This is a genomic window from Streptomyces roseus, from assembly GCF_001044425.1.
Lineage (GTDB): Bacteria > Actinomycetota > Actinomycetes > Streptomycetales > Streptomycetaceae > Streptomyces > Streptomyces roseus.
Genome location: NZ_LFML01000043.1, coordinates 56,823 through 107,288 on the forward strand (window position 1 = coordinate 56,823; position 50,466 = coordinate 107,288).

Annotated in this window: 54 protein-coding genes (1 of these 54 cut by a window edge); 33 read left to right on the top strand and 21 right to left on the bottom strand. The window is 73.5% G+C overall.

Annotated features, from left to right (window positions below):
- From ACS04_RS11225 to ACS04_RS11260, 9 genes are all read right to left on the bottom strand, one after another.
- On the bottom strand, positions 1 to 73 hold the 5' portion of the coding sequence (locus tag ACS04_RS11225; RefSeq protein ID WP_053080740.1) for a M23 family metallopeptidase. It extends 779 nt beyond the left edge of the window; the window shows 73 of its 852 coding nt (coding positions 1–73); it begins with the start codon at positions 71 to 73; its stop codon lies beyond the left edge, outside the window.
- A complete protein-coding gene (locus tag ACS04_RS11230) occupies positions 70 to 1,533 on the bottom strand; it encodes a phytoene desaturase family protein (RefSeq protein WP_048476412.1) in 1,464 nt (487 codons plus the stop codon). Before ACS04_RS11230 ends, ACS04_RS11225 begins: the two co-directional genes overlap by 4 nt.
- Positions 1,530 to 3,350 (bottom strand): ABC transporter ATP-binding protein, encoded by a 1,821-nt coding sequence (locus ACS04_RS11235; protein WP_048476413.1) that lies wholly within the window; start codon positions 3,348 to 3,350, stop codon positions 1,530 to 1,532. Before ACS04_RS11235 ends, ACS04_RS11230 begins: the two co-directional genes overlap by 4 nt.
- Positions 3,347 to 3,523 carry a hypothetical protein gene (locus tag ACS04_RS38130; protein WP_158977237.1) on the bottom strand — a complete coding sequence of 59 codons (177 nt, stop codon included), beginning with the start codon at positions 3,521 to 3,523 and terminating at the stop codon, positions 3,347 to 3,349. Before ACS04_RS38130 ends, ACS04_RS11235 begins: the two co-directional genes overlap by 4 nt.
- A 1-nt stretch (position 3,524) precedes the next feature.
- Entirely contained in the window at positions 3,525 to 4,310 is a 786-nt protein-coding gene (locus ACS04_RS11240; protein WP_048476414.1) for a class I SAM-dependent methyltransferase, read from the bottom strand.
- A gap of 66 nt (positions 4,311 to 4,376) precedes the next feature.
- On the bottom strand, positions 4,377 to 4,964 hold the full coding sequence (locus ACS04_RS11245; RefSeq protein WP_048476415.1) for a hypothetical protein: 588 nt from the start codon (positions 4,962 to 4,964) through the stop codon (positions 4,377 to 4,379).
- Entirely contained in the window at positions 4,961 to 6,982 is a 2,022-nt protein-coding gene (locus ACS04_RS11250) for an alpha/beta fold hydrolase (protein WP_245236358.1), read from the bottom strand. The genes ACS04_RS11245 and ACS04_RS11250 overlap by 4 nt, the downstream gene beginning before the upstream one ends.
- 148 nt (positions 6,983 to 7,130) lie before the next feature.
- Entirely contained in the window at positions 7,131 to 7,331 is a 201-nt protein-coding gene (locus ACS04_RS11255) for a hypothetical protein (RefSeq protein WP_048476416.1), read from the bottom strand.
- 54 nt (positions 7,332 to 7,385) lie between these two features.
- Entirely contained in the window at positions 7,386 to 7,580 is a 195-nt protein-coding gene (locus ACS04_RS11260; protein WP_048476417.1) for a hypothetical protein, read from the bottom strand.
- 204 nt (positions 7,581 to 7,784) lie between these two features.
- On the opposite strand from ACS04_RS11260, the gene ACS04_RS11265 reads away from it, so the two are divergent.
- The 6 genes from ACS04_RS11265 (at position 7,785) to ACS04_RS11290 (ending at position 13,545) form a co-directional block, all read left to right on the top strand.
- On the top strand, positions 7,785 to 8,306 hold the full coding sequence (locus tag ACS04_RS11265; protein ID WP_245236359.1) for a helix-turn-helix domain-containing protein: 522 nt from the start codon (positions 7,785 to 7,787) through the stop codon (positions 8,304 to 8,306).
- A 102-nt stretch (positions 8,307 to 8,408) separates the two neighbouring features.
- Positions 8,409 to 9,056: a hypothetical protein gene (locus ACS04_RS38135; protein ID WP_048476418.1), complete on the top strand. Its 648-nt coding sequence runs from the start codon at positions 8,409 to 8,411 to the stop codon at positions 9,054 to 9,056.
- Between the two features lie 12 nt (positions 9,057 to 9,068).
- Complete coding sequence (locus ACS04_RS11275; RefSeq protein ID WP_048476419.1) at positions 9,069 to 10,274, top strand: MAB_1171c family putative transporter; 1,206 nt, start codon at positions 9,069 to 9,071, stop codon at positions 10,272 to 10,274.
- Between the two features lie 200 nt (positions 10,275 to 10,474).
- On the top strand, positions 10,475 to 11,584 hold the full coding sequence (locus ACS04_RS11280; protein ID WP_048476420.1) for an acyl-CoA dehydrogenase family protein: 1,110 nt from the start codon (positions 10,475 to 10,477) through the stop codon (positions 11,582 to 11,584).
- The gene (locus ACS04_RS11285) at positions 11,581 to 12,567 is read left to right on the top strand and encodes an aldo/keto reductase (protein ID WP_048476421.1); all 987 of its coding nucleotides are present in this window, start codon (positions 11,581 to 11,583) and stop codon (positions 12,565 to 12,567) included. The genes ACS04_RS11280 and ACS04_RS11285 overlap by 4 nt, the downstream gene beginning before the upstream one ends.
- A gap of 168 nt (positions 12,568 to 12,735) precedes the next feature.
- Positions 12,736 to 13,545, top strand: coding sequence for an AfsR/SARP family transcriptional regulator (locus tag ACS04_RS11290; RefSeq protein ID WP_048476422.1), 810 nt, complete (start codon positions 12,736 to 12,738; stop codon positions 13,543 to 13,545).
- Between the two features lie 113 nt (positions 13,546 to 13,658).
- Here the strand turns inward: ACS04_RS11290 and ACS04_RS11295 are convergent, their stop codons facing one another.
- From ACS04_RS11295 to ACS04_RS11305, 3 genes are all read right to left on the bottom strand, one after another.
- Entirely contained in the window at positions 13,659 to 14,159 is a 501-nt protein-coding gene (locus tag ACS04_RS11295; protein ID WP_048476423.1) for a flavin reductase family protein, read from the bottom strand.
- Between the two features lie 127 nt (positions 14,160 to 14,286).
- Positions 14,287 to 14,907: a hypothetical protein gene (locus ACS04_RS11300; protein WP_048476424.1), complete on the bottom strand. Its 621-nt coding sequence runs from the start codon at positions 14,905 to 14,907 to the stop codon at positions 14,287 to 14,289.
- A gap of 155 nt (positions 14,908 to 15,062) precedes the next feature.
- Positions 15,063 to 16,319 (bottom strand): MFS transporter, encoded by a 1,257-nt coding sequence (locus ACS04_RS11305; protein ID WP_063839254.1) that lies wholly within the window; start codon positions 16,317 to 16,319, stop codon positions 15,063 to 15,065.
- Positions 16,320 to 16,574: 255 nt separating this feature from the next.
- On the opposite strand from ACS04_RS11305, the gene ACS04_RS11310 reads away from it, so the two are divergent.
- Positions 16,575 to 17,801: an acyltransferase family protein gene (locus tag ACS04_RS11310; protein ID WP_245236360.1), complete on the top strand. Its 1,227-nt coding sequence runs from the start codon at positions 16,575 to 16,577 to the stop codon at positions 17,799 to 17,801.
- A gap of 77 nt (positions 17,802 to 17,878) precedes the next feature.
- Here the strand turns inward: ACS04_RS11310 and ACS04_RS11315 are convergent, their stop codons facing one another.
- From ACS04_RS11315 to ACS04_RS11330, 4 genes are all read right to left on the bottom strand, one after another.
- Positions 17,879 to 18,505 carry an NADPH-dependent F420 reductase gene (locus ACS04_RS11315; RefSeq protein ID WP_048476427.1) on the bottom strand — a complete coding sequence of 209 codons (627 nt, stop codon included), beginning with the start codon at positions 18,503 to 18,505 and terminating at the stop codon, positions 17,879 to 17,881.
- A 99-nt stretch (positions 18,506 to 18,604) separates the two neighbouring features.
- Positions 18,605 to 19,561, bottom strand: coding sequence for a beta-ketoacyl-ACP synthase III (locus ACS04_RS11320; protein ID WP_048476462.1), 957 nt, complete (start codon positions 19,559 to 19,561; stop codon positions 18,605 to 18,607).
- 314 nt (positions 19,562 to 19,875) lie between these two features.
- A complete protein-coding gene (locus ACS04_RS11325) occupies positions 19,876 to 20,703 on the bottom strand; it encodes a helix-turn-helix transcriptional regulator (RefSeq protein ID WP_048476428.1) in 828 nt (275 codons plus the stop codon).
- 47 nt (positions 20,704 to 20,750) lie between these two features.
- Positions 20,751 to 21,554 (bottom strand): thioesterase II family protein, encoded by an 804-nt coding sequence (locus ACS04_RS11330; protein WP_078864643.1) that lies wholly within the window; start codon positions 21,552 to 21,554, stop codon positions 20,751 to 20,753.
- Between the two features lie 136 nt (positions 21,555 to 21,690).
- Between ACS04_RS11330 and ACS04_RS11335 the strand changes: the two genes are divergently transcribed.
- The 22 genes from ACS04_RS11335 to ACS04_RS11440 all read left to right on the top strand — a co-directional run bounded on the left by ACS04_RS11335 (position 21,691) and on the right by ACS04_RS11440 (position 42,279).
- Entirely contained in the window at positions 21,691 to 22,551 is an 861-nt protein-coding gene (locus ACS04_RS11335) for a helix-turn-helix transcriptional regulator (protein WP_048476429.1), read from the top strand.
- A gap of 171 nt (positions 22,552 to 22,722) precedes the next feature.
- The gene (locus ACS04_RS11340) at positions 22,723 to 22,965 is read left to right on the top strand and encodes an acyl carrier protein (protein WP_048476430.1); all 243 of its coding nucleotides are present in this window, start codon (positions 22,723 to 22,725) and stop codon (positions 22,963 to 22,965) included.
- Positions 22,966 to 23,078: 113 nt separating this feature from the next.
- Positions 23,079 to 23,699, top strand: coding sequence for a hypothetical protein (locus tag ACS04_RS11345; protein WP_053080742.1), 621 nt, complete (start codon positions 23,079 to 23,081; stop codon positions 23,697 to 23,699).
- Positions 23,692 to 24,531 carry a hypothetical protein gene (locus ACS04_RS11350; RefSeq protein ID WP_048476431.1) on the top strand — a complete coding sequence of 280 codons (840 nt, stop codon included), beginning with the start codon at positions 23,692 to 23,694 and terminating at the stop codon, positions 24,529 to 24,531. The genes ACS04_RS11345 and ACS04_RS11350 overlap by 8 nt, the downstream gene beginning before the upstream one ends.
- A 12-nt stretch (positions 24,532 to 24,543) precedes the next feature.
- Entirely contained in the window at positions 24,544 to 24,762 is a 219-nt protein-coding gene (locus tag ACS04_RS11355; RefSeq protein ID WP_048476432.1) for a tautomerase family protein, read from the top strand.
- A 40-nt stretch (positions 24,763 to 24,802) separates the two neighbouring features.
- Positions 24,803 to 25,675, top strand: a complete 873-nt coding sequence (locus tag ACS04_RS11360; protein ID WP_078864645.1) for an AfsA-related hotdog domain-containing protein — start codon at positions 24,803 to 24,805, stop codon at positions 25,673 to 25,675.
- Positions 25,672 to 26,424, top strand: a complete 753-nt coding sequence (locus ACS04_RS11365) for an HAD family hydrolase (RefSeq protein ID WP_209441677.1) — start codon at positions 25,672 to 25,674, stop codon at positions 26,422 to 26,424. Before ACS04_RS11360 ends, ACS04_RS11365 begins: the two co-directional genes overlap by 4 nt.
- Positions 26,421 to 27,050, top strand: a complete 630-nt coding sequence (locus tag ACS04_RS11370; protein ID WP_048476433.1) for a hypothetical protein — start codon at positions 26,421 to 26,423, stop codon at positions 27,048 to 27,050. The genes ACS04_RS11365 and ACS04_RS11370 overlap by 4 nt, the downstream gene beginning before the upstream one ends.
- Positions 27,047 to 28,741: a GH3 family acyl-acid amido synthetase gene (locus tag ACS04_RS11375; protein WP_048476434.1), complete on the top strand. Its 1,695-nt coding sequence runs from the start codon at positions 27,047 to 27,049 to the stop codon at positions 28,739 to 28,741. Before ACS04_RS11370 ends, ACS04_RS11375 begins: the two co-directional genes overlap by 4 nt.
- 76 nt (positions 28,742 to 28,817) lie before the next feature.
- Complete coding sequence (locus tag ACS04_RS11380) at positions 28,818 to 29,672, top strand: class I SAM-dependent methyltransferase (RefSeq protein WP_048476435.1); 855 nt, start codon at positions 28,818 to 28,820, stop codon at positions 29,670 to 29,672.
- A gap of 2 nt (positions 29,673 to 29,674) precedes the next feature.
- Positions 29,675 to 31,183 (top strand): NAD(P)/FAD-dependent oxidoreductase, encoded by a 1,509-nt coding sequence (locus ACS04_RS38870; RefSeq protein ID WP_048476436.1) that lies wholly within the window; start codon positions 29,675 to 29,677, stop codon positions 31,181 to 31,183.
- Positions 31,180 to 32,322: a hypothetical protein gene (locus tag ACS04_RS11390; protein WP_048476437.1), complete on the top strand. Its 1,143-nt coding sequence runs from the start codon at positions 31,180 to 31,182 to the stop codon at positions 32,320 to 32,322. Before ACS04_RS38870 ends, ACS04_RS11390 begins: the two co-directional genes overlap by 4 nt.
- Positions 32,319 to 33,062, top strand: a complete 744-nt coding sequence (locus ACS04_RS11395) for a DUF6182 family protein (RefSeq protein ID WP_048476438.1) — start codon at positions 32,319 to 32,321, stop codon at positions 33,060 to 33,062. The genes ACS04_RS11390 and ACS04_RS11395 overlap by 4 nt, the downstream gene beginning before the upstream one ends.
- A gap of 1 nt (position 33,063) precedes the next feature.
- Positions 33,064 to 33,723: a LysR family transcriptional regulator substrate-binding protein gene (locus tag ACS04_RS11400; RefSeq protein WP_048476439.1), complete on the top strand. Its 660-nt coding sequence runs from the start codon at positions 33,064 to 33,066 to the stop codon at positions 33,721 to 33,723.
- Positions 33,720 to 34,520 carry an alpha/beta fold hydrolase gene (locus tag ACS04_RS11405; protein WP_048476440.1) on the top strand — a complete coding sequence of 267 codons (801 nt, stop codon included), beginning with the start codon at positions 33,720 to 33,722 and terminating at the stop codon, positions 34,518 to 34,520. The genes ACS04_RS11400 and ACS04_RS11405 overlap by 4 nt, the downstream gene beginning before the upstream one ends.
- The gene (locus ACS04_RS11410) at positions 34,514 to 35,386 is read left to right on the top strand and encodes a methyltransferase domain-containing protein (protein WP_048476441.1); all 873 of its coding nucleotides are present in this window, start codon (positions 34,514 to 34,516) and stop codon (positions 35,384 to 35,386) included. The genes ACS04_RS11405 and ACS04_RS11410 overlap by 7 nt, the downstream gene beginning before the upstream one ends.
- Positions 35,383 to 36,294, top strand: a complete 912-nt coding sequence (locus ACS04_RS11415; protein ID WP_245236361.1) for a carboxymuconolactone decarboxylase family protein — start codon at positions 35,383 to 35,385, stop codon at positions 36,292 to 36,294. The genes ACS04_RS11410 and ACS04_RS11415 overlap by 4 nt, the downstream gene beginning before the upstream one ends.
- A 75-nt stretch (positions 36,295 to 36,369) precedes the next feature.
- Positions 36,370 to 37,572: a cytochrome P450 family protein gene (locus ACS04_RS11420; RefSeq protein WP_048476442.1), complete on the top strand. Its 1,203-nt coding sequence runs from the start codon at positions 36,370 to 36,372 to the stop codon at positions 37,570 to 37,572.
- Between the two features lie 151 nt (positions 37,573 to 37,723).
- Positions 37,724 to 37,921, top strand: a complete 198-nt coding sequence (locus ACS04_RS11425) for a hypothetical protein (RefSeq protein ID WP_048476443.1) — start codon at positions 37,724 to 37,726, stop codon at positions 37,919 to 37,921.
- Positions 37,918 to 40,242 (top strand): TOMM precursor leader peptide-binding protein, encoded by a 2,325-nt coding sequence (locus tag ACS04_RS11430; protein WP_078864647.1) that lies wholly within the window; start codon positions 37,918 to 37,920, stop codon positions 40,240 to 40,242. Before ACS04_RS11425 ends, ACS04_RS11430 begins: the two co-directional genes overlap by 4 nt.
- 177 nt (positions 40,243 to 40,419) lie before the next feature.
- Positions 40,420 to 41,571, top strand: a complete 1,152-nt coding sequence (locus tag ACS04_RS11435; RefSeq protein ID WP_063839255.1) for a sensor histidine kinase — start codon at positions 40,420 to 40,422, stop codon at positions 41,569 to 41,571.
- A gap of 99 nt (positions 41,572 to 41,670) precedes the next feature.
- Positions 41,671 to 42,279 (top strand): response regulator transcription factor, encoded by a 609-nt coding sequence (locus ACS04_RS11440; RefSeq protein ID WP_078864650.1) that lies wholly within the window; start codon positions 41,671 to 41,673, stop codon positions 42,277 to 42,279.
- Between the two features lie 9 nt (positions 42,280 to 42,288).
- Here ACS04_RS11440 and ACS04_RS11445 read toward each other — a convergent pair whose 3' ends face one another.
- Positions 42,289 to 43,587, bottom strand: coding sequence for a phosphoribosyltransferase family protein (locus tag ACS04_RS11445; protein WP_048476444.1), 1,299 nt, complete (start codon positions 43,585 to 43,587; stop codon positions 42,289 to 42,291).
- 249 nt (positions 43,588 to 43,836) lie between these two features.
- Between ACS04_RS11445 and ACS04_RS11450 the strand changes: the two genes are divergently transcribed.
- Positions 43,837 to 44,817 carry an XdhC family protein gene (locus ACS04_RS11450; protein ID WP_048476445.1) on the top strand — a complete coding sequence of 327 codons (981 nt, stop codon included), beginning with the start codon at positions 43,837 to 43,839 and terminating at the stop codon, positions 44,815 to 44,817.
- Positions 44,818 to 44,850: 33 nt separating this feature from the next.
- Here ACS04_RS11450 and ACS04_RS11455 read toward each other — a convergent pair whose 3' ends face one another.
- On the bottom strand, positions 44,851 to 45,177 hold the full coding sequence (locus ACS04_RS11455) for a hypothetical protein (RefSeq protein ID WP_048476446.1): 327 nt from the start codon (positions 45,175 to 45,177) through the stop codon (positions 44,851 to 44,853).
- A 131-nt stretch (positions 45,178 to 45,308) separates the two neighbouring features.
- Here ACS04_RS11455 and ACS04_RS11460 point away from each other — a divergent pair, with 131 nt between their 5' ends.
- The gene (locus tag ACS04_RS11460) at positions 45,309 to 45,710 is read left to right on the top strand and encodes a DUF6479 family protein (protein ID WP_048476447.1); all 402 of its coding nucleotides are present in this window, start codon (positions 45,309 to 45,311) and stop codon (positions 45,708 to 45,710) included.
- Between the two features lie 85 nt (positions 45,711 to 45,795).
- Here the strand turns inward: ACS04_RS11460 and ACS04_RS11465 are convergent, their stop codons facing one another.
- Together ACS04_RS11465 and ligD are read right to left on the bottom strand one after the other, a co-directional pair.
- Positions 45,796 to 46,692, bottom strand: coding sequence for an ATP-dependent DNA ligase (locus tag ACS04_RS11465; RefSeq protein WP_048476471.1), 897 nt, complete (start codon positions 46,690 to 46,692; stop codon positions 45,796 to 45,798).
- Entirely contained in the window at positions 46,692 to 47,597 is a 906-nt protein-coding gene (gene ligD, locus ACS04_RS11470; RefSeq protein WP_048476448.1) for a non-homologous end-joining DNA ligase, read from the bottom strand. The genes ACS04_RS11465 and ligD overlap by 1 nt, the downstream gene beginning before the upstream one ends.
- A 31-nt stretch (positions 47,598 to 47,628) precedes the next feature.
- Between ligD and ku the strand changes: the two genes are divergently transcribed.
- Complete coding sequence (gene ku / locus ACS04_RS11475; RefSeq protein ID WP_048476449.1) at positions 47,629 to 48,717, top strand: non-homologous end joining protein Ku; 1,089 nt, start codon at positions 47,629 to 47,631, stop codon at positions 48,715 to 48,717.
- A gap of 23 nt (positions 48,718 to 48,740) precedes the next feature.
- Here ku and ACS04_RS11480 read toward each other — a convergent pair whose 3' ends face one another.
- Positions 48,741 to 49,316, bottom strand: a complete 576-nt coding sequence (locus ACS04_RS11480) for a PaaI family thioesterase (RefSeq protein WP_078864652.1) — start codon at positions 49,314 to 49,316, stop codon at positions 48,741 to 48,743.
- 107 nt (positions 49,317 to 49,423) lie between these two features.
- On the opposite strand from ACS04_RS11480, the gene ACS04_RS11485 reads away from it, so the two are divergent.
- Positions 49,424 to 50,383: a GlxA family transcriptional regulator gene (locus tag ACS04_RS11485; protein WP_048476450.1), complete on the top strand. Its 960-nt coding sequence runs from the start codon at positions 49,424 to 49,426 to the stop codon at positions 50,381 to 50,383.
- The last annotated feature ends 83 nt before the right edge of the window (positions 50,384 to 50,466 follow it).

A 50,466-nucleotide genomic window follows, 5' to 3' on the forward strand; every position in this document is an offset into this window, starting at 1 on the left:
GGCCGTGGCGCTTCCAGAGGGTCGTCCACAGGGTCGTCCGCAGCGGCGTCCGGGCAGTCGGCCGAAGGGTCATGGGGTGGGCCTCGGGGGGGAGAGGGGCGGGGTCGTGCGCAGGCCGTGGTGGCGGCGGAGGGCTGACCGGGCGGCGAGGTGGCCGCACATGCCGTGCACCGAGGGGCCGGGCGGGGTGGCCGCCGAGCAGAGGTAGACCCCGGGGAGCGGGGTGCGGTAGGGGTCGGCCTGGAGGGTGGGGCGGGCCAGGGACTGTTTGAGGGTGAGGGCTCCGGCGGCGATGTCGCCGCCCACGTAGTTCGGGTTGTACGCCTGCCAGTCCGCGGCGGCCCGGCCGCGGGACGCCAGGACGGTGTCGGTGAAGCCCGGGGCGTACTCCTCGATGCGGCGGCGGATCAGGTCGACCGGGTCGCGGGTGTCGCCGTTGGGTACGTGGGCGTACGCCCAGACCGGGCGGCGGTCGCCGCGGGCACGTCCCGGGTCGGTGACCGCGGGGTCCACGACGAGGGTGAAGGGGGCGGCGCCGGGCCGGCCGGCGGCCACCTCCCGTTCCTGGCGGATGACGGCCTCGGCGCTGCCGCCCAGGTGTACGGTGCCGGCCCGGCCGGTCAGGGGGTCCGCCCAGGGGATGGGGCCGGACACCAGGAAGTCGGCCTTCGCGGCGCCCGGTCCGTACCGGTAGCGGGTGAGGGCGCGCCGGTAGCGGGCGGGGAGCCGGTCGCCGGCCAGGCTGAGGAACTCGGTGGGGCCCACGTCCAGGAGGACCAGCGGGATGCCGGTGAGTTCGGCGAGGTCCCGGACGCGGTGGCCGGTGACGAACTCGCCGCCGTGCGCGGTGATGTCCTGCGCGAGGGCTTGGGCGATGCGGTCGCTGCCGCCTTCGGGGAGGGGCCAGCCGGTGCTGTGCGCGGTGTGGCCGAGCAGCATGGCGACGGCGGCGGAGGCGAGTGAGGGCAGCGGTCCGACGGCGTGCGCGGCCACGCCGGCGAGGAGGGCGCGGGCCTCCGGGGTGGTGAAGGGGCTGCGCGGGAGGGCGTGGGTGAGGACGCGGGTGGCCAGGCGGACCGCCGCCACGGGGTCGCGGGGCGGATGGCGGAGATCGGAGAGGAGGAGTTCGACGACCGCGGCGGAGCGTTCCACCAGGGGGCCCATCAGCCCGGCCCAGCGGGGGCCGTCCGGGCCGAGTTGTTCGGCGGTCCGGGTGAGGCTCCGCCAGGCCGCGACGGAGCGGCCGCCGGTCAGCGGGTGGGCGTACGGGATCTCGGGCTGGAGCAGCCGGACGCCTCTGGAGGGGAGGTCGAAGGCGGTGAAGAAGGGGGAGGCGGCGGCCATCGGGTGGACGGCCGAGCAGGTGTCGTGGCGGATGTCGCTGTCGAACAGGGACCGGGTCCGCAGGCCGCCGCCGATGGTGTCGGCCTGTTCGTACAGGACCACGCGCAGGCCGGCGCGGGCCAGGGTGACGGCGGCCGCCAGGCCGTTGGGGCCGGTGCCGACGACGGCCGCGTCGGGGTGGCGGCTCATCGGGCCGCCCCTTCGGCCGCGGGGGCCAGTTGGCGGGTGGCGAGGCGGCGGTAGGTGGGATCCCGGTCCATCAGGTCGGTGTGGGAGCCGCGCGCGCGGAGGCGGCCGTCCTCGACCACCAGGATGCGGTCCGCGTCGATGGTGGCGGAGAGCCGGTGCGCGATGGTGAGGACGTGGCAGCGGGTGCCGACCTCGGCGATGGTCTGCCGGAGGGCGGCTTCGGCGTCGGCGTCCAAGTGGGCGGTGGCCTCGTCGAGGAGGAGCAGGTCGGGGCGGGTGAGCAGGGCGCGGGCGATCGCCAGCCGCTGGCGCTGGCCGCCGGACAGTCCGGTGCCGCCTTCGCCTAGGGGGGTGTCCAGGCCCTGCGGGAGGGCTTCGACGACCTGGTCGAGGTGGGCCGCGCGGATCGCATCGGCCATCTCGGCCTCGGTGGCATCGGGGCGGGCGTAGGTGAGGTTCTCCCGTACGGTGCCGCGCATCAGCGGGGACTCCTGCTCCACCAGGCCGATCCTGGCGCGGAGTTCGGCCAGGGGAAGGGCCGCGGTGTCGGTGCCGCCGAGGTGGATGCTGCCCCGGTCGGGGGCGTGGAACCGTTCGATCAGCTGGAAGAGGGTGGTCTTGCCGGCTCCGGAGGGGCCGACGACCGCGGTGACGCCGGTCGGGGGGAGGCTGAAGGAGATGCCGTCGAGGGCGGGGGCGGCCGCCCTGTGGTGCCGGAACGACACCTCCCTGAATTCGATGGCTCCGGCCGCTTCCCGGCGCCGTCCCGGCACCGACCCCGACCCCGACCCCGGCTTCGATCCCTGTTCCCGCGCCGAGCCCTGGTCACGCGCCGAGCCCTGGTCCTGCTTCTGCCCCTGCTTCTGCTCCTGCTCCTGCTCCTGCTCCTGCTCTATGGCAGCCAGTTCCCGGACCCGGTCCACCGCGGCGCGGCCCTGCTGGAGTTCGCCGAGCGACATGAAGAGCATGACCAGCGGGCTGACCAGGTAGAACAGGTACATGATGAAGGCCGTGAGGTCTTCGATGGGGAGTTCCCCGGTGGCGGTGCGGGCCATGCCCCAGGCGATGACCACGGCCAGGGAGACCTGGGTGCCCACGTTCATCGAGGGCATGAGCAGGGCCGTCAGCCGGGTCACCCGGATGCCGCTGCGGCGGGCGGCGTCGGCCAGTTCGCCGATGTGTTCGGCTTCGCGGGCTTCGGCGCGGGATGCCTTCACCGTGGTCAGGGCGCCCAGGACGCGCAGCAGACCGGAGCCGAAGTCGCTGGTGTCCTCCCGGTTGGTGACGGCGGCGGCCCGGACCGCACGGGCCAGGCCGAGGGCGACGGCGGAGGCGACGCCGAGGCAGCCGGCGGTGACCAGGAGCATCTGCCAGTCGATCCAGGCCATCACGGCGACGCAGCCGATGGTGGTGAGGGCCGAGGTGATGATCTGGGAGAGCGAGGAGGACAGCGCGATCCGGGCCACCGAGGTGTCGGCGACGGTACGGGTGAACACGTCCCCGTGCTCGAGCCGGTGGAAGGCCCCCAGCCGGGAGTGCAGCAGCCGGCCGGTGAGGGTGGTCCGCATGTCGAGGACCATGTTCTCGCCGGCCCGCCCGATCAGGTAGAAGTGCCCGGCGGCCAGGGCCGCGTCGGCCACGAACAGGCTCGCGATGAGGACGATCGGCCAGACCGGCGAGCGGTCCAGGGCGACGGCCTCGATCAGGTCGCCGATGAGCAGGGGCTGGACCAGGGTGGCGGCGGTGCCGGCCACGCCCAGCAGGATGCCGGTGGCCAGGAGCGTACGGTGCCGGGCCGCGATCGCCGCGGTGTTCACTGCCGCGCCCGGCCCGCGGCGATGGCGGCGACGACCGCGACGGCGGTGCCGAAGATCAGCCCCTTGGTCCAGGACTGGCTGGTGAAGCGGCCGTCCTCGCGGAAGATCACGGCCATGACGGGTACCGCCACGGCGAGGGCGGTGACGAACCAGACGGCCCGCTGGGTGCTCATCTCAGGCGCCTTTCAGATAGGTGGTGAGGAAGAGCGGGAACCGCTCGTCGTACGGGGAGAGGTCCCAGCCGCTGTGGCGGCCCTCCGGGGCCAGTCCGGCGGCCAGAGCCTGGGCGTCCGCTTCGTCGGGGGTGATCGGCCGGGACAGTTCGGTGCCGACCCGGGTGCTTCCGTCGGATTCGTACCAGATGTGGGAGCACTGCCAGAGGTCGGATCCGGGGGGCAGGGTGGAGTGGGTCTGCAGTCCGGTACCGGGCTCGGGGTACGGGGTGAAGAGGGTGATGCGGGAGCGGCCCTCGTGGAGGGCTTCGACGGCGGGGCGGTTGCCCGTCTCGACGACCAGCCGGCCGCCGGGGGTGAGCAGGTCGGCCGCCCGGCGGAACATGGCCTGCTGGTCCTGGGGGGTCAGCAGCATCGACAGGACCCCGCACACCGCGTAGACGAGGCCGTACCGGCGGTCGTCGGTGTAGGTGCGGATGTCCCCGTGGATTCCCGTGACTTCGGCACGGTTGCCGCCGGGGCCGGGGCCGGGGACGGGGGTCCGGGCCAGCAGGTCGAGCATCTCCGGGGAGGAGTCCACCCCGGAGACCGGGCCGGTGCGGGCGGCAAGCGGGAGCGCGATCCGGCCGGTACCCACGCCGAGTTCGAGGGTGCCGGACCCGGGGTCGGGGTGGAGGGCGGCGAGGGTGTCGGCGACGGCTGCCACGCTCGCGTCCGTGGGGAATATGCGGTGGTACCAGGACGCGAACTGCGTTCCGTAGCCGATGTCCTCGACTGCGCCGGCCATGGGTGGGCACCTCTCTGTCGGTGGGTCGGACGGTGGGGTCGGACGGGGGACCAGGGGGGACGGGGGTCAGGCCGCGGTCGGGTGCCCGGTCTTCGCCGGCCGGTCCAGGGGGGTGTACGGGGAGAGGAACAGGGGTTCCGGATCCTCGCTGGTGTCGTGGCCGGAGGCGCGGACCACCGAGAACTGGAAGCCCTGGACGGTGCCTTCGGGGTGCCGTTCGCGGATGGTGTGCCGGATGAAGCCGAGCAGCACCTGGTACGCCGAGTTGGTCTGGGCGGCGCCGGCGCCGCCCTTGGCGGCGAGCTGGAGCACGGCGGTGCAGATGTCGAAGACGGCCTTCTCGGGGCGGCGTGAGGCGAACCAGAACGCCTGGTGCAGCCGGCGCGGTTCGATCATCTCGATCTCCTGCCAGTCGCCGGTCACACCGGCCTGGTCGAGGGTCCGGTACACGTAGTGGAAGTCGTGGACCGCCGGGTTCGGGGCGAAGAACTTCCAGTTGGGGACGAGCGAGTACACGTCCCTGGTGCGGGGCCGGTCGAAGGCCGGGTGCGGGTGCTGCGCGGCGACGGTGGCCACCAGCATCCCGGCGCCCAGCACCCGGGCCCAGGCGCCCTCGCCGGTGAAGGCCGACTTCAGCAGGGTGCCGGGGTTCATCGGACGGTTCCTTCCGTACGCGCCGCGTCCTGCGGCTGGTCCTGCGGCTCGCCCTGGCCGGCATCGGCCGGGACACGGGCGGCCGGAACCCGGGCGGCCGCAACCTCGGCCAGGAAGGCGGCGATCAGGTCGGCGGCGCGGTGGGCGTGGGCGGCGTTGGTGAGCAGGGAGTCGTGGTCGGATCCCTCGACCACCTCGATGCCGCCGGTCTCGCCGTGGCCGGGGTGGGCGTGGGAGAGCTCGTTGTAGAGGAGCAGTTGCTCGGGGTCCTGGTCGACGGTCTGCTGCGCCGCGATGATCAAGCCGGGGACGGGCAGCGGCGCGATGGTGCCGTCGAAGGCGCGGAAGTCCTTCTCGACGGCTTCCCATTCCCGTTTGCCGGCGGTCCACAGCCGGGCGTCGGTGTACTGGGCGAACACCCGCTGCCGGTATTCCTTGGGCAGCCGGTCAAGCCATTCGGGGCGGCTCATCAGGATTCCGCTACCCAGGCGGAGGTAGCGGGATGCCTGCGCGATGGTCTCGCTGAGGGCCTTGGAGCCCTCGCTCTGCCGTTCCGAGCGCTGGAGTTCGGCGGGGTGGGCCGGGTCCAGGTAGACCAGGCCGGCCAGCCTGTCCGACAGCCGGTCGGCGGCCCGCCGGATGATCTCGCCGCCGAGGGAGTGGCCGACCAGGACCACCTTGCGGCCGGCCGGCAGGACCCCGCGGACCAGGTCCTCCAGGTCGTCCACGGATTCGACCAGTTCGTACGGGGCGGTGGTGCGGCGGAGGCTGCCGCCGTAGCCGGCCCGTGCGTAGGAGACCACCGGGTGGTCGGTCTCGTTGACGAAGCGCTCCGTGATCCAGGCGAAGTGCTCGGAGGTGGAGGCCAGTCCGGCGGCGAAGACGAGGACCGGCTCTTCGCCGTGGCCGGTGCCGAAGGTGTCTGGGGTGCCGGGGGTGCCGGGGGTGCCGGGGGTGCCGAAGGTGGCACTGGTGCCGAACGTGTCGCCGGTGTCGCCGCCGGTCTCGTAGAGCAGTTCGTTGCCGTGCCGGGTGACGAACCTGCGGGAGGTGGGCCATCCCTCCAGGACGGTGGAGCGGCGCTGCGCGGCCAGCGCCGCGCTCGCCGCGACCCCGGCGGCCAGCAGGAGTCCGGCGGCCTTCACGGCCCGGTCGTCGCGGCCGGCGACGGCGGGGTGGGAGGCGGGGGTGGTGGTGTAGGCGACCATCGGGTGCATGGAGGGGAAGGCCGTCATGAAGCGGCCGAGGCCCATGATGAACCCGTTGGCGACGTGGAAGCTCGCGGCGGAGGCCAGCACGGGCCGGGTGAGCCGGCCGCCCGCGAGGTGGACCAGGGGGAAGAGGCATTCCAGGGCGAGCACGCCGTGCTGGACGTACTTGGAGGTCTTCGGGTGGCGCTGGGTCAGCCGGTAGATCTTCTCGGAGCCGTAGGTCCGTGTCCGCATGACGCCGGGGAGCGCGGAGGCGTCGCGCCAGCGTTCGCCGAGGAGCTTGACCCAGCCGGAGGCCGCGTACGAGAGGTTGGCCTGCAGGGCCACGTACCAGAGGAGGGCGTCCTGGGTCTGGGTGCTGCGGGAGAGCCGGGCGAGGCCGGTGGCGCCCTGGACGAGGGTGGCGACCTGGTCGGAGCCATCGGTGCCGTAGCGGTGGCGGGCGGCCAGCAGGCAGGTGGTGCCGCCGAGGAAGAGGCTGCCGGCGCCGCGCCAACGGCTGTTGCCCGGCAGCAGCATGCCGACACCGACGGCCGCGCGGGCGGCATGCAGGGCGAGGGTGACCTCGCGGTGCGCGACGGCATTGCTGATTTTCCGGATGACCGGGTTGGTGGATTCCGGGGACTTCTTCATGATGTCCCAGTCGTTGAGCCCGCCGGGCTCCAGGTGTTTCCGCTGGTTCAGGTATTCCAGGGAGGAGGAGAGCGTGGTGAGGGCGGACAGCCGCTCCGAAATCCCCAGGGCCCGGTCCCGGGAAACCGGAACGGGCGAGAAAACCGCCGAGGCCAGTTTCCTTATGTACCGCAAAACGCGCCTACCTCTCGGCTCGGCAAATGACGTCGATTGGCGTTCGGTTAGCATGGGCGGGCTGTCCGGCCGCGATTCCAGCGCGGCCGGACAGCCCTTGCTCCCACGTGTGGAGCGATGGCGGATGCTCCGCCGGGTCCGGCGGGGGTCAGCCCTTGGCGGCGGCCCGGCCTGCCTCGTAGGCGCCGACCGCCGCGGCACCGGCCGCCAGCCCGCCGGCGGCGTACGGCGTGGTGACGAGGACGGCCGGGGTGAAGGCCACCGGCATCATTCTGGTGGTCCGCTCGCCCGTGTCCTGCGACAGCGTCGCGCCCGCGATGACGCGGACGCTTTCGGTGATGCTGTTCATCTGTACCCCTCCCTGTTTTCTGATGTCATCCGGCGCGACGGCCGGAATCCGCAATCAGTTGACGACGCGGCCGGTTACGTACGCACCGACCGGAATGGTGAAAGCGACGATTCCGGCCGTGATCTTCACGGAGGCCGGAACGGCGACGACGGCCGGGGTGGCCATGACGGGCGTGCCGCCGACGGAAAGCTCGCTCTCCGCGATGGGGCCCATGTCCTGCTGGTTCATGAAGGCCGCGATCTTGGCCATGACATTCCTTTCGGTGGGGGTGGGTGGGAACAACCCACTTCGGTATCGACTGCTGTTCGGTCATTGCCTGCATCATCGAAACACCAGTCGATGGCGCGACTCTAGGCACGAGCCGATCAAGCCGTCAACTGACATTGATTGCGAGATTGTGAATCCTACACACCAGTGTGGTGATAGGGTGCGCGCCGGAGATGGAGGTACGTCATGGCGGATCAGGCGGATCAGGCGGATCAGGCGGATCAGGCGGACAGGTCGGGCCAGGCGCACGAGTCGGGCCAGGCGGACCCGATGGGGCCCTCGCCGGCCCCGAAGTCACTGGCCGAGAAGTTGGAGCACCTCTTCGCCCACACGGCCCCCGCCGGCCGCGGCCCGTACAGCGTCGAGGAAGTGGCGCGGGCCATCACGGCGGAGCGGATCCCGATCTCGGGCAGCTACATCTGGCTGCTGCGCAAGGGGCAGCGCGACAACCCGACTCTGCGCCACCTCGAAGGGCTGGCCCAGTTCTTCGGGGTGCCGCCCGCCTACTTCTTCGACGACCGGGTCACCGACGCCGTCGACGCGGAACTGCGCCTGCTCGCCGCGCTGCGCGACGCGAAGGTGCAGCATGTGGCGCTGCGGACGGCCGGGCTGTCCGAGAAGAGCCTGAAGTCGATCACCGAGATGATCGAGCGGGTCCGCGAGCTGGAAGGCCTCGGCGACGCCGACAACGGGCCAATGGTGTCCTGAAATCACCTATACCTCGACCGAGTCGCCATGCTGCGATGGAACGTATGGCAAGCAACGGGGCTGATCCATCCATCACGGACAACGGACAGGTGACCACTGCCGATGTTCCCTAAGCCGCACGTCAAGCCCGGATTCCGAGCCGCCGCACCGGAGTCGGACCGAAGAGCACGGCGCCTCAGTCGCCGCTTCGTCAAGGGGCTCGACCTCCCACCGGCCGCCGATGTCCGGGAACTGATCCCGGCCATCCAGAGGATTTCCGGCCATCCCACCCGTCTGGCGCCCGCACCCGCCGGCAGCTTCCAGGGCATCTGCGGCATGTGGATCCGTACGGCGGCCGGCATCGACTACATCTTCGTGCACGAGAACACCAGCCGGGTGCACCAGGACCACATCATCGCCCACGAGATCGGGCACATCATCCGGGGCCACGGCCTCACCCGCGGCCTCGCCACGGACCCGGGCGCGGGTACGGGCGGGGGCTCGGGTACGGGCTCTGGTACGGGTACGGGTACGGGCGCCGGCGCCGCGCGGCAACAGCAGTCGACGGCCGACCAGCTGGACCGGCTCGTCCCGCACCTGGACCCGGCGAAGGTCCGGGTGATGCTCGGCCGCACCGACTACGCGCACGAGGAGGAGCGGGAGGCCGAGTTGATCGGCACCCACCTCCAGCACCTCCTGCACCGGCCGGCGCGCGGGCGGACCACCCGCCAGGACCGGGCCGCCCGGACGCTGCTCCGCGGGTGGCGGTGACCGGCCCGCACCATGCAGCAGCTACTCCATCCCCTCTGCCTGACACTGGCCGTGGCAGGGTTCTCCCTCCTGCTGCGGCCGGCCCGCAGGCACCGCCGTGACACCGCACTGACCGCGCTCGCCGGGGTGTACGGCTTCTGCGCGCTGTCCTTCCTGGTGTCCCTGGAACCCACCTGGATCCATCTCGGCGAGGTGACGAACAGTCATTCCATCGCCCTCCTCGCCTCGTTCGCCTGCGTGATCGCCCAGATCTCCCTCCAGCCGGTCGTGCTCGCCTGCTGGATCCTGCCGCCGGACGCGGCCCGCCGGGCGGCCCGGACCTCCCTGCTCGCGGGCGCGGCCGTGATCGCGGGCCTGGTACTGCTCTTCGCACTCCTCCCGACGACCGGGCCGACCACCCCCCAGACGTTCACGGCCCGCCACCTCGGCGTCGGCGTCTACCAGGCATATCTGGGGCTGTACATCTCGGCGTACGGTGCCGGCCAGGCACTCCTCGTCGTCGGCTGCCTGCGGGCCGCCCGCCGCACCGGCGAGGTGTGGGTGGCGCGCGGCCTGCGGATCGTCGGGGCCGGCGCCCTGCTCACGCTCGGCTACTGCGCGATCCGGCTGACCGCGCTGCTGGCCGCCGTGCGCGGCGACGCCCGGATCCCGGCGGCCGTGGAACATCTCGCCTGGGCCTGCGCCGACGGCGGCACCCTGATGGTCCTCACCGGATTCCTGGTCCCCGCGCTGGGCGTGCATCTGGTTCCGGGCGTACGGGGCTGGCTGCGCGCACAGCAGCAGTACCGGACGCTGGGGCCGCTGTGGGAGGTGATGCACCGCTCCATGCCGGCGATCGTCCTCCAGCCGGGCCGCCGCCCCACCCGCGTCAACCTGCCGGTCTGGGACGTCAACTGGCAGCTGTACCGGCGCTGCGTGGAGATCCGGGACGGCCAGTGGGCGCTGGCCGTCCATCTGGAACCCGCCGTCCGCGAGGCTTCCGGCACCCGGCACCGCGGCCATGGCCTGCGCGACGGCGAACTGGCCGCCGCGATCACCGCCGACCAACTGCACGCCGCCCTCGCCGCACGCCACGGCGGACGGCGGCCGGCCGTCCCCGCCGCATACGCCGACTCCGTCCGGCACCCGGACCTGCGGACCCCGGAGGACGACGTCCGGGAACTGCTGCGGATCGCCGCCCACTTCACCGCCGCGGCGCAGCCGTCCCGCCGTCACTGAACGACCCGGCACCGGCCGGGTGGTGGACACCGCCGTGGGCGGTGGGGAGCCGTCGTGGCGTGGGTACGGCCGGGGCGTGCACGTGCTCCGGGCGCCGTCACAGCCGTCGGCAGCCGTCGGGCTCCAGGGGCGTGCGAGTGGGGGTTGAGGGGGGTGTGGGATGGTCCGGGCCGCTTGTCGGTGGCTTTCGGGGAGGCAGGATGGTTACGGGGACCGGGCTCGTGGAGCGGGCCGGGGGGTTGCGTGAGGTGGCGCGGCGGCGCGCCGCCGATGCCGAGGAGCGGCGGAGGCTGACTCCCGATGTGGTGGCCGGGGTGCTGGAGAGCGGTTTCGCCCGGCATTTCGTGCCCGTCGGGTTCGGCGGGGCAGGGGGGACTTTCCGCGAGTTCGCCGACGCCGTGGCCGTCGTCGCCGAGGGGTGTGCCGCTGCCGCCTGGTGCGCTTCCGTGGCGTCCAGTCTGGCCCGGGTGGCCGCCTTTCTGCCCGCTCAGGGGCAGGCGGAGGTGTGGGCGGAGGGGGCCGACGCGTTCGTCGTCGGGTCGCTCTCGCCCGCGGGGAAGGCCGCGGCGGCGCCCGGCGGGTGGCGGGTGTCCGGGAGTTGGGCCTGCGTCAGCGGCGTCGACTTCTCCGACTGGGTCGTCGTCTGTGCCGTGCTTCCCGGGCAGGCCGGTGCGCGGCTGTTCGCCCTGCCCCGCGGGGCCTACGCCGTCAAGGACACCTGGAGCGCGTCCGGGATGCGGGGTACCGGGAGCAACACGGTCGTCGTCGACGACGTGTTCGTGCCCGAGTCGCGGAGCGTGGACCGGCAGCGGCTGTTCGACGGGCCGGCCGTGCCGATCCAGGCCGTGAACGGGCTGTCGTGCGCGCCCGCCGCCCTCGGCGCCGCCCGCGGCGCGCTCCGGTTGTGGACCGGCGACACCGCACGGCGGCTCGCCCGGGGCGCCGGGAAGGCGGGGGGTCCCGGGCCCTCCCTCGGTACGTACGAGGCGGCCCTGGCCCGCGGCTCCGGCGAGATCGACGCCGCCGCGCTGCTGCTGGAGCGGGCCGCGGACGTCGCCGACCGGGGCGCGCGGATCACCGAGGCGGAGATCGCCCGCAACGTCCGCGACTACGCGCTGTCCACCGAACTCCTCGTCACCGCCGTGAACCGGATGTTCGCCACCGCCGGGACCTCGGGGCAGAGCCTGGAGAGCCCGTTGCAGCGCGCCTGGCGGGACGTGAACTCCATCGCCACCCACATCGCCTTGACCTTCGACCCGGCCGCCGTCCTCTTCGCGGCCCGTCCCTTCGCCTTGGAGGCAGCAGCATGACCGGTGTTCCGACCAGATCCCTGGGTGGACTGGCCGTTTCCGCGCAGGGCCTCGGCTGCATGGGCATGAGCCACGGCTACGGCGCCACCGACGACGCCGAGTCGGTCGCGACCCTGCACCGCGCCCTCGACCTCGGGGTGACCCTGCTCGACACCGCCGACTTCTACGGCAGCGGGCACAACGAGGAGCTCATCGGGCGCGCCGTCGCCGGGCGCCGCGACGGGGTCGTGCTGGCCACGAAGTTCGGCTTCGCGAACCGGCTCGGCGAGCCCACCCTCGTACGGGGCGACGCCGCCTACGTACGCCAGGCCTGCGAGGCCTCGCTGCGCCGGCTCGGGGTCGACCACATCGACCTCTACTACCAGCACCGGGTGGACCCGCGGGTCCCGATCGAGGAGACCGTCGGCGCCATGGCCGAGCTGGTGCGGGCCGGGAAGGTGCGCCACCTCGGCCTGTCCGAGGCCGGTGCGCAGACCATCCGGCGGGCGCACGCGGTGCACCCGATCGCCGCGCTGCAGAGCGAGTGGTCGCTGTGGTCCCGGGACCTGGAGGCGGAGATCGTCCCGGTCTGCCGCGAGCTCGGCGTCGGCGTGGTCCCGTACGCCCCGCTCGGGCGCGGGTTCCTGACCGGCCGGTACGGCTCGGTGGAGAAGCTGGCGGAGACCGACGTACGGCGCGGGCACCCGCGCTTCGCCGACGGCAACCGCGAGCGGAACCTGGCGGTCGTGGCGAAGCTGGACGAGCTCGCGGCGGCGAAGGGGGTCACCGCCGGGCAGCTGGCCCTGGCCTGGGTGCAGCACCGGGGCCAGGACGTGGTGCCGATCCCGGGCACCCGCCGGCAGCGCTACCTGGAGGAGAACCTCGCGGCCCTGGCCGTCGAGCTCTCGCCCGGGGACCTCGCCGCGATCGAGGCCGCGGCGCCGCCCGGGGAGATCGCGGGCACCCGCTACGACCCGACCGGGCTGACCTTCGTCAACGGCTGAGCCCCCGAAGCCGGTTCCGTTCCGGGCCCCCCGGGTTCCATGCCCCCGCATCCGCCCCTCCGCCCGCCCGCTGCCCGCCAGCAGGCGGGCGGAGGCGTATGAGAATTTCATGTCCGCTCGTGCCTTCGTCACTGGCCGCCCGCTCAAGGCGGCTGCGATGCTGAATCCATGGAATTCGGAGTTCTCGGACCGCTCGAAGCCCGTATGCACGGCACGTCCATCGCGCCCACCGCCGGAAAACCCCGCCAGATCCTCGCGCTGCTCGCCATCCGCGCGGGACGTGTCGTACAAGTGGAAACGCTGATGGCCGAATTGTGGGGCAATGCCATTCCCCGCAGTGCGGCCACCACGCTCCAGACCTACATCCTCCAATTACGCCGGAAACTCACGCAGGCCGGCGTGCAGCAGCAATCCGGCCGGAGCGCCAAGGACGTACTGGCGACCTGTTACGGGGGCTACCGGCTCGCTCCCGAGGAGTTCTCCCTCGACCTGTCGGCGTTCCAGCAGCTGGTGCGCCTCGGTGGCCGGACGATGGCCGAGAACGACCCCGGGAGGGCGTCCGAGCAGCTCGGACGGGCCCTGGACCTGTGGCGCGGACCGGCCTTGACCGACGTCCCGGTCGGCGAGGTCCTCAGCACGGAGGTCATCGGCATGCAGGAGGAACGCGACTGGGCGCTGGAGATGCGTCTCGAAGCCGACCTCAGTCTCGGCCGGCATGCGGAGATCCTCGGCGAGCTGCGCATGCTCGTGAGCCGGCAGCCGCTGCACGAGACCCTGTCCGCCCAGCTGATGACCGCCCTGTACCGGGCCGGGCACCCGTGGCGCGCGCTCGACACCTTCCAGGCACTGCGCCACGCGCTCATCAAGGAGCTGGGGGTCGAACCGTCGCCGCGTCTCCAGCGGCTGCACCAGGCCATCCTGGCCAACGACACCGGCCTCCAGGTCCCTTCCGCCACCCTGCATGCGCTCTCCGCCTAGGGGTGTCCCGCGGACCCCACGAGACCCCACCGCCTCCGCGCCGTACGCACGACGAAGCTCCCGGCAGACACCGTGTCCGCCGGGAGCTTCGTCGTGGCACCGGTCGCGGGGCCTCAGTGCTGCACGGCCAGCCGGCGGTCCGGTTCCCACCTGCCGAACTCGCCCCGCTGGTAGAGGGCTGCCGCGCCGGCGAAGGTCTCGCTCTCCTCGATCCGGCCGATCAGCAGCAGGTGGTCCCCCGCCTCCACGGTCTCCACGAGCGTGCAGCCGGCGTACGCCACCGCGTCCTCGGTCAGTACGGGTACCCCGGCCAGGCCGCCGCGCCAGGGCACGCCGTCGAACTTGCGCTGCGTCTTCCCGGCGAAGGCCAGGGCCGTGTCCCGGCCCCGGTGGGCCACGAAGTTCATCGCGAACGCCCCGGAGGAGAGGATGGCGGACAGGGTCCTGGAGCCCTTTCCCGCGCACAGCAGGAGCAGGGGCGGGGCCGCCGAGACGGCGGAGAAGGCGTTGCAGGTGAAGCCGGCCGGTTCGCCGTCCGAGCCGAGCGCGGTGACGATCGCGACAGGGGTCGGAAAGGAACCGAAGACCTTGCGGAAGGTGTCCGTGTCCAGCATGGTGTCCACTCCGTCGAGTCAGTTACGGGACGTTCCCGTGCATGCGCCGCACTATCGGGCAAGTGGCTTGAAACCATCTGGACGGGACCTCGGCCGGAACCCAAGCCTCCCTTGAGCGGCGGCGCCGCTACGCCGGCTCGTCCACGGACGTGACGAGGCCCGCGGCCGCCAGGTAGCCGACGATGTCCTCGGTCACCTGCGGCGGCAGCGGCAGGGCGGCCGACACCGCGGTGAGCGTGGTCGGCCACGCGAGCGTCATCGCCACCCAGGCCGCCTCCTGCCGGTGCAGGACGACGCGGTGCGGGGAGCGCTCGGACTCCAGGACGCAGCCGGTGCCCGACTCCGGCACGGTGAACGCCACGTGCCGCGGCAGGCACACCCGGCGCTCGCCGGCCGGCCGGATCAGGACGAACGAGGCCGCCGACGACAGCGGTACCACGGACAGCAGCGGCCCTTTCAGGTCGTCCACCCCGAGGGTGCGCACCACGAGGTGCGACAGCTTGCTGAGCGCCGGCAGCGTGAAGGGGCACTGGTCCTCGGGTCCGCTCAGGGCATTGGCCAGCAGGACCGGCCCGAGCTCCATCCTCCGCAGGACCTCGCGCACCGCCGGGCTGGGCCGGTCGAGCCGGTCCTCGCCCCAGCGGCTGGTGAGGAGGAGGACGTCGCCGCCGGGCCCCTGGTCGACGATCACGTCCTCGGACAGCGACCAGAGATGGAAGGTCTGGACACCCCCGGTCGTATACCGCATGTTGCACCTCTCTAGCCGGGCGGAGGGTTTCACGAGTATGGCCGTGCGCCCGAGCCTGACGACAGGTCGTGTGCCATACGGCCACCGTGAATTCCTCATGCCGCCCCTGAGGGCCCGTCACACGGGCCGCGTCGGGATACGTGGACTGGCGGCGGTCAGGACCCGGAGCGCTGCGGCGCCCCGCCGCCGGTCCGGCCGAAAACGGCCGTCGTCAGCATCGCGGCGAGCGCGAAGGCGCCGGCCACGATCATCGCCAGGCGCGGCCCGTTGGAGTCGATGATGAGGCCGCCGATGAACGAGCCGACGCCGATGGCCCCGTTGAAGGCGGCGACGTACAGCGACGAGGCGGCCTCGCTCTCCTCGGGAACCAGGCGCATGACCCAGGTCTGCAGGGCGACCGGGAGCGCCGCGTAGAGCACGCCCCAGCACACCAGCATCGTGATGACGAGCGGCCCGCTCGCCCCGCCCGCGTACATCACCCCCATGACGACGGCCAGCAGGCCCGTGCAGCCGATGATGCTCGTGCGCAGGGCCCGGCCGACGACGGCGCCCGCCGCGAAGTTCCCCGCCAGTCCGGCCGCGCCGAAGACCAGCAGCAGCGCGCCGACGAGGGAGGGCCGGACGCCGGTGACCTCCTCCAGGAAGGGGGCCACGTACGTGAACGCGAGGAAGTGGCCGCTCATGATCAGCGCGGTGACGCCGACGGCGACGCGCAGCGGACGGTGGCGCAGTACGTGGCGCAGCGCGGCCAGGCTGCCGCTGCTTTGGGCGGGCAGGGCGGGCATGAACAGCAGGCTCGCGGCCAGGACGAGGAAGCCGAGGAAGCCGACGCACACGAAGGCCGCGTGCCAGCCGGCGGACTGGCCGACGGCGGTGCCGAGCGGGGTGCCGGCGACGGAGGCGAGGGAGATGCCGCCGAGGACCACGGAGGTGGCGCGGACGGCGTGCCGCTCGGGGACCAGCCGTACGGCGATCGAGACGGCGATGGACCAGAACACCCCGTGCGCCAGCGCCACGATGAGGCGGGCGGTCAGCAGCAGCCCGTAGCCGGAGACGGCGGCGGCCATGAAGTTGCCGGCGACGTAGAGGACCATCAGGCCGACCAGCAGCCATTTGCGGTCCACGCGCCCGGTGAGCGCGGTCAGGGGGGCGGCGGTCACGGCGGCGAGCACCGCGAAGCCGGTGACGAGGAAGCCGGCCGAACCGAGCGAGACCTTGGTGCCCTCGGCGATGGAGGGGAGCAGCCCGATGGGCAAGGTCTCCGTGGTGACGAAGGAGAAGACGCCGAGGGCCAGCCCGATCACGGCCAGCCAGGACCGCCAGGGCGAGCCCGGCGGGGCGGCGGTCTCGGGCCCCCGGGGGGCCGTCACCGGGGACGTCGTACCGCTCTGGCTTTTCACGCTGGTGGACATGGCTGCTCCCGGGTCGAGGAATGTGCGCGAAACGAGAAATGGCGTCACGTGATGACGCCCGGATATCAGAAAAGCGGAAGGTTCCGTCGGTGAAATCCTCCCGCTCCCGCACCTGCGGAGGAAGTGCCTGCGACCCCTGGTGGTGGCACCAACCGGATAAGTACGCCCCGGCAATGGGGCCGCGACTCGGGTAGCTTTCCTGGCGTCCTTCCCAGATTCCTCTTTCCCAGATCCCTCTTCTGAAGGAGCAGTATCGTGTCGACGGACAGAATGCGTACTCGGGTGACCCGCCTCGACACGCTGACCGGGTTGCGCTTTCCCGCCGCCTTCGTGGTGTTCCTGTACCACGCGGCACTCCTGGGCTTCCTGGGCGTCCCCTGGCTGAGCAGTTCCTCGGCCGTCACCACGTACTACGACGCCGTGGCCCATGCCGGCGCCCTCGGCGTCACGTTCTTCTTCGTGCTCAGCGGCTTCGTGCTGACCTGGTCGGCCAGGGACACCGATACCGCGCCGCGCTTCTGGCGGCGGCGCTTCCTCAAGATCGTCCCGAACTACGTCATCGTCTGGGCGCTGGCCATGCTGGTGTTCGCGGCGCCCATCACGGACATGACGACCGGACTGCTCAACCTGTTCATGGTCCAGGTCTGGTACCCGGACTTCGCCATCAACTTCGGCGTGAACCCGGCCGGTTGGTCCCTGGGGGTCGAGGCCGTCTTCTACCTCCTCTTCCCCGTCCTGCTGCACTGGATCAGGAAGATCCCGGCCCACCGGCTCAACACGTGGGTCGTCGCCGTCGTCGCCGGCATCATCGCGACCCCGCTGCTGTCGACCCTGCTGGTGCCGGCCGGCGCGATGATGGCCACCGAGCCCGACACCTCGGTCAACCAGTACTTCTTCTCCTACATCCTGCCGCTGCCCCGGGTGCTGGACTTCGCCCTGGGCATCCTGGTGGCCCGTTCGGTGATGGCGGGCCGCTGGCGCAACATCGGCATGGTCTGGTCGGGGGTCCTGCTCGCCGCCGCCTTCGTCCTCGGCTACTTCACCCCGCCCATCTACTCGACGCGCGCGGTCTGCGTCATCCCCGCCGCCCTGCTCATCGCGGCCGGCGCCATCGCGGACGACGAGGGCCGGTTCACGCTCTTCCGCAACCGCGCGATGGTCTGGCTCGGCGACATCTCCTTCGCCTTCTACCTGGTGCACTACACGGTGATGGTCGCGGTGTGGAAGCTGCTCGGCAGCCACGCGTACTCGAATACGGCGGCCGTGGGGCTGATGGCGGTGGCCATGGCCGTCGCGATCCTGGCGTCGTGGGCGCTGTACACCCTCGTCGAGCGGCCGATCACCCGGCGCTGGTCGAACCCGAGGAAGAAGCCCGCGGCGGCCGCTCCCGCCGCCGCTCCCGCTCCCGTCCCCGCCGGCGAGCCGCGGCCCCTCGCGGCCCGGGGCGCGGGCGAGAAGGTGGCCTCTTCCCCTGCCGCCTGACCGCCCGTCCGCCCGCGAAGGACCGCCCGCCCCCTCCGGCCCGCACCGGAGGGGGCGGGCTCTCCCGTTGCCCCGCGTCAGCGGCCGGCGGCGGCGCGCAGGCCGGCGGCAGTGGAGACGTGGCCGAAGAGCGCGCCGCCGGGGTCCAGGGCGGCCGACTCCTTCAGTCCGCCGAGGTGAACCGGTACGAAGCCGGCGTCGTGCACCAGGGTTTCGGTGACCTGCCGGGCCCCGGGATCGTCGGACGCGGTGCCCATGCCCCAGAAGTGCGGCTGGCGCGTACCGCGCGACCAGAGCAGCTCGTCGGGGAAATGGCAGAACGCGCGGGCGACGGCGGACTCCGGGAGCCGCTCGGCGGTCCGGCTCCCCTGGGTGAGGTCCGGTCCCAGCACCGAGACGAAGAGGCCGTCGTCCGAGACCCCGATCGGGCTGGTCGCGTCGATCACCGTCTTTCCGGCCAGCCGGCCCGCCAGCCGGCGCAGCAGTCCGTCGAGGGCCGGGTGCGGGACGGCCAGCAGGACGACCTCGCCCGCCCCGGCCGCCTCCGCGTAGGAGGCGGCCCGCGCCCCTTCGCCCAGCGGTTCCACGAGGGACGCGAGCCGGCCGGGGTCCCGTGAGCCGAACGTCACGCGGTGTCCGGCCGCAGCCCAGTGCCGGCCGAGCGGGCCGCCGATGTTGCCCGCGCCCAGGATGCCGATGTTCATGGGGAACTCCTCGCTTCCGTGTCCGTACGTACGACGTCGGCCGCCGGTCACGGTGACCGGCGGCCGACTGGGGGTTGGTTCGGGATGGGGGTCGGTTGTTCAGTACGCGGTGACGTCGGGCCAGACCAGAGCGGTCGAACCCCAGGTCACGCCGCCTCCGAAGGCGCTCATCAGCACCCGGTCGCCGGGGGCGACCTGCCCGCCGGCCACGGCGTCGGCCAGGGCCAGCGGGATGGAGGCGGCCGAGGTGTTGCCGACGCGGTCGAGGTTGACGACCGTGCGCTCCCGCGCCATGCCGAGCTGGTCGGCGACGGCGTGCAGGATCCGTACGTTCGCCTGGTGGCCCACGAACCAGTCCACCGAGTCGGCCTCCCAGCCCGCGCGGTCGAGCATGGCCTGGGAGGAGGCTGCCATACGGGTCACGGCGTGCCGGAACACCGACTTGCCCTGCATCGTGAAGTACGCGTCGGCCGGGTCCGGTTCGGGGGCGCCGGCCGCGGCCGAGCGCTGCCGGGAGCCGCCGTCGGGGACGATGATCAGGTCCTTCAGCGAGCCGTCGCTGCCCAGGTCGTACCCGAGCAGCGCGCCGGGCTCGGTGGGGTCGCCGGCCCGCAGCACCACGGCTCCGGCGCCGTCGCCGAAGATCACCGAGGTGGTGCGGTCCTGCGGGTTGAGGATCGTCGAGTACGTCTCCGCGCCGATGACGAGGACGCGCTCCGCGATGCCCGCGGCGATGGCCCCGGCCGCGGACGCGAGCCCGTAGACGAAGCCGCTGCACACCGCGGCCACGTCGTACGCCGCCACGCCCCGCAGGCCCAGCCGGGAGGCGACTTCGGGAGCCGTGGCCGGGCACGGGTGGTCGGGGGTGGTCGTGGCGAGCACCACCAGGTCGACCTCCCCGGAGCCGGCCGACTTCAGCGCCCGCTCGCCCGCCGCCACGGCGAGGTCGCCGGTGGCGGTCCCCGGGTCGGCCCAGTGCCTCTGGGTGATGCCCGTGCGGGTGCGGATCCACTCGTCCGAGGTGTCCATGGTCCGGGACAGCTCCTCGTTGGTCACGACGCGGGGCGGGACGAACGTCCCGAGCCCGGTGAGGACCGCCGTCCGGCCGCGGCCCGGCGCACCGGCGGCGCGGGGGGCCTCGGTTGTCTCGGTTGCATCGGAGACATCGGTGGCATCAGTGGCATCGGTGGCATGAGTCAAGGGGGGCCTCCATAGTCGCCGGTGCGGGACGCCGCTGCCGGGCACGGTGGAACGGGCCGCTCTCCACGCGGGGCGGGCCACCCGACGATTCTGCGGCGGCGCCCGGAACCCATCCAGACCGTGCCGCCGGTGGTGGTGGGACCACCACCCTGGCGGCGGCTCCCCCACGGCTACGACCAGGCGGACACCGGCCCGGCCGCGCCCGGCGGCAGGTACACGAGGAGCCGGGTGCGGGCGGCCTCGTCTAGGTCCATGGTGAAGAGCACGAAGGGGACCCGGCCCTCCTCGGGATGGTCCACCTCGACGGTCACCGGCGCGAACTCCTCGACCTCGTGACGCTCCCACAGCTCGGCGAAGCGCGGGTCGCTGCCGGCCAGTTCGCCGGCGATCTCCTCGTACCGGGGATCGTCGGCGCCGTACGAGGACTGCAGGCGGAAGCGGGCGGCCATGCGGCGGGCCAGCTGGGGCCGGTTCAGGTACCGCTCACCGTGCGACCCGCGGAAGAGGCTGGTCAGGAAGTTGTCGTTGCCCTCGCGGCCCAGGCGCAGCAGCTCGGCGGCCCCTTCGTTGACCGCGAGGACGTCCCAGTACCGGTCGATGACGCAGGAGGGTCCCAACAGCTGGGTGTCGACGATCCGTTGGAACAGTCCGTCGTCGGGGAGCTCCTCGGACCCCAGCGGCAGCGGGGGGTTGGCGTCCGCGAGCCGGTACAGGTGCACCCGCTCGCGTTCGTCGAAGCGCAGGGCGCGGCTGATCGCGTCGAGTATCCCGTCCGAGACCTTGATGGGGCGGCCCTGTTCCAGCCAGGCGTACCACGACGCGCTCACTCCGGCGAGGACCGCGACCTCCTCGCGGCGCAGCCCGACCCGGGCGCGCCGGGCGGCGGTGGCCAGTCCGACGTCCTCGGGGGAGAGTGCGGCACGGCGGCTCCGCAGGAAGTGCGCCAGCTCGGTGCGCTTCTTCTTCGTACGGTCGGTCCCTAACGGCATGGCGTCCATACCGCCCGAAGGTAGGTCACACCACCACGCGGTGTCAGCGGCGGGAATCACACGGTGTGCTTTTCGACCGCGCCGAGGATGGCGCCCAACTCCGTGAAGAACAGGTCCTTGTGCTCCCGGTTGAAGAAGTGGCCCCCCGGGAGGGTACGGAACGAGAACCGTGCGCTCGTGTGCAGGCGCCACGCCTCGGCGTCCGCCGCGGGGACCAGCGGGTCGTGGGCGCCGAGCAGGACGTGGACCGGGCAGGGCAGCGGCCGGTGGCCGGCCTCGGGATGCCGGTAGGTACCGCATATCCGCAGGTCCTCGCGCAGGCGCGCCACGACGGTCCGCATCCGTACGGGGTTCTCCCGCAGCAGCCTTCCGGCTCCACCCAGGCCCAGCATCAGCTCTAGGGAGGCTCGATCCGATAGCCCTACGGTCAGGTCGGGCGCAGCCTGGACGTGCGGAGCGCGGTGGGCCCCGGCCACGAAAGCGGCGGGCGGGCGCCGGCCCGCGGCGATGTGCCGCTGGGCCACGCCGTAGGAGACCAGCGCTCCCATGCTGTGCCCGTAGAAGGCGTAGGGCTCGTCGAGGAAGGGGGTCAGCTGACGTGTCACCTCGTGTACGAGGTCGTCCATCGTGCTGACGGCGCCGGGGACGCCGGTCGCGGGCAGCGACCTGGGGGGCATGGACACCGGCACCACCTCCACCCCGCGCCCGAGCCATTGGCCCCATCCCGAGAAGGACCAGGCGCTGCCGCCCGCGTGATGGAAACAGAACAGGCGCAGCCGGGTCGATTCGTTCTTCGCCGGGGCGCTCTCCGCCGTACCCGCCGCCGTGGCAGCCGGGATGTTCGCCGCTGTGTGGAACATGCCGCCAGTGTGGCGGGGAATTCCGGCGGGAGGGAGTGTCTGTCGAACGGGGTGCTGGGACCACCACCGGTGGGCCTGCCCGGCGGGCGCACTTCACCGAGGTTTTCTCCAGTCGGAAAGAGAAAGAGGTCGAGGAATGCAGACGACTGCATCCCCTCCGGGATCGGGGCTTTTACGGCGGACGCGGCTGCGGCAATTCCTGCGGGCGCGCAGGGAGCAGATCACGCCGGAGGAGGTCGGTCTGGTGAACGTGGAGCGCAGACGGACGCCGGGGCTGCGGCGCGAGGAGGTCGCGGCGCTGGCCGGGGTCGGGGTGTCCTGGTACACCTGGCTCGAACAGGGGCGGGACATCAACGTCTCCGAGGCCATCGTGAACGCGGTCAGCAACGCACTGCGGCTCGGGGACACGGAGCGTACGTATTTCTACCGGCTGGCCGGCCACAATCCGCCGCAGCCGACGGCGGGCCGCCGGTGGGACAGCGAGTACGCGCGGATGAACGCGCTCGTCGAGGGGTGGTCGCGCAATCCGGCGTACATCACCGACCGGTACGGGCGCATCGAATTGGCCAGCCGCTCGGCCCGTTCCCTGTTCCGCATCGAGGCCCGCGGCGACAACTGCGTGCTGAAGTTCTTCACCGAGCCGTCGACGCGCGAGAAGTATCCGGAGGCGGACGAGGTGGGGCGCGGTCTGGTCGCCCAGTTCCGGTCGCAGTCGGCCCGGTTCCCGGAGGACCGGGAGTTCGGCCGGATCGCCGAGCGGCTGAGCGAGCGCAGCCCGCGTTTCGCCACGCTGTGGGACTGCCACGAGGTGGTCGGACCGAACCAGAGCCGGCGCAAGATCGCACTGCCGCGGGCCGGGGTGCGGGTTTTCGACCGCGTGGTGATGAGCGTGCCCGAGAGCCCCGAATCATTGCTGACCCTGTATGTCGCCCGGCCCGAGGCCCCATCGGCGGCGCGGCCGCGCGAAGCGGTCGGCTGCCACGCCGAGGCGGCCTGATTCCCCTGCCGGTGGTGTTCGCACCACCATGATCAGGAGACACTTCCTCCGCCCGTTCCCGGCTCCCATGATGAATCCGTGGGACGCGGAGGGCATTCGATCCGCTGAATTCACCAGCTCCGATCCCGCAACGCGAAAGTCGGCGTTCCAAGTGATTCACGGAGGATTCTCATGGATGTTTCGATCGTCAGCCGGATGGTCGTTGTCCTGGGCGAGCTGGACGTGCCGACGGCGGATGTCACGCCGGACACCACGTTCGAGGCCATGGAGATCGACTCGCTGCTGCTGGAAGAACTGGCGCTGCGACTGCAGAAGACGTTCGGCGTCGAGATCGAGATGGGTGAACTCGTCCCCGAGCAGACCGTGGCGGAGGCGGCCGCGGTGATCGCGTCCAAGGGCGTCGCCGTCGCCTGACGCCCTTCCCGACGCACCGACCCGCACCACATTTCCCGAACTCCCGCATTCGCGCATTCGCGCACTCCCCTTCACCCATTCACGTATTCACGTATTCACGAAAGGGCACACCCATGTCTGCCACCCTGCTCGTCCTCAATGAAGTCGCCGTGGCCCCGGGCCGGCTGGACCAGGTCCTCGCCGAGTGGAACCGGCTGCACCTGAAGGAGCCCGTGCCGGGCCGCGCGCTGTACGTCAGCGTGGACGACGGCAACGTCCTGGAGATCACGCCGGTCGGGGACCTCTCCGAGCTGGACGGCCTGAACGCGGGCTGGAAGCAGCTCTGGGAGGCCGTCTCGGACGACCTCGTGACCGACTTCCGGCGCCACCTGCTGGAGTTCGTCGAGGCGCCCAAGGACACCGCCGACCCGCTGCCGCAGACGCCGTACGTGCAGCTGCGCTACATCGAGGTGAAGCCGAGCCAGTACGCCGCGTACCGCGCATGGCGCGAGAACACCATCTTCGACGTCGTCCGGCGCGCGGACGAGGTGCAGACCTTCCTCGCCTACCACTCGCTGATCAGCTCGCAGCCGGGCGTGATGTTCGTGTCCGGCTTCGAGGTCGAACCGGCTGCCTACCAGGCCGTCTTCACCTCGCCGGAGTACCAGGAGATCGTCCGCCAGGCGGGCGACCGCTACATCGTCGGCGGCGAGAGCGGTCTCTACACCCGCGTCTACAAGCGCGCCGATGTCTGAGAAGTACGAGCTCTCCCTCACCACCCAGGGCCCCCTGTACCCGCCGAGCGAGGTCATGGACGGCGACGGAAACTTCGTGGTGGTGGGCATGATCAACCGACCCACCGCCGACGGAGGGGCCGCGCCCGAGTGGGGCGCGGCCGTGGTCTCGCCGGCCGGCCCGGTCCCCGAGTTCGGCCGCCTCGCGCCCTACACGGTGGTGCGCGAGCTGGACACCGAACCCGGCGGGGCGGACCGGGACATCGTCCTCCACACGCTGCCGCTGCCCCTGCCGTGCAACAACTACCCGATGGTGTTCGCGCCGGAGCAGCTGCCGGACGCCGACCGGGTGCGGCGCCCGAGCCACGCCTTCCACGAGGTGCCGATCCCGGACCTGCGGGCCGAGGACGGTCCGAAGGTCACCGAGCCGGTGACCTTCGGACGGTGGATGGAGGCGAGCGGAACCCTGGAGGTGGCCGTCACTCCCGACGGCCGGTCCGGGACCTTCGACTTCGACTTCTCCCGCCTCGTGCCGAACAGCGTCTACACGGTGATGTCGCTGCGCGCCCGCGACCTGGATCCGTCCGGCCCCACCCGGCCGGGCCCGCTCGGGGTGCCGAACGTCTTCACCACGGACGCGGACGGCTCCGGCCGCTACCACGCCACGATGCCGGACCCGTTCCCGGACCCGGAGCTGCCCGGCGCCAACCGGATCATCAACGTCGTCGTGCTGTGGATGAGCTACCAGCGCAGTTACGGCGGCGCCATCGGGGAGTTCGGCCTCGGCGGGGACATCCACGCCCATCTGAAACTGCGCGGCCCCTCCTTCGGGGACCTGCGCACCACACCCTGAGAGGCCCCACTCATGCCCATCATCTCCGTCACCACCTGGGACGGTCAGGACGACGCCCAGAGCCGGGAGCTCATGGAAGAGCTGACCCGGACCGTCAGGAAGGTCACCGGAGCCCCTCTGGACAAGATCACGGTCTACATCCAGGAGGTGCCGCGCAACCGCTGGACCGAGGGCGGGGCCCTGGGCAGCGACCCGGAGTTCCCGGTGCTGAGCCGGCGCCTCACCGAATGACGTGACCCCACCACCACCCGAACAGGAAAGGTCGAAAGCCATGTCCGTGCCCATGCCCCACGAGTCGTCCCAGGCCACCGATGCCAAGCCCGGCACGCTGTTCCTCGTGGGCGACGTGTTCGCCGAGTTCGCCCACCACGAGGGCGTGTTCACCGTCTCGCAGCTGGCCCGCCTGATCCGGAACGGGACGTTCCCCGAGAGCGCGGCCGACGGGGCCCGCGTGAGCGTGGGGCAGGGCGTCTCCCTGTTCGACGTGCAGTACGTACGCGACACCCTGGCCCGGCGCGGGCTGACGGACCTGGTCGTCATCGACGACCAGGCGCTGCACACCCGCGCCGGCCGGGAGATCGCCCACAAGCACCGCCCCGAGAACGTGCTGATATCCGAGCCGCGTCCGGTCGGCGACGACTGGTACGAGGCGGACCTGCTGGTGGACGGCGACAACGAGGTGATGTCCGACCACCTCACCGGACAGCACATGCAGGGGATGCTGGCCACCGAGGCGGGCCGGCAGATGTTCATAGCGGTCGCCGAGCAGTTCTACCTCCCGCCCGAGGCGGTCGGCAGCAGCTACTTCGTCATCGACTCCTTCGCGACCCGGTACCGCAACTTCCTCTTCCCGCTCCCCGCGGTGGTGCGCTGCCGCGTCCTGGCCCACCGCACCCCGCACCGCACCCGGATGACCTTCCACTGCGAACTGTCCGTGAGCCAGGGCGGGTCGGAGACCGCGGGCATGGAGGTCCGCTTCACCGCATTCGACACCCAGGTCTCCCACGCCAAGGAGACGCGGGCGGCCCAGCGTTCCCTCCAGGACGGGGTGGCGCTGGCCGCGGCGGCCGCCGCCGCCGAGGCGGCGGCTCCGGCCCGCGCGGAGGTCCGTACCGAGGTCCGCACGGAGGTCCGTGCGTCATGACCGACCACCTGCCCGGCTACCTGGCCGACTACGTCCGCGCGTCCCTGTCCGGGACGGACCCGTCCCCGTCCGGGACGGACCGGCCCTACATCGTCTTCAGCGACGTCGACGAGACGCTGATCACCGTCAAGAGCATGTTCGACTTCCTCCACTACCAGCTGGTGCGCCGGCACGGCGCGGCCGGCGAGGAGGAGTACGAGCGGATCACGGCGGTGATCGGCCGCCGGGCGGCCGACGGCGCCCCCCGCTCCGACATCAACCGCTTCTACTACGGCCAGTACGCGGGCGAGTCCGTGGAGACGATCACCCGGCTGGCGGACGACTGGTTCACCGAACGCACCACCTCCACCCGGGGCTTCTACATCGACTCCACGCGCCGGGCGCTGCGCGAACACCGGGCGGCCGGGGCGGCCCTGGTCCTGGTCTCCGGCTCCTTCCCGCCGCTCCTGGAACCGCTGGCGCGCGAGATCGGCGCGGAGACGGTGCTGTGCACCCGTCCGCTGACCGAGGACGGCCGCTACACCGGCGAGGTCGCCACCCCCGTCATCGGCGAGGGCAAGCGCGCCGCGGTCCTCGCCCACCTGGCGGCGCGGCCCGCCGTCGACCCGCGCGACTGCTTCGCGTACGGGGACCACCTCTCCGACGTGCCGATGCTCGAACTCGTGGGGCATCCGGTGGCCGTGGGCGAGGACCCCGAGCTGCGGGCGCACCTGGCGGCCCGCCGCCCCGAGACCACCGCCACGCGATGACCGGGCCCCGGTTCCACGTGCTGCTCGGCCCCGACGGGGCCGGCAAGTCCTCGGTCATGGCGCGCCTGGTGTCGAAGCTGCCCGAGTGGCGGATGGTCTCGACGGACAGCGCCTTCGTCGCCCCCGAGCACGCCCTGATCCCCCGGCTGCGCCGGGACGTCCACGAGCACCTGCTGCCCGGGCTCGGCGCCGCCTACTCCGCGGACTTCCTGGCCAGCGTGTTGCAGACCGCCGTGGTCCACCTCAGGGACCAGGTGCGGGAGGCGGATCCGCGCGTGCCGGTGCTGGTGGACTCGTACTACTACAAGATCCTGGCGAAGTGCCGGATGGCCGGGGTCCGGGACCGCGCGATGTACTCCTGGTGGCGGTCCTTCCCGCAGCCGAGCGGGGTGGTCTTCCTCGACGTCTCGCCCGGGTCCGCGTGGCGCCGCAGGGCGGACGGCGCGCGGCTCAACCCCCTGGAGTACGACGGGGAGGACGGCAGCTGGGCGGAGTTCGAGCGCTACCAGCGGAACCTGCGCAAGCTGATGCTGGAGGAGGTGCGGGAGGTTCCGGTCACGGTGCTGGCGGAGCAGCCCGACGCCGGCCGGGCGGCCGAGGCCGTACGGGAGGTGCTGACCTCGTGAACACCCGATCCGTCTGGCACACCCCCGGCCACACCGGCCGCTACCGCGAGCGGGTGTTCGCGGCGCGCGAGCGGCTCGCCGCCGAACACGCCGATCTGCGCGGAGCGCAGCAGCGCGTCCTCACCGACCTGGTGGGCTTCAACGCCTCCACCCGGTTCGGCAGGCGCCACGGCCTCGGCCGCGTGCTGACCGTGGACGACTTCCGCGAGGCCGTCCCCGTACGCGACTACGCCGACCACGCCGACCTCATCGAGCGGACGGCCGCCGGGGAGCGGAACCTGCTGTCGGCCGACGCCCCGGCCGTCTACTTCACCAGCAGCGGCAGCACCGGGGCGCACAAGAAGGTGCCGGTCACCCCGCGCTTCATGCGGACCACCTTCATGCCGTTCTACCTCGCGGCCTGGGCCCCGCTGATCGAGCACTTCCCCGACGTGCTGGAGCGGCCCGACGCCGTCCTCAACCTCAAGCACGACCCGCTGAGCGCCCCGCCCACCACGGGCGACGGCCGCCCCCACGTGGGCGCCAGCCAGGTGGACTTCGGCGCCCGCTTCGGCGAACCCCTCGCGGCCGAACCCGGTACCGGGGCGCCGTGGGCGGCGCTGCCGGTGGCGACCGAGCCCGGCGACCACCTGGAGCGGGCGTACCTGCGGCTGCGGCTGGCGGTGCAGAGCGATCTGCGGGCGCTGATCGGCATCAACCCGGCGATGGTCGCCGCCGTCCCGTACCAGCTCAACCTGTGGTGGCCGCGGATCGTGAAGGAGGTCCGGGACGGCACCCTCGGCGGTCTGCCGCACCGGGCGCCCGATCCCGGGCGGGCCGCCGAGCTCGAACACCTCGCGGAGTACTTCGGCACCGTGCGGCCCGCACAGGTGTGGCCCCGGCTGCGCGCGATCTTCTGCTGGACGACCGGGGTGGCCTCGCTGTACCTGCCCGCGCTGCGCGAGGAGTTCGGCCCCGGCGTCACCGTGCTCCCGGCGCCGGTCGCGGCCTCGGAGGGGCCGGTCGGCGTGGCCCTGGACCGGCACGCCTCGGCCGGCAGCCTCGTCGCCTCGGCGTCGGTGTACGAGTTCGTACCGGCCGATCAGGACCTGTCCCCGGACGCCGCCACGCTGCTGCCGCACGAGCTCGAAGCCGGCCGGGACTACCACGTCGTCTTCAGCCACGTGGGCGGCTTGTACCGGTACGCGGTCGGCGACGTGGTCCGCGTCGTGGACACCTCCGGCGGAGTCCCGCGGCTGGAGTACGCGGGCCGCGGCGGGCGCTCGGACGCGGCCGGCGAGCGGCTGCGGGACGCGGAGGTGGTCCGGGCCCTGCACTCGGCGCTGGCCCGCGGCGGACTGGCCCTGCGCAACGTGGCCTGCCGGGTCGAACCGGCGGCCGCCGCGGCGGAGACCGGCCCCGCGCACTACGTCTTCGCGATCGCCCCGCGCACCCCCTGGCACCAGGCCGAGACCGTGCGGTTCGCCGCCGCCCTGGACAGCGGCCTCGCGGAGCAGTCCGCCGGGTACGCGGGGGCCCGCGCGGCCGGCCGGCTGGCGGCGCCCTCCGTACGCCTGCTGGACGCGGAGGCGTTCGACCGCGACTGGCACGAGGCGGTCGGCGCCGGCGTCCGCCCCACGCAGGTCAAGGACCGTCTCTTCCGGCAGGACGACGCCCTCTGGGAGCGCCTGACCCGGGTTCCGCTCGCCTGACCCTGCCCCCCCCAAGTCCGTCACCCGCCACCCGAGTCGGCCGTCCGGCACCCGCACCCCCGTCCAAGGAGCCACCATGCCCGTGCTCAATCCCGTCGAACGGACCGCCCTGCTCACCGCCGCCCTGCGGGCGGCCGAGACCCGCCGCGCGGACCGGCTGTACGAGGACCCGTACGCCGCCGCGCTCGTCGGCGAGGCCGGCCCGGAGCTGCTCGCCGAGATCCGGGCGGCGACGTTCCCTCCCGACCGGCCGCGGACCCTGCCCAGCACCCCCGACTACAACGCCATCCGCACCCGCTTCTTCGACGACCTGCTCCAGGAGGCGGCCCAGGACCCGGCCACGACCCAGCTCGTGCTGGCCCCGGCCGGCATGGACTCGCGCGCCTACCGGCTCCCGTGGCCCGGCCACATCCGGTACTTCGAGGTCGACCGCCCGGCGGTGCTCGACTTCAAGGCCGGGCGGCTGGGGGAGGTGGAGCCCCGGGTCGACCACCGTACGGTCGCCGTTGACCTCACCGCCGACGACTGGGAGGAACGCCTCCTCGCGTCCGGCTACGACCCCGCCCTCCCCTCGGCGTGGCTGCTGGAGGGGCTGCTCTACTACATCCCCGAGGCCGACGCGCACCGGATGCTGGAGCGGGTCGCCGCCCTCTGCGCGCCCGGCAGCCGGATCGCCGCCGACATCGTCAACGGCGCCGCCCTGACCCTGCCCCACATGCGCGGCCTGCTGGACGTGTTCGCGGGCTGGGGGTGCCCGTGGGTGTTCGGCACCGACGAGCCGGAAGCCCTGTTCGAGCGGTACGGGTTCGACGTGCGGGCCGTCCAGCCGGGCGAGCCCGGGGCCGACTTCGGGCGGTGGCCGGACCCGGTGCCGCCGCGCGCCGTGAAAGACGTGCGACGGGTGTTCTTCGTGCACGGCCGGCGTCGCTGACCATGGCGAGCACCGTGATCGCCGGGGGCGGCACCGCCGGCCTCGCCCTGGCCCTGGCGCTCGGCGCGCGCGGCCACCGGGTGCGGGTCCTGGAGCGGGGCGGACCGCCGCCGCAGGGGCCCCTCGTCAAGAGCGCCGGGCTGTGGGAGCGGCCCGGCGTGCCCCAGGCGGGCCACGACCACATCCTGAACGCGCTCGGCGTCCGCACGCTGCGCACCCACGCACCGGCCGTGCTCGACGCCGCGCTCGCGGAGGGGGCCCGGCTCGCCGACCTCACCGCCGCGGCGCCCCCTGGCCCCGCGGAGCCGGGGGACGAGGACCTCGTCACGCTGCTCGTCCGCCGGTCCGTCCTGGACCTCGTACTGCACCGGGCCGCCTCGGCCCTGCCCCGCGTGACCATCAGCCACCGCACCACGGTCGCGGGCGTGCTGAGCGCGCCGGGCCCGCGCGTGACGGGCGTCGTCACGGACGGGGGCGAGCGGATCCCCGCCGGCCTCGTGGTGGACGCCTGCGGCCGCAGGGCGGCGTCCCGGTCCTGGCTGGCCTCGGCGGGCCTGCCGGTGGCGGCCGACCTGACCGGCCCCAGCCGGCTGCACGCCTTCGGCCGCTTCTACCGGCTGCTCGACCCCTACGGACCGCCTCCGGGCCCGCTCAACCGCGCCAACGCGGCCGGCGGCGTCTGGGACCACTACTCCGCCGTCCTGCACCCGGCGGACAACGAGGTCTTCGCCATCACCTTCGGCGCCCTGCCCGGCGACCGCGCCATGGCCGCCCTGCGCACGCCCGCCGCCTTCACCGCCGCCTGCCGCCTCTCCCCGTACCTGGCCCCCTGGGTCGACGAGGGCGCGGCGCGGCCGCTCGGCCCGGTCCGGGCCATCGCCATGCCGCCGAACGTCCTGCGCGGCGCCGGTCCGGGCCAGCGGCGTCCGGTGGCCGGGCTGCTGCGGGCCGGGGACGCGGCCTGCGTCACCGATCCGATGTTCGGCCGCGGTCTGTCCCTCGCCCTCGCGCACGCCTTCGGGCTGGCGGACCTGATCGGGGAACACCCCGTGGCGGACGAGCGGTTGGGCCTGGCGGCCGCGGACCTCGCCGACCGCCTGCTGCGCCCCTGGTACGAGCAGGGCGTCCACGACTCCCGGTCACGGACGCAGCGGTGGCGGGCGGCTGCCGGAACGCCGCCGCTCGCCGAACCCGCACCGCCCGGCGGGCCCGCGCCCGTACCCGTGCCTCATGGCGGGCCCGTGCCCGCACCGCCCGAACCGCCCGTGCCCGAGCCGGTCGGGACCGCCGCGCTCGCCGCGGCGGCCACCGACCGCGCCGTGTGGCGGGGGATCACCCGGATCGGGGCGAGCCTCGCCACCCCCCGGGAGGTCTTCGCCGACCCCGGGTTCCTGGCCCGCGTACGGGCGGCCGCGCCGGACGCCCCGGCTCCCGCCGGCCCCCGCCCGCCCTCGTACACCGCACTGCGCCGGGCGATCGCCGCCCACGCCCCGGACCGGAAGGAAGGATGAACGTGCCCACCCGCAAGAACGTCCTGCTGGCACCGGTCACGGTCACCCCCACCAAACCGCTGACCCCCAGCCACCTCAAGGGCCTGCTGTGGACGGACGTGATGTTCCGGGCCACCGCCCCGCTCGCCGCGGTGGACTACCGCTACAGCCACACCACCTACCACGTCACCGAACAGACCGTGGGCTTCTGGGAGTACCTCGACCGCACCCAGGGCGAGACGGACTACGCGCAGCTCTCCGAGGAGGAGATCGGGGAACTGTACGTCCGCCACCGCTGCGAGGGGCCGCGCCAGGGCGCCGGCGTCCTGCGGCCCTACCGGGACGCCGTCGAGCACGACGGCTGGGTGCATCCGGCGAGCGAGCGGATGCTGGGGCTGTGGGCCGGGCACTACGAACGGCTCGGCATGCACGACCCCGGCCTGCGGGAGCACCAGCCGCCCGGGCTCGCCCTGGAGGAGATGGTCGAACGGCTCGCCGTCGCGGGCCTGGCCCTGGACCAGCGGCACTGCGGGGGCCCCGTCTACCTGGACCTGACCCGCCACGGAATGCCGCTGCGCCGCATCGTCACGGCCGACGGCCGCCCCAACTACCTGGCCTGCGCCCTGCGCGAGCTGCTGCCGCTGGTGCCCTGGTACGACGAGGTGGTCCTGCTGTACGACCGCGAACTCGACGCGGACTACCGGCTGCTGCACCGGGTGCTGACCAGCCTCGGGCCGCCGGTGAGCCGGGTGCCCATCGGCCGGGTGCCCATCGAGGGCAAGATCGCCCCGGCCCGGCTCGGCGGCTGGCGCGGCCACACGGCCGGCGCGCTGCTGCGGGCCTCGGCCGAGGTCTGCGAGAGCGCGGACGGCCACGGCGACGACGCGCTGCGCCTCGGCATGCGGCTGTACTTCATCGCGACCCTCGGCCCGGGCCAGCAGCAGTCCTTCCGCCACGACCTCCTGCGCCACTGCCTGACCGTGGCCGCCCGGCTGCTGAGGCGCTCCGGGTCAGCGACCGCCGCGGGCGACCTGCCCGAGGTGCTGGAGCGCCACCGGCGCGGCCACGCGTACGTCGACCCCTACCGGCTGGCCTGCTCCCTCCTCGGCAAGGGCCGTCCCGCTCCCGATCCCGAACTCCTGTCGGCGGTGTTCCTGTGAGTCCCTTCCCCCTGTCCTCCGCGGCCCTGCTCAAGTCGGCCGCGGACCGCGTCCGCTCGGCCCGGCCCGAGCTGGCGGACGGGCTCGACCTGTCCAGCGCGCAGGCGCTGCGCGCCGTGCGGGCCGGGCTCAACGGCGCCCGGACCGCCCCGGACGAGGAGGTGCTGGCCGTGGTCGTCATCGGCCGGCTCGACCTGCCCGGGTGGGTGCGCGAGACCTGCGCCTTCGCCCTCGGGCTGGCTCCGACCCAACGGGAGGCGTGGCGGCGCTCGTTCACCCGTACCGTCTACCTGGCCGGCAGCCCGGCCAACCTGCGCGAGCGGTTCGCCTTCGACCACGTCGCGGGCGACGGCTCCGCGGCCTGGGCGGGGCCGGCGCCCGGCGCGCGGACGGCCACGCTGCGCCGGCTGCTCAAGTCCTTCGAGGCCGCGCACGAACTGACCGCGCAGCGGCCGGCCACCGTGACCGTGCCCGGCCGGCCGGGCACCCGCGGGCCGGTGCGCCGCGAGCTGTATCTCGCCACCGCCAGGGTGTCGGTCACCGGGGCGCTCGTCCACCTCAACCACCTGCTCGCCGAGGCCGTCCTGGACGGGCTGATCGGTCCGGGGGACCGCTTGACGCTGCGGTTCGTACCGCGTCTGAGCGGCCTGGGCGCCCGCCTCGCCATGCTGCGCGTCGACACCGATGTCCACCGCCCGGACGAACTCCAGGCCTGTGCCGGACTGACCACGGAGGTCTGAAATGCCCGCCCCCACCGCACCCACCGCCCCTGCCGATGCCACCCGCACCCGTACCCGCACCGTGCGCCTGGGCGTCCACGGCTCCACGCACCTGGCCTCCCGCCTCGTCGCGGCCGCCGGCCACGCCCCGGAGTCCGTGGAGTACGTCCCCTACGAGGTCACCGCGCCCTTCGCCCCGCTGCGGGCCGGGGAGGCGGACATCATGATCGTCAAGTACGACCCGCTGGAACCGGACCTCGCCCTGAGCCGCCCGGTCGGCTTCGACGGGCGGGCCGTCCTCGTCGGGGCCCACCACCCGCTGGCCGGACGCGCCTCGGTGTCGGTCGAGGAGGTCGCGGAGTACGGGGGCTTCCGCTGCCCCGGGGCCTTCCCGGCGCACGTCTGGAACCTGGTGGTACCGCCCCGGACCCCCCTGGGCCGGCCGATCCGCCGCGTCCACGCCATGACCACGCTGACCGCGATGGCGGAGCTGCTGCGCAGCACGTACGCGATCCACCTCTCGTTCCGGTCCCTGGAGGCGGTGGTCCCGCCGGACATCAAGGTCGTCCCGGTGCACGACCTGCCGCCTTCGCCAGTCGCGTTCGCCTGGCTGCGGGGGGCCGAACCACCGGAGCACGTACGGCGGTTCGTCGCGGACGCGCAGCGGGCGGCGCTGCGATGAGCCTCCCCCTCGTGCTGCTGCACGCCCTGCCCCTCGACTCGTCCATGTGGGACGGGACGGCCCGGGCCCTGCGCGCCCGCGGCCATCAGGTCCTCGCCCCCGACCTGTGCGGTTTCGGCTGCGCGCCGCTCCCCGGCGGCTCGCCCTCGCTCGACCTCGTGGCCGACGCCCTGGCCCGCGAGCTCGACCGGCAGGGCGCCGGCGAAATCGCCCTCGCGGGCTGCTCCATGGGCGGCTACGTGGCGATGGCCTTCCTGCGCCGCCACCCGGACCGCGTCCGCGCGCTGGCCCTGCTGGCGGCCCGGAGCACGGCCGACAGCCAGGAGGCGGCCGCGGGGCGCCTGCGCTTCGCCGCGGCGGTCCTCGACGAGGCGGCGCGCCCCGGGCTCATCGCCGCGACCACCCCCGCCCTGCTGGGCGCCACCACGAGGGCCCGGCGGCCGCACCTGCCAGCGCGGGTCACCGAAGAGGCGCTGGCGGCCCGGCCGCGCTCGGTCGCCTGGGCGCAGCGGGCCATCGCCGCCCGCATGGACTCCACGGCCGCCCTGCGGGCGGCGGAGGTCCCCGCGGTGGTGGTCACCGGCGCCGAGGACGGGCTCGTCTCCCTCGACGAGGCGTGCGCGACGACCGGGGCCCTGAAGCACGGCCGGCTCGTCGTCCTTCCCGGAGTCGGCCACCTCGCTCCCCTGGAGGCCCCGGAGGCGACGGCGCAGATCCTCTCGGAGCTGCTCGCGCAGGCGCCGAACACGGCCGCGGGGGCGGCCGTACGGGCAGGGGCGGAGGCGGTGACGTGCTGACGGCCGGCCACGCGGGGTGGGGGTACACGACCTCCACCGGACTGCCGTTCACCCACGAGGAGATCGTCGACCCGCACTTCGAGGCCTGCTCGGCCGACTATCTGGACGCGCTGGACGGGGTCGGCATCCGGCCCGGCTGGCACGTACTGGACGCGGGCTGCGGCAGCGGCGCGTTCCTGCCCCGGATCGCCGAACTCGTCGGCCCCTCGGGCCGGATCTCGGCCGTCGACCTGGCCCCGGAGAACGTGGAGCGCGCCGCCGGGCGGCTGCGGGGGCGGCCGGACGCACCGCCGCTGGTGGTGCGGCGGGCCGGCCTCCTCGACCTGCCGTACGCGGACGGCATGTTCGACGCCGTGTGGTGTGCGAACACGACGCAGTACCTGGACGACGCGGAGCTGGCGGGGGCGCTGGCGGAGCTGCGCCGGGTGACGCGGCCCGGGGGGCTCGTCGCGGTCAAGGACGTGGACGGTTCGCTGAGCACGGTCCGCCCGGCGGACCCGTTCCTCATCACCGACTTCCTGCGGGCGTCCGCCGCCTCCCCCGGTTACGCCCGCCAACTGCTGCGCGGCCGCGACCTGTACCGATGGCTGCGGGCGGCCGGTCTGACCGCCGTACGGCAGCGCACGATCCTCATGGAGCACCACGCTCCGCTCACCCCCGCCGCCCTCCGGTTCTACGCCAACGCGTGCGCGCGCTTCGCCCGGCAGGCGAGGGACGAGGGCATCGCGGGGAACTGGGCCCCCTTCCTCGACCCCGACGATCCGGCCGGCCCGCTGCGCGATCCGGACGGCTACGTCAGCGAGGGCAACGTCATCGCGATCGGCACGGTGCCGTTCGCACCGATGGATGGAGACGAGACACCATGAACGACGCACGGACCACCGCCGCGATGACCCGCCGCGCCACCCTCACCGGGGGCGCCCTCGTCGGCATCGGCCTGGCCGAGGGCCTGCTGGGCCCCGCGCCGGTGGCGGCCGCGGCCACCTCCGGCGCCGGTTCCCGCTACGAGCGCGGGCTGGCCGTCCTGCACGAGACCTCGGGCCGGCGCGGGGCGGCCGTGGTCGAGTCGCTGCGGGACATCGCCCCGGACCTCGGCCGCTTCGTCGTCGAGTTCGCGTACGGGGACGTCTACTCCCGCGCGGGGCTCGATCTGCGCGAGCGGGAGCTGTCCACGGTCGCCGCGCTCGCCGCCCAGGGGGACGCCGCCCCGCAGCTGGACTTCCACATCGACGCGGCGCTGCACGTCGGCGTGCGGCCGCAGGAGGTCGTCGAGGCCCTGATCCACATCGTGCCGTTCATGGGGTTCCCGCGGGCGCTGAACGCGGTGGGCGTCGCCCGGAAGGTCTTCGAGGACCGGGGCGTGACCTTCGAACCACCGGTCATGAAGGATCCGCGCGACCGCTACCTGCGCGGGACGCAGAAGCTGGTGGAGATCGACGGGCAGCACGGCCTGGAGGTGATCGAGTCGCTCAAGGACATCGCCCCGGACCTCGGCCGGTTCGTCGTCGAGTTCACCTTCGGCGACGTCTACCACCGGCCGTGGCTGTCGCCGCGGCGCCGCCAGCTCGTCACCGTCGCGGCCCTGACGGCCTTCGGCGACGTCGCTCCCCAGCTGCGCGTGCACATCGGGGCCGCCCTGAACGTCGGCCTGAGCCCGGCGCAGGTGGTGGAGACGCTGATCCACGTGGTTCCGTACGCCGGGTTCCCGCGGGTGCTGAACGCGATCGGCGTGGCCAGGGAGGTGTTCGAGCAGCGCGGCGTCCACGCGCACTGAGGCGGTCCGGCGGCACAGGACACGACGGCGCGACGGCGCGACGGCGCGACGGCACGACGGCAGGAGGGCAGATCCGTGGGAACGGACATCGCCGCGGACTTCGGGGCGCTCGGCGAGGAATTCACCAGGAACCCGTACCCGGTGTACGCGGCGCTGCGCGCCCGCGGGCCGGTGCACCGCGTCCGCGTGCCGGAGGGCGCGCGGGCCTGGCTCGTGGTCGGCCACGAGGCCTGCCGCGCCGCGCTCACCGAGCCCTCCCTCTCCAAGTCGTGGCGGGACGCCTCGCCCTCGCTCCCGCTCGCGCGCCTCTCCGCCGGCGAGAACCTGCTGAGCTCGAATCCGCCCGACCACACGCGGCTGCGCAAGCTGGTGGCCGGGGAGTTCACCCCGCGCCGCGTCGAGGCGCTGGCCCCGAGGGTGCGGGCCCTCACCGGCGAGCTCCTCGACGCCATGCTCGCCCGGCCGGACGGGACGGCGGACCTCGTCGAGGCCTTCGCGTTCCCGCTGGCCATGGGCGTCATCTGCGAACTGCTCGGCGTGCCCTCCCTGGACCGGGCCGCCTTCCGCGAGTGGGCCGAACAGGCCCTGAGCAGCCCGGACCAGGCCACCAGGACGGCGGCCACGGCGGCCATGACGCGCTACCTCGCCGGCATGGTGGACGAGATGCGCGAGCGGCCCGGGGCCGATCTGATGAGCGCCCTCATCCGCGCCACCGACGAGGACGGCGGCCGGCTCTCCCCCGACGAACTCATCGGCATGGCCTGGCTCCTGCTCGTCACCGGCTTCGAGACCACCGTCCAGCTGATCGCCACGGGCGTCCTCGCGCTGCTGCGCCACCCGGGCCAGCTCGCCGCGCTGCGCGCCGACCCCTCGCTCGTCGACAACGCCGTGGAGGAGATGCTGCGGTACGAGGGGCCGGTCGAGACCACCACGTACCGGTTCACCACCGGGCCCGTGGAGATCGCGGGCACCACGATCCCCGGCGGCGGCGAACTGGTGCTGGTCGCGCTCGCCGACGCCGACCGGGACCCCGCCCGGTTCCCCGACCCCGACCGCTTCGACATCCGCCGCCCCGCGGGCGGGCACATCGCCTTCGGCCACGGCATCCACTACTGTCTGGGCGCACCGCTGGCCCGCCTCCAGGCCCGTACGGCCGTCACCGCGCTCCTCGCCCGCTGCCCGGCCCTCTTCCTGGACGCCGACCCCTCGGACCTCGTGTGGCGCACGGGTCTGCTGATCCGCGGCCCGCGGAAGCTGCCCGTCCGCTGGCGGGCGTGAACGTCCGGGCCCGGCGGGCGCCGGCGCACCATGTGAAAACTTCACCTCTCGCTGGTTATTGGGGCACTGTCCCGCGATCACCGGATCCTCGCAGAATCGTCAGTGAACGGACCGACCCGCGCCACGACGACGCAGAGGGAACTCCACCGCCATGACCAGCCTTTCGGCCAACGCCCGTATCAGCCCCAGCACCGGATCCGCACCGGTACCCGTCCGCTCCACGCATCCGGGCCTGGTGATCGAGAACCTCGACGCCGCGCCGGACACCGCGTACGCCCTGTTCACCGTCTGCAGCCTGACGCAGGTCACGGGCCCGGCGGCGCCGAGCGCCGGACGGCTGGGAGCATGAGCGCTGCCGAGCGCGGCGAGCCGGCCGGGCCGCTTCCGGCCGCCGAGGACGCCGCCGAGGCGCTGGTGGGTTTCAAGTCCCATCTGCGGCCCACCGTCGTCCCCGGCGACGCCGCCTACCTGGTGTCCCGGCGCGGGGTGACCGCCCTGGGCGGGAGCGGGGCGGAGGTCCTCGTCCCGCTGCTCGACGGGACCCGGACCGCGGGGGCGGTCCGGCAGGAGGCCGCGCGGGTCCTGGGGGCCGAGGAGGCCGACGCCGCCCTCCGCTCCCTGGCGGACGCCGGGTTGATCCGCTCCACCACCCCGGCGGCGGAGGGCGAGGCCGAGGCCTACTGGGACCTGGCCGGCCTCGACGGGGGTGTGGCCGCCGCCGGGCTGGCCCGGGCCACCGTGGCCGTCGAGGCACTGCCCGGGCTGGATCCGGGGCCGGTGGCCGAGGCCTGCCGGGAGTCGGGGATCGCGGTCGTCGCGGACCCCGCCGCGGCCGACCTGGTCCTCGTCCTGTGCGAGGACTACCTCTCCCCGGGGCTGGCCGCCGTGGACGCCCGCCAGCGCGGCAGCGGCCGGCCCTGGGTCCCGGTCAAGCTGTGCGGGACGGACCCCTGGGTGGGCCCGTTCTTCCGGCCCGGCTCCGACGGCCCCTGCTGGCACTGCCTGGCCGTGCGGCTGCGCGGCCACCGCCACTCCGAGGTCCCCGTACGGCGCGCCCTCGGCCTGGCCGGCCCCGTGCCGCGGCCGGCCGCCGGGCTGGCGGCCGGGACGGCGCTCGCCGTGAACCTCGCCGCCCTGGAGGCCGCCAAGTGGCTGGCCGGGCTGCGCCACCCCGAACAGGCCCACATCCGCACCTTCGACACGCTGCGCCTGCGCACCGCCGGCCACCCGGTGGACCGGCTCCCGCAGTGCGCGTCCTGCGGGGACCCCGGCCTGGTGGCCCGCCGGGCCGGCGCCCCCTTCGTCCCCGTGTCGCGGCCCAAGGCCGCCGCGACCGGGGGCGGGGACCGCGCCCTGACCCCGGCGCAGATGCTGCGCACGTACGGACACCTGGTGGACCCGGTGACCGGGGTGGTCAAGGAGATCCGGGAGGCCCCCGGCGCCCCGGACTTCGTCCACGCGTACACCTCCGGGCACAACCTGGCGATGGGGTCGGCGTCCTTCGCCGGCCTCAGCTCGGGGCTGCGCGCGCTCAGCGGCGGCAAGGGCCGTACCGCCGAGGAAGCCCGTACGAGCGCGCTGTGCGAGGCGGTCGAGCGCTACAGCGGCACGCGGCACGGCGACGAGCCGGTGGTCCGCGACTCGCTGCGCGCACTGGGCGGTGCGGCCGTGCACCCCAACGACTGCCAGCTGTACAGCGCCCGCCAGTTCGCGGAGCGGGAGGTGTGGAACGCGCGGCACTCCCGCTTCCACCACGTACCGGCGCCATTCGACGAGACCCGGCCGACCGACTGGACCCCGGTGTGGTCGCTGACTGGCGGCGTGCAGCGGCTGCTCCCCACGTCGATGCTGTACTTCGGGCGGGGGACGGACGGCTCCGGGGACCCGGCGGTCGGCGAGCCGTGGGCCGACTCCAACGGCAACGCGGCGGGCAGCAGCCCCGAGGACGCGCTGGTCCAGGGCTTCCTGGAGCTGGTGGAGCGGGACGCGGTCGCCCTGTGGTGGTACAACCGCACCCGTCAGCCCGGGATGGACCTGGGCTCCTTCGAGGACGAGTGGATCGAGCGGACGCGCCACGGGCTGCACCGCGTCAGCCGGGAGGTGTGGGCGCTCGACCTCACCTCCGACCTGGGGATCCCGGTGATCGCGGCGCTGTCGCGGCGTACCGACAAGCCCGCCGAGGACGTGCTCTTCGGCTTCGGCGCGCACTTCGACCCCAGGGTGGCGCTGTGCCGGGCCCTGTCGGAGCTGGGCCAGCTGCTGCCCGCCGTCGGCGGAGCGCGCGGCGACGGCGGCGGATACCGGATCACCGACCCGGAGCCGCTGTCGTGGTGGCACGGGGCCACCATCGCCAACCAGCCATATCTGGCGGCCGATCCGATGGCGCAGACCCGTACGCCGGACCACTGGCCTGTGACCGCGGGCACGGATCTGCTCGACGACGTACACATGATCACCGAGCTGGTCCGGAGCAAAGGACTGGACCTTCTCGTACTCGACCAGAGCCGACCTGACCTCGGACTTCCCGTGACGAAAGTGGTCGTACCGGGACTGCGCCATTTCTGGGCGAGGTACGGCCCGGGCCGCCTCTTCGACGTCCCCGTGCGCCTCGGCCGGCTGGCCGAACCCACACCGTACGACCAGCTCAACCCGGTCCCGCTGTTCGTATGAGCGATCGATTCCCGCCCCCGGTCCACGGCCCTCCCCTATGCTCACACCTGGCGTGTAACAGAGGAACGCTTAAGGGGGATTGACATGCCTGGCCGCCTCAAGTCCTCGGATGGACCGTCGGAGGCGGTCCTGGTCGAGGGCATTCTGCGACGGAGCCGGGACTTACCCGCACCCCGGATGGCCCAGGTCATCCTCATCGCCGCACTCCTCTGCTACGTGGGCATCACCGCCCTGAACATCGTCAGCGCCGGAGTCCGGGGGCTCGCCCTGGCCGCCGCCTTCGGCTGCCTGGGCGCGGTATTCGCCCTCCAGCTCCTGCACTCCCGGACGAGCACGCAGCGCGTGCCGACCGGCCACCGGGCGCTGACCCTCGGCGCGCAGGCCGCCTTCACCTACCTGCCGCTCATCGCCCTGAAATCGCAGTGGGGCGCCATGGCCGGCTTCCTCGCCGGCTCCCTCCTGCTGCTCCTGCCCCCGCGCCCGGGCTGGATCCTGTACGGGTTCGTGGGCATCAGCATGCTGGTGCCGCCGCTGCTGGAAGGGCGGCCCGCCGTCGACAGCGTCTACCTGGCGCAGACCACCCTGCTGACCGGGCTGGTCACCTTCGGCCTGACCCGGCTGTCGGAGCTGGTCCGCGTCCTGCACGAGAGCCGCGGCGAACTCACCCGCGCCGCGGTCACCCGCGAACGGCTGCGCTTCGCGCGGGACTTGCACGACCTGCTCGGCTACAGCCTCTCCGCGATCCAGCTCAAGGGCGAGCTGATCCACCGGCTGATCCCGGCGCATCCTGCCCGGGCCATGGACGAGATCGAGGACGTGCTGGCCATCTCCCGCCAGTCGCTGGCCGACGTACGGCGGGTGGCGAGCGGGTACCGGGACATGTCGCTGGAGGAGGAGATCGCCTCGGCCAAGTCGGTGCTGGGCGCCGCCGAGGTCGACGCGGTGACCGACATCCGCATGGGAGAGGTCAGTTCGCCCGTGGACACGGTGCTCGCGACCGTCCTGCGGGAGGCCGTCACCAACGTGCTGCGCCACAGCAGGGCCGTGCACTGCGAGATCACCGCCATCGAGGAGGACGGCCTCATGACGCTGTCGGTCACCAACGACGGCGTCACCGAGGGCTACCGCGACACCTCGCCGCACAGCGGCAGCGGCCTGGGGAACCTGGGGCTGCGGCTGCGCGCGGTGGGCGGGGAACTGACGGTCGACCGGGGTCCGGGAAGCCTGTTCCGTCTGGTGGCGCGGGTTCCGGCGCACGGGGACGTCGACCCCGATCTCGAGGATCCCGACGAGGCGGCGGAGGGCGAGCGCTCGTGGCTCGTCGCCTGAGGCGGCCCGTCCGCGACCGCCGTGAACCGGCCGCCGGAACAAACTGGTTGCTATGATCACAAGTACACGATCGGCCGCGCGGACGGGGGGCTCGTCACGGTGATCAGAATCCTGCTGGCCGAGGACATGCACATGGTGCGCGGCGCGCTCGTCGCCCTGCTCGACCTGGAGGACGACCTGGAGGTCGTCAGCGAGTTGTCGCGCGGGGACGAGATCCTGGCCGCCGCCCTCGCCGTCCGGCCGGACATCGCGATCATCGACATCGACCTCCCCGGACTCGACGGGCTGAGCGCGGCGATGCAGATCCACGAGCAGCTCCCGGAGTGCCGGACCCTGATGCTCACGAGCCTCGGCCGCCCCGGCACGCTGCGCCGGGCCCTGGCGGCCCAGGTCTCCGGCTACCTCCTCAAGGACGACTCCCCGAAGGAACTGGCCAGCGCCATCCGGCGGGTGGTCGCCGGGCACCGCGTCATCGACTCCAAGCTGGCCGTCGCCGCGTGGAACGGACTGGAGAGCCCGCTGACCGACCGCGAGACCGAGGTGCTGCGCATGGCGGCTCAGGGCTCGGAGGCCGCCGAGATCGCCGGGGAACTCCACCTGTCCACGGGGACGGTGCGCAACTACCTGACCACCGTCGTGATGAAGCTGAAGGCCCGCAACCGCGTGGACGCGATCCGCATCGCCCGCGACGCGGGCTGGCTGGTCTGAGCCCCGGGTTCAGCCCGCCGCCGCGGGCCCCCCGGGGCTCAGGTGGGTGGTGAACCACTCCTCGGCGAGGGCCGATACCCGGTGGAGGGCCCCGGGCTCCTCGAAGAGGTGGGTGGCGCCCTCCACGACCTCCAGGCGGCTCTCGCAGCGCAGCCGGGCCCGGGCCTCGCGGTTGAGGGCGAGGACCTGGCGGTCCTGCGAGCCGACGATCAGGAGCGTGGGCGCGCGGACCTCGGCCAGGCGGGATCCGGCCAGGTCCGGGCGGCCGCCGCGGGAGACCACCGCGTAGACCGGCGAGTCGGGCTCGGCCGCGGCCGCCAGGGCGGCGGCCGCCCCCGTGGAGGCGCCGAAGTAGGCCGGCGGGAGCGGGGTCCGGGTGCCGAGCCAGGCCGTGGCGGCGGCCAGCCGTGCGGCCAGGGCGTCGACGTCGAAGACGTTCGACCGGTCGGCCTCCTCGGCCGGGGTGAGCAGGTCGAACAGGAGCGTGCCCAGACCGGCACGGTTCAGGTCGGCGGCCACCCGGCGGTTGCGGGGGCTGCGCCGGCTGCTGCCCGAGCCGTGCGCGAACACGACCACCGCGCCCGCACCCGGCGGGAGGGTGAGCTCCCCGGGCAGGCGCAGATCCGGCGCCTCGACCGCCACCTCCACCCCTGCCCGCTCGGCCGGGGGTGGCCGCCGCGGCGACTGGGCGAGCAGGGTAACGACCTCCTCGTCCGGGGTCTGGGAGAAGTCCCGGTACCACTGGCCGACCGAGGAGAACCCCGGCGGCGATCCCAGGCAGACCACCTCGTCGGCCACCGCGCCCACCCGGGCCAGCGCGTCCGGCGGGGCCACCGGGGCCGCCATGACGATCCGGGCCGCGCCCTGCGCCCGTACGACCTGGCAGGCGGCGGCCGCCGTGGCCCCGGTCGCGATGCCGTCGTCCACCACGATCACCGTCCGGCCGCGCAGGTCCTCCTGCGGCCGGCCCGCGCGGTAGCGGGCGGCCCGGCGGGTCAGCTCCGCCTGCTCCGCCTCCTCGACGGCGGCGACGTCCCGCGGGGTGAGCCGCCCGCGCCGCACGATGTCCTCGCTGATCACGCGGACCCCGCCCTCACCGATCGCGCCGAACGCCAGCTCGGGCTGGTACGGGACCCCCAGCTTGCGGACGACGATCACGTCGAGCGGGGCGCCGAGGGCGTGGGCCACGTGGAAGGCCACCGGGACCCCGCCGCGCGGCAGCCCCAGCACCACGGGATGCCCCACCGCGTACCTCGCGAGCTCCGTACCGAGTCTTCGACCTGCGTCGTCGCGGTCCGTGAAGAGCATGGCGGGTCATCCCCAAGGGTCTCCCCCGACGTTGTCTGCCGTACTTCGAAACAACGCCTCCCGCCGCCCGCGTGCAACTCGGGTGCTCCCGCCCCTCCGGTGGTCCGTACGAGGAGGGTGGGTCCGGGTCTGTGGGTTTTGGGGGATGGGTAGGGGTGGGGAGCCTGCGTAAGTTGGCCATGAGGCCTCGCCCGCGCCGCTGACCTGGCGCTTCGGGGCGGGCTCCGACGATGAGGAGGGGGCGGCGCGATGCGTGAGCTGGTGGAGACGGCGCGGCGGTGGACGGCCGAGGGGCGGACCGGGTTCCTGGCCCGGCCGGTGGCCGAGCAGGGGTTCGGGCCGCGTGACCCGGCGGGGGCCCTGCTCGTGGACGCGCGCGGGGAGTGCGTCGGGGCCCTGTACCGGGGGGTCTTCGACGCCGAGCTGGTGGCGGAGGCCGCGGACATGGCCGCCGGGGCCACCGCGCGGGTGTGCGAGGTCTCGGTCGGGGCGGACGAGGCCGCGGAGGCGAAGCTGACCTGCGGCGGGCGGGCCGAAATCCTGCTCCAGCCGCTGTCGGCCGTGCCCGCCGCGTGGTGGGAGCTGCTCGGCGAGGGCGTGGGCGTGGCGCTCGTGACCCGGCTCGACGAGCGGGCCGAGCACGCGGTGAGCGAGGTGGTACGGGCCGTCGACGCGCCGGCCGACGACGCCGAGCGCCGGGCCGGCGAGCTGCTGGCCACGCGTCGGCCCGGCCGGGACGCCCTGTACGGGGAGCGCGGTCTGGTATTCGTCGAGGCGTACCCGTCCGCCCCGTACGTGGTCATCGGCGGAGGCGGCGAGCTCGCCGAGATCATCGAGGCGCAGGCCCTGCTGCTGGGGTGGGGGGCCGGGCTCGTCTGCTCCGTCGCCGAGGCCGAGAAGCTGCTGGAGGCCCGCCGGGACGCCGCCTGCCTGGTCATGCTGAGCCACGACCCGGAGTTCGACGTGCCGACCGTGCGCGCAGCGCTCGCGCTGGGCGTCCCGTACGTCGGCGCCCTCGGCTCCCGCAAGACCACCGCCCGGCGCCGCGAGGGGCTGCTGGCCTCGGGGGTGTCCGAGGCGCAGGCGGCCCGGGTGCACGGGCCGATCGGCCTGGACCTGGGCGCCCGGACGCCTGCGGAGACGGCGCTGGCGATCTGCGCGGAGATCCTGGCCGTGCTCGGGGGGTACGAGGTCCGGGCGCTGCGGGATTCGGACGGGCCGCTGCGCTAGGCAGAGCGGGCGCGGGGCCGCCTCGGGGCCGCCTCAGCTCTCGCCGAGGGCACGCTTGAGCTGCGTCTTGTTCATGTCGGAGCGGCCGTGGATGTTGCGGCGCCTGGCCTCCGCGTAGAGCTGTTCGTACGTCGGCCCCTGCGCGCCCGAATGGGAGTGCAGGCCGCCGCGCCGTCCCGAGGACATGTCCTCCAGGGACAGCTTGCTCGCGGTCTCGGACTCGCCGGCCCGGGCCCGTTCCTTGTTGACGGTCCGGGCGGCGATCTCCTTGGCCCGCTCCTCGGGTACGCCGCGCTCTTCGGCGCTTTCCTTGATGTGCTCGTACTGGCGTTCTCGTTTGGGCGAAGATCCGCGCGGCATTTTCGGCTCCTTCCGGGGCGGGTCGCCTGTGCGCCTGCCCTCGATCCGATGCGGTAGTCGTCTGGTCCGCTGATCAGAGGATCTCCCCTCACCCAGGGTGAAACAGGCATCAATGCGGGAAAATGGTTCATATGGACATGACCCTGAGTCTGGACCAGACCCTGAGCGACATCGCCTGGTTCCTGGTCGTCGGCATCGTCGTGGTCGGCTTCCTGCTGGGCGCCTTCAGGCTCGGCCAGCGGGTCCGGGCCAAGGAGCCGCCGCCGCCGACCGCCGAGAGCCAGCCCCACCTGCCGGCCGGCGGCGCGGTCCACGAGCTCCGCGAGGAACGAGAGAGCGTGGAGATCCCCGAGAGCGGCCTGCGCCCGCACGAGATGCAGGGCTACGGGAACTTCGGATCCACGACGAGCAGCCATCAGGAGGAGGTCCGGGCCGAGCGGGAGGCCGGGTACCGCAACCCGCCGCAGTACCCGGGGCCGCAGCAGCCGCCGCACGGGGAGCCGCCGGCCTCCAAGCCGAGCGGGAACGCCTGACGCACCCCGCCCGACCGGCACCCCTTGGACCGGCACCCCTCGACCGGCACCCCGCGACCCGCGCCACGGCGCGGGTCGCGGGACGTCAGGGTTCCGTCCGCAGCCTGAGCACCTCCGGTGGCGGGTGACGGGCCGTCGAGGGGTGGCGGACCTCGGCCGTGAGCGGCGGATCGAGCGGGCGGTACGGCACCTCGCCGAGCCCGATCGCCGTGACCGTGGCCCCCTCCGCCGCACGGGAGGGCCCGGCGCGCTCCGCCACGGCCGCCGCCACCTCCGCCCGCAGCGCCGCCGTCAACGGGCTCGACACCAGCGGGGTCTCGTCCCCGACGGGCAGGACGAGGACCAGCGCGAGCGGGCGGCGGGCGGTGCCCGTGTACCCGACCACCGCCGCGTCCCGGACCTCGGTGTGCCGCAGCTTCTGCCAGCCGCGCCGGCCCGCCGGGTACGTCTGGTCCAGCCGCTTGACCACCAGCCCCTCGATACCGCTGGCGGGCAGGGTCTCGTACCAGGTGGCGGCCAGCTCCGGATCGGTCGTCATCGGGACCGGCTGCAGCGGCGGGCCCAGCGGGAGCAGCAGGTCCACGAGGAGCGCCCGGCGCCGCTCGTACGTGCGCCCGCGCACGTCCAGCCCGGCCAGTTCGAGCACGTCGAAGGCCGCGTACGAGGCGGGCAGGCTCTGGGCGAGCACAGCGGCCCGCGCGGCCGAGGCGGCCGCCGCCCGGCGCTGGACGAGCGCGAAGTCCGTACGGCCGGCGTGCCAGATGACCACCTCGCCGTCGAGGACGGTCTCGGCGGGCAACCTCCGGGCCGCGGCCGCCAGATCGGGAAAGGCCGCGGTCACGATGCGCCCGGACCGGGCCTGGAGCACCACGTCCTCGGCGGTGCGCACGATGACGAGGCGGTGGCCGTCGAACTTCGGCTCGTACGCCAGGCCGTCCCCGCGCGGGAGGGTGCGTACGGTGGCGGCGAGCGCGACGCTGATCACGGCAGGCCCCCGGGGGGTGCGGGCAGCCGGTGGGCGCGGGCGGGGTCGGTCAGCGGGGCGAAGAGGTCCCCGTCGCGTTCCAGCCTCGGCGGGATGTCGTCGGCGAGGAAGACCAGGTCGGCGGGGGTGCGGCAGGCCGCGACCTCCTCCCAGGAGACGGGGGCGGAGACCGTGGGCCGGGCCCGCGCGCGCAGGGTGTAGGGGGCGGCGGTGGTCTTGGCGGCGGCGTTCTGGCTGTGGTCGACGAAGACCTTGCCGGGGCGCAGCGCCTTGGCCATGCGGTGCAGGACGAGGTCGGGAAGGGCGCGTTCGGCCTCCTGGGCGAGGCCCTTGGCGTACGCCGACACCAGCTCGGACGGGGTGGGTTCCAGGGCCACGGCCAGGTGCACGCCCTTGGAACCGGAGGTTTTCGCGTACGCCTCCAGGCCGTCGGCGGCCAGGCGCTCGCGCAGCCACAGCGCGACGGCGCAGCACTCGACGGCGGTGGCGGGGGCGCCGGGGTCGAGGTCGATGATCAGCCGGTCGGCGACCGCCGGACTGCCGGCCGGCCACTGGGGGGTGTGGAACTCGACGACGAGGTTGGCGGCCCACATGAGGGAGGGCAGGTCCGCGATGACCACCTGTTCGGCGGAGAGGTCGTCGGAGCGGGGCACGGGGGTGGTTTTCACCCAGGCGGGCGTACCGGGCGGCGGGTTCTTCGTGAAGAAGAGCTGGCCGTCCGGGCCGTCGGGATAGCGCAGGAACGACACCGGCCGGTCGTGGACGTGGGCCAGCAGCGTGGGCGCGACGGTGGCGTAGTAGTGCAGCACCTCGCCCTTGGTGAAACCGGTCTCGGGGTACAGGACCTTGTCGAGGTTGGAGAGCGGGATGCGACGCCCCTCCACCATGGTGATCGGCGTCATACGATGAGATTGCCATGAATCGGGAGGAACCGTGCGATCCATCTGGAACGGGGCGATCTCTTTCGGCTTGGTCAGCATTCCGATCAAGCTGGTGAACGCCACCGAGAGCCACTCGATCTCCTTTCGCCAGATCCACCTGAGCGACGGCGGACGGATCCGCTACCGCAAGGTGTGCGAGCTGGACGGAGAGGAGGTGGCCGCGGCCGAGATCGGCAAGGGGTACGAGGAGGCGGACGGGTCGATCATCCCGATCACGGACGAGGACCTGGCGCAGCTGCCCATCGCCACGGCGAAGACGATCGAGATCGTGTCGTTCGTGCCGGCGGACGAGATCGATCCGCTGCAGATGGACGCCGCGTACTACCTCGCCGCGAACGGCCCGACGGCGGCGAAGCCGTACACGCTGCTGCGGGAGGCGCTGAAGCGGAGCCGGAAGGTCGCCATCGCCAAGTACGCGCTGCGGGGGCGGGAGCGGCTGGGCATGCTGCGGGTGGTCGACGACGTGATCGCGATGCACGGGCTGCTGTGGCCGGACGAGATCCGGGTGCCGGAAGGGGTGGCTCCGGAGGGGAAGGTGTCGGTGCGGGAGGCCGAGCTGGACCTGGCGGACGCGCTGATGGCGACGTTGGGCGAGGTCGAGATGGACTCGCTGACGGACGAGTACCGGGAGGCCGTGGAGGCGATGATCTCGGCGAAGTCGCAGGGCGCCTTCGAGCCTCCTTCGGAGGCCGAGGTGCAACCGGCCGGCGGGAAGGTCATCGACCTGATGGCGGCGCTGGAGAAGAGCGTGAACGCCGCGAAGGCCTCGCGCGGGGAGGCCACGCAGGCGGAGGTCACTCCGATCCGCCGGAAGACGGCGGCGGCGCCGAAGGCGGTGGGCGGGAAGAAGTCCACGTCCACGGCGAAGAAGACGACGGCCGGTACGAGGAAGACCGCGTCGGCCAAGTCCACCGCGACCAAGGCGGCCGCGGCCGGGTCGGCCAAGTCGACGACGGCGAAGTCCACGGCGACGAAGTCCACCGCCAAGCCCACCGCCAAGTCGACGTCGAAGGCGGCCTCGGCCAAGAAGACGGCCGCCGCGGCGAAGAAGGCGGCCCCGCGCAAGCGGGCTTCGGCCTGAGGCCCGCCGGGGAGGGGAGGCGGTCAGGGCCGCAGGACCACGCAGGTGGTCGTGCCGTGCGCGTACAGCTTGCCGTCCTCGGCGCCGACCACCCGCGCCTCGGCCGTCGCCGTGGTCCTCCCCACGTGCAGGGCGGTGCCCTGGCAGCGCAGCGTGGGCGTACCCGCCAGCACCGGGCGGATCATGTGCACGCCGAGCTGCACGGTCGTGTACGCGGTGCCCGCTGGCAGCCGGGTCATCACGGCCGAGCCGAGCGCCGAGTCGAGGAGCGTGGCGAGGAACCCGCCGTGCACCGTCCCCATCGGGTTGAGGAGGTGGTCGCCCGGGTCCCCCTCGAAGACGACGGAGCCCTCTTCGGCCGCCGTCAGCCGGAAGCCGAGCGTGCTCATGATCGAGGCCTCGGGGAGCTCGCCCGCGAGGCAGGCCCGGAGGATCTCCAGGCCGCTCATGCCCAGGATCGCCGGGGTGGGCTCGGGACGCGAGTGCCAGGTGTGGGTACGGGACCGGTCGGCGGGAGCGGCGGTGCCCGCGCCGCCGCCGGCGTACGGGGCGGTGCGGGGCGCGGCGGTCCGGGGTGCGGTGGTGCGGGGCGTGGTCATGACCCGAGCCTAGGCGCGCCCCGCCTCGTCCCGGGAGCGACGGATCCGGCACCTTCCGCACCGATTCCGACATCCCGGTGCCCCGCCCCTCCCGCTAGGGTGGCCCGGTGAAAACCGCAGTGCTGGTCCTCGACGGGGTGTTCGACTCCGGTGTCTCGGCCGTCCTCGACGTCCTGCACACGGCCAACGCCCTGCGGGCCCGGCTGCCGGGTGCCCCGCCGCCCGCCTTCGACGTCCGTACCGTCGGGGTCCGGCGCACGGTCCGCACCGGCCTGGGCCACCGGATCGACACCGAGCCCGCACGCACCGCCGAGAACGCCGACCTCCTCGTCGTACCCGCCCTGATGGAGCGCCACCCCGAGGCGCTGGTGGAGGCGGTGTCCGGCGCCGGGCACCGCACCGCGCGCCGGCTGCTCGCCGAGGCCCGTGAACGCCGCACCCCCCTCGCCACCTCCTGCACCGGAACGTTCCTCCTCGCCGAGTCCGGGGTGCTGGACGGGCGCCGGGCCACCACCAGTTGGTGGCTGGCCCCGGTCTTCCGGGAGCGCTACCGCGAGGTCGTGGTGGACGAGTCGCGGATGGTCACCACTTCGGACGGGATCACCACCGCCGGGGCCGCGTTCGGCCACCTCGACCTCGCGCTGGCGATCGTGGGGACGCGCAGCCCCGCCCTCGCCGACCTCGTGCGGCGTTACCTCGTGGTCGACGACCGGGCCTCGCAGGCCGCGTACGCCATCCCCAGCGCCCTGGCCCGGCACGATCCGCTGGTGGCCGCCTTCGAGGAGTGGGTGCGGGCCCGCATCGCGCAGCCGCTGTCCATCGCGGAGGCGGCCCGCGACCTCGGGGTCAGCGAACGCACCCTCCAGCGCACGGTCGCCCGCACCCTCGGCTGCCCGCCGATCCGGCTGGTGCAGGACCTGCGGGTGGAGCAGGCGGAGCACCTCCTGCGCACCACCGGCCTGCCGCTGGCGACGGTGGCCCGCCGGGTCGGCTACGAGAGTCCGGGCGCCCTGCGGTCCCTGCTGCGCCGCCGCCTCGGCCAGGGGCCCCGCGCGCTGCGGCCCTAGACGAGTAAGTCCGAAGTGCTCGGGTCAGTGGTCGTAGGCGATCAGCGAGCGGGTGGTGGGTGTTCCCGTGTGCCGGTTGTGCC

Coding starts and splice junctions, on each gene's coding strand:
- ACS04_RS11230 (WP_048476412.1), bottom strand. CDS start 1,533: ATGAGCCGCCACCCCGACGCGGCCGTCGTCGGCACCGGCCCCAACGGC.
- ACS04_RS38130 (WP_158977237.1), bottom strand. CDS start 3,523: ATGAGCACCCAGCGGGCCGTCTGGTTCGTCACCGCCCTCGCCGTGGCG.
- ACS04_RS11240 (WP_048476414.1), bottom strand. CDS start 4,310: ATGGCCGGCGCAGTCGAGGACATCGGCTACGGAACGCAGTTCGCGTCC.
- ACS04_RS11245 (WP_048476415.1), bottom strand. CDS start 4,964: ATGAACCCCGGCACCCTGCTGAAGTCGGCCTTCACCGGCGAGGGCGCC.
- ACS04_RS11255 (WP_048476416.1), bottom strand. CDS start 7,331: ATGAACAGCATCACCGAAAGCGTCCGCGTCATCGCGGGCGCGACGCTG.
- ACS04_RS11260 (WP_048476417.1), bottom strand. CDS start 7,580: ATGGCCAAGATCGCGGCCTTCATGAACCAGCAGGACATGGGCCCCATC.
- ACS04_RS11265 (WP_245236359.1), top strand. CDS start 7,785: ATGGCGGATCAGGCGGATCAGGCGGATCAGGCGGATCAGGCGGACAGG.
- ACS04_RS38135 (WP_048476418.1), top strand. CDS start 8,409: ATGTTCCCTAAGCCGCACGTCAAGCCCGGATTCCGAGCCGCCGCACCG.
- ACS04_RS11275 (WP_048476419.1), top strand. CDS start 9,069: ATGCAGCAGCTACTCCATCCCCTCTGCCTGACACTGGCCGTGGCAGGG.
- ACS04_RS11280 (WP_048476420.1), top strand. CDS start 10,475: ATGGTTACGGGGACCGGGCTCGTGGAGCGGGCCGGGGGGTTGCGTGAG.
- ACS04_RS11285 (WP_048476421.1), top strand. CDS start 11,581: ATGACCGGTGTTCCGACCAGATCCCTGGGTGGACTGGCCGTTTCCGCG.
- ACS04_RS11290 (WP_048476422.1), top strand. CDS start 12,736: ATGGAATTCGGAGTTCTCGGACCGCTCGAAGCCCGTATGCACGGCACG.
- ACS04_RS11295 (WP_048476423.1), bottom strand. CDS start 14,159: ATGCTGGACACGGACACCTTCCGCAAGGTCTTCGGTTCCTTTCCGACC.
- ACS04_RS11300 (WP_048476424.1), bottom strand. CDS start 14,907: ATGCGGTATACGACCGGGGGTGTCCAGACCTTCCATCTCTGGTCGCTG.
- ACS04_RS11305 (WP_063839254.1), bottom strand. CDS start 16,319: ATGTCCACCAGCGTGAAAAGCCAGAGCGGTACGACGTCCCCGGTGACG.
- ACS04_RS11315 (WP_048476427.1), bottom strand. CDS start 18,505: ATGAACATCGGCATCCTGGGCGCGGGCAACATCGGCGGCCCGCTCGGC.
- ACS04_RS11325 (WP_048476428.1), bottom strand. CDS start 20,703: ATGGACGCCATGCCGTTAGGGACCGACCGTACGAAGAAGAAGCGCACC.
- ACS04_RS11330 (WP_078864643.1), bottom strand. CDS start 21,554: ATGTTCCACACAGCGGCGAACATCCCGGCTGCCACGGCGGCGGGTACG.
- ACS04_RS11335 (WP_048476429.1), top strand. CDS start 21,691: ATGCAGACGACTGCATCCCCTCCGGGATCGGGGCTTTTACGGCGGACG.
- ACS04_RS11340 (WP_048476430.1), top strand. CDS start 22,723: ATGGATGTTTCGATCGTCAGCCGGATGGTCGTTGTCCTGGGCGAGCTG.
- ACS04_RS11345 (WP_053080742.1), top strand. CDS start 23,079: ATGTCTGCCACCCTGCTCGTCCTCAATGAAGTCGCCGTGGCCCCGGGC.
- ACS04_RS11350 (WP_048476431.1), top strand. CDS start 23,692: ATGTCTGAGAAGTACGAGCTCTCCCTCACCACCCAGGGCCCCCTGTAC.
- ACS04_RS11355 (WP_048476432.1), top strand. CDS start 24,544: ATGCCCATCATCTCCGTCACCACCTGGGACGGTCAGGACGACGCCCAG.
- ACS04_RS11360 (WP_078864645.1), top strand. CDS start 24,803: ATGTCCGTGCCCATGCCCCACGAGTCGTCCCAGGCCACCGATGCCAAG.
- ACS04_RS11365 (WP_209441677.1), top strand. CDS start 25,672: ATGACCGACCACCTGCCCGGCTACCTGGCCGACTACGTCCGCGCGTCC.
- ACS04_RS11370 (WP_048476433.1), top strand. CDS start 26,421: ATGACCGGGCCCCGGTTCCACGTGCTGCTCGGCCCCGACGGGGCCGGC.
- ACS04_RS11380 (WP_048476435.1), top strand. CDS start 28,818: ATGCCCGTGCTCAATCCCGTCGAACGGACCGCCCTGCTCACCGCCGCC.
- ACS04_RS38870 (WP_048476436.1), top strand. CDS start 29,675: ATGGCGAGCACCGTGATCGCCGGGGGCGGCACCGCCGGCCTCGCCCTG.
- ACS04_RS11390 (WP_048476437.1), top strand. CDS start 31,180: ATGAACGTGCCCACCCGCAAGAACGTCCTGCTGGCACCGGTCACGGTC.
- ACS04_RS11400 (WP_048476439.1), top strand. CDS start 33,064: ATGCCCGCCCCCACCGCACCCACCGCCCCTGCCGATGCCACCCGCACC.
- ACS04_RS11405 (WP_048476440.1), top strand. CDS start 33,720: ATGAGCCTCCCCCTCGTGCTGCTGCACGCCCTGCCCCTCGACTCGTCC.
- ACS04_RS11415 (WP_245236361.1), top strand. CDS start 35,383: ATGAACGACGCACGGACCACCGCCGCGATGACCCGCCGCGCCACCCTC.
- ACS04_RS11425 (WP_048476443.1), top strand. CDS start 37,724: ATGACCAGCCTTTCGGCCAACGCCCGTATCAGCCCCAGCACCGGATCC.
- ACS04_RS11430 (WP_078864647.1), top strand. CDS start 37,918: ATGAGCGCTGCCGAGCGCGGCGAGCCGGCCGGGCCGCTTCCGGCCGCC.
- ACS04_RS11435 (WP_063839255.1), top strand. CDS start 40,420: ATGGCCCAGGTCATCCTCATCGCCGCACTCCTCTGCTACGTGGGCATC.
- ACS04_RS11445 (WP_048476444.1), bottom strand. CDS start 43,587: ATGCTCTTCACGGACCGCGACGACGCAGGTCGAAGACTCGGTACGGAG.
- ACS04_RS11450 (WP_048476445.1), top strand. CDS start 43,837: ATGCGTGAGCTGGTGGAGACGGCGCGGCGGTGGACGGCCGAGGGGCGG.
- ACS04_RS11455 (WP_048476446.1), bottom strand. CDS start 45,177: ATGCCGCGCGGATCTTCGCCCAAACGAGAACGCCAGTACGAGCACATC.
- ACS04_RS11460 (WP_048476447.1), top strand. CDS start 45,309: ATGGACATGACCCTGAGTCTGGACCAGACCCTGAGCGACATCGCCTGG.
- ligD (WP_048476448.1), bottom strand. CDS start 47,597: ATGACGCCGATCACCATGGTGGAGGGGCGTCGCATCCCGCTCTCCAAC.
- ACS04_RS11480 (WP_078864652.1), bottom strand. CDS start 49,316: ATGACCACGCCCCGCACCACCGCACCCCGGACCGCCGCGCCCCGCACC.